This window comes from Pseudoalteromonas sp. APC 3355 (genome assembly GCF_030407615.1).
Classification (GTDB): Bacteria; Pseudomonadota; Gammaproteobacteria; order Enterobacterales; family Alteromonadaceae; genus Pseudoalteromonas; species Pseudoalteromonas distincta.
The window spans coordinates 230,685-288,355 of record NZ_JASDDB010000003.1 but is presented as its reverse complement, the minus strand read 5'-3'; the positions used below and the strand labels follow the sequence as shown (position 1 = coordinate 288,355).

The window sequence follows — 57,671 nt, the reverse complement described above, 5'->3', positions numbered from 1 at the left end:
TTTTCTGAGCTTGTAGCGGGTGATTCGCTAGCATGTGATAACGCAGCCCCACTTGTTTTAGTCGAAAGTTCATCAGCGGAAATTACTGAATCTGCTACAGGAACAATTACAGCAACAGCGTCAGATCGCAATGGTCAAACACTAACTTATGCTTGGACTCAGGTTAGCGGTAGTGCTGCTACGCTCACAGGTACTGACACTGCAATTTTGAGCTTCACACCTGCAGCTATTACTGCAGATGAAGAGCTTGTTTTTGAAGTTGCCGTAAGTGATGGTGTAACAACTGTGACTCAACAAAATACTGTAATGGTAAAAAATGAAGCGGTAGCAACTGTGCCTGTAACAGAATCAAAATCTAGCGGTGGTGGTAGTTTTGGCTTTATAGCTTTATTACTTACTCCATTAGTATGGTTTAATAGACGTCGCAAAAACGTTAGTAAATAAGTTTAAATAACATCCGTCAACTCTAAGCACATGACGGTTTTAATGAAAGGCCAGTAGCGTTTGCATCTGGCCTTTTTTATACACTTAGTTTGATGTTTTTAGTCCTGAGCACAGTAACGACATAGACCAAGTTTACAAATGTGCTGACAAAGCACTTTACCATGCAAAAGAACATGGCCGTAATCAGTGCATTGTTGCTGATATTAGCTAAGCATAGCTTAGCTAAGCTATATTTTGCATTGAACTTAAATTGATAAATCCTTTACAAAGAGTGCATGAGTTTATTAAGCCAGCCATCAGCTTTTGATGGTTTGTAAATCATTACTACCTCTTCGCTGTAGTGACTGTTAACCCCCTTTACAGTAAATTTTTTAAGCCCTAAATCATCAATCACGAAATTTGGTAAATATGCCAACGCCAAGCCACTTTGTACCACCTCTATTAATGTACTGTAATCACTACACCTAAATACAATATTGCGCGGGGCTATTTCATCTTGCCAGCCGTCGGAGCCAATACCTTGTTCAAGGCCGCACAGTGGTGAAAACAACGGGCATGCAAAAGACAACTGTAGCAATTGGTTTTTATTGAGTGTTAAAAAGCCTTTTTGTACTAGCTGATGTGAAGGAGACGCAGCTACACTAAACTCAGTATTAAATACATCAACCGCCACTAAATTAGTATGTGAGCTGTTGTTTAATGCCTCGCGAGTAACTAGCGCAATATGCGCCGAACCTGATGCAACTTGGCTTATGGCTTCACCTTCAAATACATTATTAATACGCACCGAGCAAGGCAGGTTACTCAGGGGGGTAAGTAACTTTTTAACGCCACTTTTGAGTAAAATGGCAGGGCCTTCAATAACCGCATTAAATTTATGATTATCGCTTTTAAAACGGCTAGTAAGCTGCTGGTAATTATGAACTAAATCGCTACTGTGCTTAACAAACTCTTTGCCTTTATCATTGAGTACTAAGGTTTTATCTACACGGTTAAACAGCTCCGTGGCTAAGTTTGCCTCAACCTTTTTTAGCGTTTTAGACAGCGCACCTGGGGTAATATTAAAGTGCTTAGCGGTTGTATGCAGATTTTGCGAACCCGCCATATGAATTACTTTTTCAATGTCATCTAAATACATAGCGCCAAACCGTATTAACTAAAAGGAAACAACTAATCACTTATTATCGATTATTTGTATATAAAAATCAGCTTATAGTGGCGCTATATATATTTTTTGAGCACTAACATGAAACACATACTGCTATTTTTTATTTTATTATCGAGTGCAGCGCACGCAAATACACCTCAACACAATTCACACAAAACCCACAGCTATAATGGCTTCCATGGTATGGCGCTTATTTTAGCCGGCGATAAAGTACTTGCCAGCCACATGCCTTTATACGCCCCTCCACACAACTACCAAATAGTGTATGAAGTAACTACGGATGACACCCACTTAAAAACAATCAAAAATATTTTAAATAAAGCAGCAGACGAGCAAGAACAGATCACTATTTTACCAACCAAATTTGACCTAAATTTATTAATAAATAAAAAGACACCCACCTTAAATGTAACTTTATTTAACGGCCATTTTGAACGCGGTGGCAACGCACTTTTTACTACAAAGCTAACCTTTAAAAACCCGCTATATGTTGAAAAAATAACGACTAATCAAGCACAAAAAAATGTGTTTGCATTAATAAAGCTAACAGAGCAGCAAGGTTTAGTAATTCATAAAATACAAAGCAAGCCAAGCTATGACTCGTTAAGCTTAGTACCGCTTACTATGAGTAAATATAACGGGGAATTGAAGTGTGATGCTTCGATAAGCACTGCGCTTAAAAGCAAACTAGAGGCATGTTTTAAAACCGTACCAAGCTATTTAGAAACAAAAGACTTTGCAGTTAATTAATTTATAAAACCAGTGATTTTGGCTTTAAATCGCTGGTTTTATAAAGTGTTACTTTGTTTTTAGTAAATTTTAAGATGAAATTTTGAGATGACACCCACCGTTAATTTTGTACTTTAGCCATAATGAATTAGGTGGTGCACTTCCAATTAGAATCTAGGAATCAATAAATAAAAAATTAGGTTGGGTGTCATCTTAAAAATAAACTCAACAAACGCTGCAGCTTCATGCAGCGTTTGTTGCTATTTAATTTTCTAGGAGCTAATTAAAACACATAACTTATTTTGGCTGAAAAGTTACGCCCAGGTTGGGTGTATTGGCTAAAATCAGCACTTTGCGATTGCCCTGCAATTAGCTCAAAAGGCACATATTCTTTATCGAGCAAGTTAAGTACACCTACATTTAGCTGCCACGCTTGCCATTCGTAGTTTGCGTATAAATCAACAACGCCGTAGCCATGCCCTTGCGTAGTTTTATTACCGTTTGTATCAAGTACTACATCCGATTGCGATTTAGCCAAACGCAACGCGGCGGTCCAGTTAATATTACCCTGTTCTGTACTTAACAATACTGAGCCATTTAACGGGCTAATGCTGGTAAGTGGCTGATCGGTTTCTTTATTTTCACCATCAACGTAAGCCACGTTTGCCTCTAGTAGTATATTTTCAGCTACATACATGGCAATTCCGGCTTCCACACCGCTTATTTGTGTTTCGCTAATATTTTGGTACTGATACAGCGTTTTGTTTACGCCAGGAATGTACGTTGGCTCAACACCCACTACGGCGGTTTCTATAAAGTCATCGTATGCTGCATAAAAAGCACTTAAATTTACGCTAATATCGCTGCTGGCGTATCTTAGCCCAAGCTCAAACGAATCACTGCTTTCAGGGTCTAAATCGGCGTTTGGTAATATTTGATAAAACGGTTCAACGCCGTGGCTTTGATAGGCTTGGTCGTGTGGTGGTATTTTAAAGCCTCGTACGTATTGCCCGTACAACGACAAGTTATCATCCACTTGGTATATAGCACCTAGCTTAGGCGAAAAAGCAGATTCGGTAATATCACCAAGCTGCGCATCGGCGTATAGCTCATCATTTTTAGCCTCTAGGGTGTAGTAATCATATCGCACACCCGCAATAACCGACCACGCGCTATTATTAAACGAAATACTGTCTTGTACATAAGCGCCAATTAAAGAGGTATCAGCCCCCGGGAATGCTTTTTGTTTTTGGTCTGTAAAATCAACAGTGCCATCGGCTAAAATACGGGTTTTAAAACGTGGGCGGGTGGTGTCGTATAAGTCTATATCAATCCCGTACACCACTTCGTGATCGGCACTCTCTGCGTTAAACCCTTTATTAAATACCGCTTTTAAACCTAAAATATTTTGCTCAAAACGATAGTCGTTATAATCGGTGTAGGTGCTTGCGCCACTAATTTGATCGCTTTGTTGCTCGTAACTACTATAAGACACTTGCCCGTACCATTTATCAAACGCAGCGGTTGCTACTTCTGAATGGTAATCGAGCGCCAGTGACCAACTCGTGTCATCTTCTTCGGTTTCTTGAACCGCGGGGGTTATTACTTGCTCAGTTGTTTGGTTAAAGTAATCAAGGGTGTATTTAACTGTGCGTTTTTCATCAAGCTGTTGCTCAAATTTAACTAATAAAGCGTCCGACTTAGCATCATAACCGGGTAAGTTTTCGTCATAGTTTTGTACTTCTTCGCTATCGCGGTGGCTATACACGGCGCTTACTGCAAAGTCGCCTAAGTCTTTTGCAGCAGTAACATCGGCGGCAACTTGATTACTTTGACCTTGATACCCAAGCGCCATTTTTACAAAGCTGCTGTTATTTTTTAAATAATCACTTGGATCTTTAGTGGTTATAACTACAATGCCACCAAGTGCATCAGAGCCATATAATGACGATGCAGCACCTTTGGCTACTTCTACTTGTTTTACACCTGCTACGTCAAAATAATTACGGCCAACTAAATAGCCCCCTCCACCTGCATAACCATCGTTGGTGCGTCGGCCATCTTTTATAAATACAACCCGGTTACCACCAACACCACGTACTGTAAGTGTTTGCGCGCCTGCGCCACTGCCTGTCGTTGCAATGCTTGGGTCGTACTTAAACATGGTTTGTAAATCTACAGCTAGCTGACGCTCTATGTCTTGCTCGGTAATAACAGTGACTGAGCCTGTTACATCTTTAAGCTTTTGCTCAAAGCGCGAGCCACTTACAACAATATGATCGTCAATTATGTTTTCGGCAATGGCAGTGCCCGAGCCGAGTAGTAAGGTTGCTATAGCAGTAAATCTAAACGCAGAGGGATTCATTTTAACTCCAAATGATAATAGTTATTATTTATGGCAGAAATGTTACAACTAAGTCAAATTAAGGTCAATTAATTATGATAATCATTTTCATTTAGATTTAACTAGTTATAATAGCCAAAAAATAAAACCGGAGTGTGTAATGAAATACCTATTTATATTGTTTGCTTTAATGGCCCAATCTGCACTTGCACAAGAGCGCGTTATTAGCGCTGGCGGCACCCTTACTGAAATAATTTATGCGCTAGGCAAACAAAATACCCTTGTAGCTGTTGATCAATCGAGCATGTACCCGCACCAAGCCACGCAATTACCACAAGTGGGTTATTACCGCGATTTAGCGGCAGAAGGCGTACTTTCAATGCGCCCAACCACCTTGTTAGCGCTTGAAGGCGCAGGGCGAAGCCAAGCACTTAAGCAAATTGAGGCAACAGGAGTTAAGCTAATTCATTATAAAAAGCCGACCTCAGTTAACGAGCTACTTGAGCTAATAAAACGCTTAGGTGACGATTTAAACGCTAAGCAAAAAGCACAAACACTTATTACGCACATTACAAAATCATTACCTGAAAAAGCAAAAGCACAAACACACAGCGCGCTATTTTTACTCTCAGCTAATGAGCGCGGGCTTGTTGCCGCCGGGCAAGAAACCGTCCCTAATTTATTATTTAGCTATGCAGGCATTACCAATATAGGCGCTACGCATTCAGGCTTTAAAGCAATTAACACCGAAGTACTTGCTATAAATCAGCCCGACTTTTTAGTAGCCCCAGCCCATGTTGTACAAAGCCTTGGCGGTAAGCAGGCTTTTTGTGAGCAACCTACACTACACTTATTAAAAGCGGCGCAAACCTGTAACTTACTTGTAATGGATAGCCTACTTTCGCTTGGCATGTCGCCACGTATTGCCACAGCAATTAATGAGCTTAACGAGTATAAAACCCGCTTATGAACACCCTAACATTGAGCCGTTTTAAGCCTGTAACACTTAGCCAACCCCATAAATGGATGCTATTAGCTTCTGTGTGTATTTTTACTTTGGCGCTACTAAGCATAGGGTATGGCCCTGCAGGATGGGATTGGCGTTTAGCTATTGCTTGGCTTGCACCCGAGTACTTTAATCAGTTTGATGCGCTGCAAATAAATGTCGTAATGCAAATACGTTTGCCACGCTTTGTGCTTGCAGTGCTTGTAGGGTTGGTGCTTGCCCAAACTGGCGCGTCAACGCAAGCGCTGTGCCGCAACCCATTGGCCGACCCATCTATTATTGGCATTAGTGCGGGTGCGGCTATGGTTGCTGTGGCATTTATAGCACTTAGCGCGCAGCTTAATTTTAACGCGCAGTTGTATTTACCTTATGCGTCGTTTTTAGGGGCGCTTGGTGTTACCTCGCTGGTATATTTTATTGCCAAGCAGCAAGGGCAAATTAATATCACCACACTTATATTGGTGGGGGTTGCTATTAACGCATTAGCATTTGCGGTTATTGGGCTACTGAGCTTTTTTGCCGATGACAGTGCATTACGATTAATAAATTACTGGACCATGGGCTCATTAGGCGGAGCAAGCTGGAGCACGATTATTCAAGCTGTGCCGTTACTGTTTATCAGCCTAATTGGCCTGTGGCGGTTAAAAGAGCCTATGAACTTGCTCCTTATTGGCGAGTCACAAGCTCAGTACCTAGGGGTAGACACCAACAAGCTCAAACTATATGTAATTATACTTGTTGCACTGGGAGTAGGGGCGGTTGTGGCACTTACCGGCTTAATAGGGTTTGTTGGATTGGTAGTCCCGCATATTGCCCGCTTAATGGTGGGGCCGCATTTACGTAATATGCTGCCGCTTTGTATGCTAATTGGCGTAGTGGTATTGCTACTTTCTGACTGGCTAGCACGCATTGTGATCATGCCGTCAGAGCTACCCATTGGAATTATTACTGCATTATTGGGTGCGCCATTGTTTATTTATTTAATAGTGAAAAATAAGCGAGGTTGGTCATGATCACGTTTAACAATCTAAGCGTTGGCTTTGATAATCACAGCGTTTTAAACGCTATTAATGGCAGCGCTAAACAAGGGCAACTTGTAGCACTACTTGGTGAAAATGGCGCAGGTAAATCTACCTTGCTGCATACCTTAGCAGGTATGCACTCCTTTACAGGCAGTGTACTTTTTAATGCTAAGCCGCTGGCCTCTCACGCTAAAAAAAGCCTTGCAACACAGCGCGCAGTCATGATGCAAGCTAACCACGTAGGGTTTGATTTTACTGTATTTGAGCTTATTGCAATGGGCCGCTATCCATATGTAGAGTCATTAAAAATGCAAAGCGAAAAAGTAAATAAATACGCCGCTATTATGGATTTAAGCCATTATTTAACTCGCCGCGTAAGTGCGCTTTCGGGCGGAGAGCAACAACGTGTGCATATGGCGCGCACTTTGGCGCAACTAAACGCCTTTACACAATCGGCCGAGCCAAAACTAATGCTGCTCGACGAGCCTACATCAGCACTTGATATGCGCCATCAACATGCTTTGCTCAGCTGCGTTAAAGCATTTGTAGAGCAGGGTAACAGCGCCATTATTGCAATACACGATCTAAACTTGGCCAGCCTTTATGCAACCGATGCTATTTTACTGCACAACAAAAAAGTGCTGCAAAGTGGGCCTATAAACACCGTATTAACTGAACAAAATTTACAACAAATGTACGCCATGAAACTGCACGTAAATCCTCATCCTTATAACGATGCACCCATGGTTTTTTCTCAACGTCAGGAGTTTTTATGAGAGAGCAAGCATTAAACGATGCACGCACCTTGGTTTACAAAACCAATGCCGGTGTTATGTCGACCATTTCTAATAATTTACGCGGCTACCCGTTTGGCTCAGTAACCCCCTATATGTGCGACGAACAAGGCCGTGTTTACTTTTTTATTAGCGATATAGCCCAGCACACTAAAAATCTAAAGCACGACTCTCGTATGAGCCTTACCGTATTTGACGCCGCCGACAGTGGCGATCAAAACGAGCACGGCCGCGTAACGCTCGTAGGCGATGGCTCTATTGTGCCAAGTGAGCAAGCACACACTTTACTTGATAATTATATTGCCCTATACCCCGAAGCCGCTAGCTATCGCAATGCGCACGACTTTCAGTTATGGCAATTAGACGTAGTGCGTGTGCGTTACATTGGCGGCTTTGGCAAAATATTTTGGCTTGAACAAAACGAATGGCAGGATGAGGCAAAAAACTGGGACGAAAGCCAACAGCAAAGCATGATTAACCATATGAATGAAGATCACCAAGATGCTATGTCGCTCATATTAATGCAGCACTACAGCGTTGCTGATAACACCCCAATAATGAGCGGCTTATTACCCACTGGCTTTTATATACAAAGCCAAAAGCGTAACTACTTTATTAACTTTAAAACCCAGTGCAACAGCCCGTTAGAGGTACGTAAAGCGCTGGTTGAGCTAACCAACCAAGCCCGAAATAACTAAACTAAATACATGACGACATAGTTAATCTGAGCCCTGGTTAAGAGATTCACTAACTATGTCGTTATTTTATAAGCAAGCTGTTTGCTCGCCTCGTTTAACTAAAGCTTTAAAAGCGGCTTGCTGATGTTCTTTTTGTACATAACGGGTTGGCAAAGGGTTAACCTGCAACTGATATCCATTTTGATTAGCTTGCACACTTGTTACCGGCGATATCCACACAACATTTAGCTCTGGCGCTAAACGCTTAATAACGCGCGCTATACCTTCGCCATTTTTCACATGAAAATCGCCCGCTATATGCATTACCTGCGCATCTTTATGATTATTTAAATAGTTAACAATAGACTCTGCCATGGTTTCATCCCAGGTAACTTGCGCAGCATAATAGTTTTCGTTTTGACTCACCGAACCATGGTGCATTGATACCATAAAGCGTTGCTTGTAATCACTGGGGGAGGTATCAATAGTGGCTGCAATGTAGCGGCGTTGTTCATCATCAAGTTTATTTAGGTAACTTATGCCTTGCCTGCCAATACAGGTAACAATATTTTTAGGCGCATTTGCAGCGATTACATCGCTATTGTTCATTTTTGCCAGCTCTACCAGCGCACGGTAATCACTTTTGTAATCTGGCCACGCTTGGGTGTTGTCAATTAAGTATTGCTCACCAATTTCACCTTTAACATACTGGTTTAAAGTAAGCTGATCGGCGCGGCTAAATTGTTCAAGCGAAAGGGCAGTGTGTTTATTACTTTTGCTTAATTGCTCAAATAACTCAGCCTGAAATAAATGCACACCCGGGTGCGTATGCCATTCACCTACTAAAACCACATCGGCATTTAATAGCTTGGGCTCTAATAATACAGAGCTAACAGGCTTTGCTTGTGCATTATAAAGCGCTGAGTAATATAATGATGAGCTTTTATCAGGCACCGTGGCTGTTGTGCTACAACCACTCAAACCCGTAACTAACGCCAGAGTTAACATAGACTTTTTCATACACACCTTCAAAACCCTTTAATGCAAATAATTATCAATATCATATACTTATAATGCCTATTAAGCCAGCCAAACTGCTGCTTACTTACATAATCAAGGAAATGAGCGAAACGCGCATTTATATGCCTTAACTTTGCTTGTAAATATTAAATAGCTTTTGATAGCAATATCTTAGGTAATTTGTTAAAACTGTGTAAAGTAGAAAATGAGCGTGACATCGGTAGAAGTATGCTCGATTCGCGGCCTGTAAAATTGTTAGATGTTAAATGGAGTTCTATGAAGCATCCACTTTTTAGTGAAAACATGGAAGATGGTTTTAGCCTATTCTTACTAAAATGTTCAGAATCAAGAAGCTGTCTCTTATTTGGTACCTCAGCTCTTTTGTTATTTATATTTGCAAGTCAAAACACCAGTTTTATGAGTTTCCTTAATGAACACTGGTTTGGTAACATTCTTAAGATTTTGTGTGTAATTGGAGCTTTATTAAGTTGGTTTTCAGCACAAGCACATTCATACAAAAATGGACACTTTAAACTAGTAGCTTCCATATTCTTACTTTGGCCCATTAGCTATATATACTTGTTTTATATACAGTTAACTAAAAAACCTAACGTAAATATCAAATGAAAAAATTATAGCTGGCTGTTTTTTGTTCCTAAAACCATTTTGGTCAACTATATTTTTCCGCTTATGTAAGCGCTAGGCACTGGAGAAGGTTTAATAGATGGAACCAAATTATTCAGAATATTCTATTACTGAATTGCAAGAAGCTATCACGTCTATTGATAGGGCTTTGTACCCTGAACGCTTTGAGCTATTAAAAGCCGAACTATTAAATAGAGACGAGGAAGAGCATAATGCATCTCAATTAGTAAGTCTTTCATCAAAGGACTTACTTATTAAGCTCAGCAATGCATTTTTTGTAATTCCGTTGATGATCTATGTAGGAGTAGATGCACTTAATAGGGGTGAAATACTCCTTAAAGGAGCAGCTATATCAAAAAATGAAAACTTTATATTATTTACATTAAGCGTAATGTTTTGTTTTTTAATCTCAGCGGTACTGACATGTAGCCTGTTTGTGGATAAGAGCAAAAGTTCCTGACAAATACATTATGTCGTTCATAAATTCACTAGGACACAGTTCGATTGGTAGTGTTTTTCTGGAGGTTGATAATATTTTCAACTCAGGGCAAAACATGCTGCACAAGCTAAGCAAAAACAAGTTATAGAGAATAAGAAGACGGTGAAGTGTATTTAAAAACTCTATAACTGAAACAAAAAGGCCGCAGTAATAAATACTGCGGTCTTTGTTTTTAGCTAAGTGCTATTTAGTAAGCGCCTGCGCTGTAAATAAGCTCGTAGCTGTGGCTGTAAATCTCAAGGATGTTACCAAACGGGTCTTCCATGTAGATCATGCGATACGGCTTTTCACCCGGGTAGTAATAACGAGGGGCTTGCATACGTTTTTTACCGCCAGCTTCTACAATACGCTCAGCTAAACCTTCTACATCAGGGTCTTGAACACAGAAATGAAAGATACCGGTTTTCCAGTATTCAAAATTGTCTTTTGGGTTTTCTTGGTTTTTAAATTCGAAAATTTCGACACCAATACGATCCCCTGTAGATAGGTGCGCTATTTTGAATTTTTCCCACTTTTCGCCAAATACTTCTGTGCACATTTCGCCAATTGGGCTTTTGTCTTCGGTAATTAAAGTGGGTTCCATTATGGTATACCAGCCCATCACCTTAGTGTAAAACTCGACTGCTTTTTCAACGTCGGGAACCGAAATACCAATGTGCGAAAAACTACGTGGATATGTATGACTCATAATGCTTCCTCTTTAACTTGTGACTTATCTTGTGGCTAGTTGATGGAGTTAGTTTACGAATTGAACAATATTAAGTAAAATTATCATTAATCATCATTTTGAGTACGTTTTGTAATGATAAATCCAATATGGTTAAACACGTTTTGTACTTTGGTTGAGGTAAATCATTTTACCCAAACCGCCGAGCGTCTTTTTATGACCCAATCGGGCGTAAGTCAGCACATAAAAAAGCTAGAGCAGCAAGTAAACTGCGCGCTATTAGAGCGCCACGGTAAACAATTTACCCTTACCGTACATGGGCAAAATTTGTATCAACAAGGCAGTTTATTATTAAAAGAATGGCAATTTTTAGAGCAGCAATTAAAAGATGATTCGCCTTACAGCGGCTTGGTAAAAATACAATCGCCAGGTAGTTGTGGGCTACAATTTTATAGCCAGTTATTAGCGCTGCAGGCAAAGCATACCGAACTTAATATTGATTATCGCTTTGCACCCAATATAAGCGTAGAGCAAGCCGTAGCAAACCACAGTGCCGACATCGGGTTTTTAACTCAAGCCCCCACACTTAGCGAAGTTACTAGCCACAAAATTGGTAATGAAGCCTTACTACTGGTCACTCCCGCACATATTAAAAACCCAACGTGGGAGGTTTTATGTGAGCTTGGCTTTATTGGCCACCCCGATGCAAAACACCACGCGCAGCTGCTACTAAGCGAAAACTACAGTGAGTTTGAACATGTCGATCAATTTAAGCGCACGGGGTTTTCTAACCAGATAAGTTTAATACTGGAGCCGGTAAGTTTAGGGCTGGGTTTTACGGTTTTACCTGCACATGCTGTTAGTGCATTTAATAAACCTGCGCTTATTAAAACGCACCACTTAGCTAATCCAATCAGCGAAAATATTTATGTATGCCATCACCGAAATAGGCCAATGGCAAAGCGAATGAATACCGTAATTGAAGCAATAAAAGCAGGCTAGGGCGCGAGTAACTGCGCCCGTAAAGCCCCTTTACAGTTTATGCTGCACGTTTAGGTTTTTGCTTAAAACCAAGTAGGATTAGCTTAATTTGCAAATACATTTTATGTACTGCAAAAGTGAGTAAACTCATAAGCGCCATTAGGCACAACGTTGGCACAAGCGACTGCGTATGATAACCAAACACACCCATAAACCAGCAAATAAGCACCCACTGAATAACATACAAAGCGGTAACATGTTTGCTCGCATATAAAAGGGCCCGAGTAATAGGGCCATTAAATTTATTTGCAATGACGTATTCTATAAAAGCTAAAGCACATAAATTTAAGCCAATTAAATAAATAATACCGCCGCCATTTAAGTGAAAAAAGTTACCAAACTGGCCGTTAAAATCAATAAATAACCATGCTGAACCAATGATTAGTAACGCAGCCCCTAACTTTGCGCACACGCTAAATAAGTACGCTGCATTATGCTGGCTATTTATGTATAAACGCCCAAGCACGTAGCCGGTTAATATAGCGCTTATCCACGGAAATACCGGAAAATAAACTTGGTAATTATTAGCAAAAAACAAATCGCTAATATAAGGCGAAAGCGCAAACTGCTGCCCCCTTACAAACTGGCTTACAAGTGCAATAGCAACGGCTAAAAAAGCAATCCATGAGGTTTTCCAGCGGGCAATATTAAGCGTACCAAACAGTAATAAGCTAACCCCGGCAAGTTGTAAAATATCACCTGTCAGCACCATAAATTGTAACTGCCCAGCACTCAATGGGCTTTGCCAGCCATACGCATTTATAAACGCCTCTGGCATGGTATTAAATACCTCAATAGGTAGCCAAAACTTTGCCGCATTCATTAAATAGGCAAGTAGTAAAAGCTGTATGCCGCGCTTAATTAACAGCAGGGGTGTTTGCCTACGCGAAAGCGCCATAGATAGCCCCATTGCCACTAAAAACGAGGCGGTACCTTTACCAAGTATATGGATTACAGCACCAAATAGGCTTTCACTTTGAAGCGCTGTGCTTGAGTACATCCATAACGTGTGTACTAAAATCATAATAAAAACGCTCGCACCTCGGGCAAGGTCAATCGTTTTAAGACGTGTGTTCATTTGTTTTAATATCCTTTTTTGGGCAGGTTTGGCATTTTTTGTAACCTGCTAAATAATAACGACAGCACGTTAAGCGCTCGGCCGTTAATTTAAATGGGGTGTTTAAATTAAAGTGATTGCTGATTAAATTGTGTAGATGTTGATGGCAATGTGTAGTGTGATCAGCGCTTGCTAAATTTAAGCTATGTGAACGCTTAAATGCGCTGTTAAGGGTGTCGATTAATAAGCGCCCTTGCTCTTTTTTACCCAGCGCATAATCGCTATTTATCCACTTATCTACACAGTTAATAAACTCAATAAGTACATTATTTTGCTCAGTTTTGCTTAATATAGGCGCGCCTGTGAGGTTAAACCCTCGGCTATAAGCGCCATTAATTTTAAGCTGTAATTGCATGGGGTTATGTGCATTTTGTTTAGAAGTATGCCAATAACAATAGGCATAAATAGTTTGCCAACAAAGCTGCAAATATAAATGCCGGCTAATAAATTGCCCTGGCGCATGTGGGTAATGCGCCTTGCAATGAATCGCTAATTTGCGCACTAAATTTAAGCTTGGATGAGCCGCAGTAGCTGGCTCTCTTGGGCAAAATAAAAAGTGCGCAAGGGTTACTGGCTTAGCCATACAGCTTTGCCGATACCGGGTTATTTAAACTTCCAGCAAACTGTAAGCTGCCTGCGGGGTCGGTTAAATCAACCATTTGTTTATTATTGCCTAGCTGTAAGCGGTTTAAGCAAGAATGTGCAAATTCATCACTAAAAAAGTCATACTCTTTAAAGCGCTCATTTAAGGCAGGGTTGGCTTGTTGATACACTTTTACACTTTGCGCAACGCCTTGCCAAAAATCGTGCTCGGTAATGCGCGCTTCTCTTACTAAAATAGCGACTAGGTATCTAAAAAAGCAGTCAAATACATCGGTAAATATACTTAGTAATTCAAGCTCTTTAGGCATAGCAATATGAATGCGCGACACTTCCTCAGGCAAAGACTCAGTGCTATTAAGCAGCGCAACTTCTTCGCCTATGTCTTTCATGTAAGCGCCCACAGGTACTGAATTTTTAAGCTTTAAAATGAGGTTTTCGCCGTGGGGCATAAACACTAATTTGTGGGCATAAAAACAATGCACTAAAGGAATAAGGTAGGCGTTAAAATAGCTTTGCAGCCAAGCATGTGTGCTTAAACCGCTTTGATCTATTAATGCACCTGCCATACTTTTACCGTTGTTATCTAGGTGCAGCAATGCGGCCATGGTGGTGAGCTGCTCATTATTTTGTAAATTATGATTTGGGTTTTCGCGCCATAAACACGCAAACATTTTACGATACGGCGTATCACCGAGTGCACTTTGCTCAAAGGTGTGATGCGCATACCCTAAAGTGGCGTACTCTCTAAGGGCTGTAAAATTGCACGCGCTAAGCGTGGGATCATAGTTTACTTTATTAAATACCCAATCATTTATTGCCGGGGTTACCGCCATATAAGCGCGCGAAAGCCCACGCATAAAACCCATATTTAAAATAGACAGCGCCACTTTTAAATACGGCTTATGCGGGTGTGAGCAGTTATATAACGTACGAATAGATTGCTGCGCTTGATATAAATCGTCGCCTTCACCTAAGTAAACTAAGCGGTTATTGGCAAACTCGTTGGCAAACACCACACTTAATTTATGTTGGTATTGCCACGGGTGGGCCGGCATAAATAGGTAGTCGTCAGGGTTTAGGTTTTGCGCTTTTAGCGCTTTGTTAAACGCATCACTTGTGGTTAAATCAAGCTCGCCACTAATATGGCTTGGGTAGTCACTAAAGTATTCACTATAAGCAAAATCACATACTGTTTTGTGCGCCGCTAACCACAGCACTTTAAACGGTTTACCCACTTCTGGCGCATAGCGTAAAAAGTCGTTTTTGCTAAAGCCAATTCGACCATTATTAGCCACAAACGCAGGGTGGCCTTCGCTCATTGCAGCTTCTATTTGTTGCAGCCCTAATTTCGCAAGTTCGGCTGCGCTAAGCGTGTTGTTTTCGCGTTTATAACAAGCACTGGCAAGTGTGGCATTAAGCTCTTCGAGGTAGGTGGCTAAACGCTCGCCAGTTAAACCCAGCGCAGGGCCTTGCACACTAAAAAAGTGCAGTACATCAAGCTCTACTTGCTCATTGTTAAGGTTATAAAAGCATAAACTTGGCTCGTCTATATCAATGTGGTTAAGCGCCATAGCGCGGCCATTAAATATAAAGTAACCCCCTTCAATATTTACTTTAAAACCTTGCGGGGTTTGCTCTGCAACCAATAAGCGCTCGTGTACCAGCTCGCTAATGGCTTTACATTGTAAGTGCCTGTTTGCCCACTGCCAGTGATCAAACTTTACATAGTCAGAACTTATATGCGCTTGGGTTTTGTGATGTAAATTTACATGCGTTTCAAACGCGGCTTTATTACAAAACCCAAGGTATGCGTTTTTATCACCAAGCGTTATTTGCTGGGTATGAACAAACCCTAAACGTTTATTTAAGGCATGAATTTTACTATTGGCAATATCGGGCTCTACCACTACGCGTGCATCGGCATTATGAGTAAAAATACTGTGCAATACGCACTGCATTATTTCAAAACTAAAATGGCGTTTAGGCTGTGTATTTGGAGCGAGTAAAATATGCATGCCGGTATCGTTTGGCAGTACCTCATAGGCGGCTGCGAGTAGCTTGTCGTGCTTGGGACTGTAAAGCTCAACAAGGGCAAGTAGCTCATTACTTTGCTCAATAACATAGGCATGATGATACGGGTTGTTTATTATATCTTGGTAGGCGCTGCACATTTGCTCGGGTGTGTGTTTACTCATACCCCAAAAATGCGCATAAGGCAGAGTAAGCCACTGACAAATAATAGGCATGTCGCTTTGCTGTAGTAACCGCATAGTTACATTACCTGTGTGCTGTAGTGTGGTTACAAAAGATGAAAAATTCATAAAAACTCCTAAAACGTTTAATTATTAAGTGGCTGTGTGTGCAGTGCGGCCAACAAATTTAACGCGCCATAGCAAAATAGCGCCAAGGCTTGCAAAGCCAACGGCAGCAAAGTAAAAAGGCACGGTGGTATTAAAATATTCCACACTCATACCCACCAATAACGACGCTAAAATAACGCCAATATTTTGCGCAATATGCACTTTGGCAAAATCACTGCCGTAGTGAGCAGGCTCACTTTTAGCAAATAGCATCACTTCTAATAAAACCATGACTTGAAACAGCGCTATACCGTATAAAACGCGCGAGCTGACAACTAGCCACACCGACTCTTGCGCCTGTAAATAAAGTCCAATAGCGCCAAAAATAAGCGCGCACGCAAACGTACTAGTGCGGCTAAGCGTAGGAAGAGGCAAGTGCTGCCTAAAGTGGTTAAACAAAAGCATTAGTAGGGCTGAAAAAGCAGGAATGGCGTACACAAGCGCACTTACAAACGCACTGCTTTGCGCGCTCATTCCTTGCCAATGGGTCGTAAAAAATGGCCTAATTAAAAATGCGCTAAAGTAAACTACCACGCTTATAAAGCAAAATTGCCAAATAAAGTACGGTGTACGAGTGCGCGGTTTTTCGCTTTCAATAGCGTGCTGATAAATACCTAGCTTTAAGCTCATCATTAAATAGGCACATAGCAGCACTTGTATTACATCGCCCGCAGCACTTAATAACAGTGCATAACGCGGTTCGTTTAGACTAAAAAAGTACCCGCCCACTAACGCGCCACCAATAGCCCCAAAGTGCATAAGTACCGAAAACAAGCCAATAATAGAAAGGTGCTTACTTTGCTGCTCTAAACGCAGTGCAAACGGGTAAATAAGTAGGTAACTGGCTTTAAACACCAACATAAGCTGATAATAAAACCAAAATTCCCACACATTAGTTGCAAAATAACAAAGCAAACCAAAGCAGGCGGCAATCACTTGCGTTACAAGCCAAAGAGCCAGTTCGTGGTATTTTTTGGCAACCTTTGCCCATAGTGGCAGCGCGAGCATAACGGTAATACAACAGTTAGCTACAAACACCCCAATAAGTGTGGGGTTACTTACAGAAAATTCGCTGGCAAAAAATTGCGGATAAAACGGCAGTAATAAGGTGTCGCACACCACAGAAATAACCGTAAGCAAAATAAGTGCTAAACGTAAACTCATGCGGCGTTACTCTTTTGCTGTGAATGGGTTTCTACATCGCTTAAATCAAAACACTGAAAAGCAATTTTTTGCTCAACCTGATACGGCGCATAACCGAGTATTTCGCGCAAAATTATACTGTTGCGATAACACGCCATGCCTAAATCGGGGGTTACAAAACCATGGGTGTGCTGCTCTGCATTTTGTACAAATATACGTTTTTGGTCGCTATCTACCGCATACTCGCGGCTAACTAAATAGCGGCCTTGTTCATCTTCTGGGAGCTGCTGCGCAATAGGGTTTAAAAAAGCGGGGCGCTTGTATTTAAAGCCCGTGGCACAAATTAAGTAATCGGTTTTTATTTCAAAGGCTTCATTTAGCTCTTGATGATAAAACTCAGTGACTAAGCGCCCAGCACTTTTATGTGTATTAGTAAGCTTACTGTTAGTTTTAAATGTGGTAGAAATAGGCCCATCTAGGCTTTGCGCGTAAAGGGTGTCAAAAATGTCATTAATTAAATCGCCATTAATGCCTTTAAATAGGTTTTTTTGATTTTGATTAAGCCAATCTCGTTGTTCGGTTTTTAAATTATAAAAGTAATCAACATATTCAGGTGAGGTCATCTCAAGGGTGAGTTTAGTGTATTCCAGCGGAAAATAACGCGGCGATCGCGCAATCCAATCTAGTTGCAAACCTTGTGGCACAGCTTGTTGTAATAAGGTGTGATAAATTTCAGCAGCACTTTGCCCAGCTCCCACAACCGTAACCCGTTTAGCAGTTTTTAGCTCATCAAGGCGGTGGCAAAAGTCGCTACTGTGCATTACGTTATTAGAATTACTTTGCACTGCACAATCAGGAATATATGGGGCAGGGCCAGTGCCAAGCACTAAGTGGCGCGTAAGGTATTGTTGCTCACCACTTGGGGTTTGACAGGTAAGGGTATAGCACTGAGTTTGCTGGCAAAATTCAACCTTAGTTACACTTTGCTCAAAGCTTACGTTACTAAGCTGCGAGCACACCCACTGGCAATATAGGTTGTATTCTTTACGCAGTAAAAAAAAGCTCTCGCGAATATAAAATGGGTATAAGCGATTATTAAGCTTGGCATAATTTAAAAAACTGTACTTGCTGGTAGGGTCTGCAAGAGTCACCAAGTCAGACATAAACGGCGTTTGCAAAGTAACACCTTCTAGCATCATTCCTGGGTGCCAATCAAATTGGCTACGTTGCTCTAAAAATAAGCTTTTAACGCCCTCTAATGGTTCACTTAAACACGCTAACGATAAATTAAACGGGCCAAGGCCAATGGCTATAAAATCATAAGGTTGGTTACTCATTATTTTTGCTCCTTATACGTTTGCCACGCAATAGTGCTAATTTGTTCAAGCACGGCGCGCACATAGCTCAATTGGCACTGCGCATTGAGTAACGTAAATTTAAGGTAGTGACGGCCGTTAATTTTGGTGCGCGCAATCATGGCTTCACCGGTATTTAAAAATGTTTGGCGTACGTGCAGGTTTAGGATATCGAGTAAATCGGGATTATGTGTTAGCGCCTCTGGCGCAAAGCGAAATACTAACGCGCTAAGCTCTGGGTAATTTATAACTTCAAAATCAGGGTGGTCGTTAAGCACAATGTGGGTTTGACGAGCAAGCCCAATTACTTTATCAAACGCTCGGCCAAGTGGCGCCTCGCCCATAGTACGCAGTGTTAACCAAAGTTTTAAGGCATCAAAACGGCGTGTGGTTTGTAAGCTTTTATCAACTAAATTTGGCGTGCCATTGCCGGCCTCAGCTAATGGGTTTAGATAGTCGGCGTAAAGGGTAATATGGCTAAAGTGGTGTTTGTCACTTAATAAAAAAGCACTGCAGCTAACCGGCTGCATAAATGATTTATGGTAATCAATGGTAATTGAATCTACTTGCTCTATGCCGTTTAAAGCACTTCGGTGATGCTCGCTTACTAGTAACCCGCCGCCGTATGCGCCATCAACATGGCACCAAAGCTGCTCTTTTTTAGCAAGTTTTGCTATCTCTTCAATAGGGTCAATTGAGCCGAAATCGGTTGTACCTGCGGTAATTACCACAGCGATAGGTAAATCGCCCTTAGCTTTAGAATCCGCAATTGCGTGGTTAAGTGCGTCCATATCCATTTGCATTTTATTGTTTGTAGCCACGGGCACTACCGCGTTATAACCTAAGCCCAGTAATGCCGCTGCCTTTTGAATACTAAAATGCGCCACCTCAGAGCAATAAATACGAAATCGCGAGGCTACATCCGGCAAACCTTGCAGTTTTACTTCGTGATTTGGTGCATAACGGCTTACAGCTACTTCGCGTGCAACAAGCATTGCCATTAAGTTCGATTGTGTACCACCGCTAGTAAAAACGCCATCAGCAGTGCTAGGTAGCTTTGCTTTTTCACAGCTCCAATCAATTAGCTTTTGTTCAATAAGGGTCGCGCCAGCGCTTTGATCCCAGGTATCTACCGAGGTATTAATTGCGCCAATTATGTGCTCAGCCACAACCGCAGGGTATGTAACAGGGCAATTTAAATGCGCCATATAACGCGGGTGATGAAAATATACAGCGTGATCTAAATACACACTTTTAAGCTCGTTTAATACCGCAGGAAAATCAGCAAGAGGTTTGGCTAAATCTACATCATTAACAGTGGCGGCAAGCGTATTAACCGACACACCAGAAAACGGCTTTTGCGCTTTAGCCATAGCTTGTTGTACAGCCGAAAGCCCCTGCAGCGACGCTATTTGATAATTAATAAACTGATCGAGATTAAATTGCGGCGGTAGGCCATTTTGCTCAAATAAAGATTGGTTTTGGATAGGGCTGAGCTGTGCAGTTTGTAATTGTGACATATTTCGCTCCTTGGTTCTTATTTGGGTTCAAGGATCTTAATGGTAATAATTTGCATTATCAATAATGATTAAGGACTAAATATAGGGTTATTATCGTACTTAAGGGAAAGTAATTAGTTATAAGGAATTGCTTTTAAAACTACCGATGTATATAAAATGAGTTATGCAAATATTTAAAGCGCATACTATTTAATTAGATTTTTTAATAATGTGATATTTAAAAAAGTGAGGAGAGGTAAGTTAAAACAGGCATATTATAAGTGGCTAACAAATTTAAAAACTGGACCCCATTTACAGCTAGGTTTACACCTAAAACTGTAAACGGGATATAAGTAAAAGTACGGCTTAGTTAACGCTTTCTAATTTTGCTTTTAAATCAAGTAAGTCGGTTGCGATTGTATTTGGCTGTATTTCCCACGGATCGAAAATTGAATCTTTAGATCGTTGAATCCACGCCGCGCGCATACCGTGCGATATAGCACCGGTTACATCAAACGGATTACTTGATACAAGCCACGTGTTTGCGCCTGTTGAATTGGTTTCGCGTAAAAAGTGGCTATAAACCCCTGGGTTTGGTTTAAAGGTTTTAACGTCGTCAGCACTTACTACCCCTTCAAAAAGCTCACTAATGCCAGCAGTTTCTAATAAGGTATGAACTGCGTCGGCAGCGCCGTTTGAAAATGCAAACAAACGGTAATCTTTTGCTTTTAGTTGCTCAAGGCCTGCTTTTACATCATCGAACGCAGGAAGCGTTTTATATAGCTCTAGCAGTTGACCCTTTTGATCTTCACTTAGCTCGGTTTTGTGCGCTAAGCAGGCGTAATCGAGTGCGTGTTTTGTACATAGCGAGAAAGGAATATAATTTTGCATTAATCCACGTCTAAATGAATACTCTAATTGCTTTTCGCGCCATGTATTTGAAAATGCTTGGGCGTTATCGCCAATCATGTCGTCGAGTAAGGACAGTACGCCGTGAGTGTTTATTAGCGTACCGTATACGTCAAATGCAAGTGTAGTTGCCATGTTTGCTCCGCAATAAAATAAATTAAGTTGGTTTTAGAGTACTTGCTTACAGCTTAACTTAATTTGAACGAACGCTCAAATTAATAAAACTTGTATGCATCAAGCGCTAAAATATCCATTTCTATATCTTCATGTATTTTTTTGGCTTTACCGTCACTACTTCCAAGCGCTGCAAAAAGAGGTAAAAAGTGCTCCTGGGTAGGGTGATTAAATAAAGCATAGGGTGCTTCATTTAAATAGTTAAGTAACGCTTGGGTGTTTTGCGCTATTAATTTTTGCTCAACCCAATGGGTAAACTCATTAACCATTTGAACACGATTAGGTGTAGCAGGGTTTTTAAATATTTCACGTAGATTGTGACTAATACCGCCTGAGCCAATAATTAATACGTTATCGCTGCGCAGTGGTGTAAGTAACTGCCCGTACTTATACATCGCCTGAGCACCTAAACGCGTGTTAATAGACACCTGAACAATGGGAATATTAGCTCTTGGGTACATTAAGCGCAGCGGGATCCACACACCATGATCCCACCCTTGATCTGCATTTTGCACCGTTTTAATACCCGCTTTGTAAAAGTACTCACAAATAGTATTAGCGAGCTTAGGGTCTCCTGGTGCTGGGTATTGAATTTCATACAGGGGCTTGGGGAAGTTATAAAAGTCGTGAATAGTATGCGGCGCATCTCCGGATGTAATAACTATATCGTGCGCTTCATCAAAGTGGGCAGAAAACACCACAATAGCACGTGGTTTACTAAGCGTTTGACCTAATGATGCAAGAAAATCTGACGTAGCCGATTGCTGAACAGCCATCATTGGCGAGCCGTGAGATATAAATAAAGCAGGCTGAGTCATACTAAAACCTTAAACAAATAGATGCGTTATAAACACTATATAAGTTTCTAATTTGGCGATAAATATGATACTTATTTATATATTATCAACAAAGCATTGTTAAAAATGGATAAACTCACCACCATGAAGACCTTTTTAGCCGTTGTGCAAGAAGGATCGTTTTCAAAAGCGGCCGATAAACTCGATATTTCGCCGCAGTTAGTCAGCAAATATGTTTCTGCGCTGGAAGATAATCTACGCACGCGTTTATTACACCGTACAACGCGAAAAGTAAGTGTTACAGAAGCTGGAAATCAATATTATCAGCGTTGTCAGCAGGTGATTATTGATATTGAAGACATGGAAAACTCACTAAATAACTTAAGCGAGAATGTCTCGGGTGTGCTTAGTATTAGTGCACCTATGTCATTTGGTACTAAGCATTTAGCAGGTTTGCTGGTTGATTTTCAAAAGCAGTATCCAAATTTAAAGTTAGATTTACGGCTCACCGACCAATATGTAGATATAGTAGAGCAGGGTATTGATATTGCTCTACGCATTGGCGTATTAAAAAACTCAACGCTCATAGCTAAAAAAATTGCACCTATACACCTAGCGGTGTTTGCATCACCCGACTATTTAGAACGCCATGGCACGCCACAAACGCTTTTAGATTTACAGTCACATAATTATTTACGCTATTCCCACAGCGAGCCCACAAAGCGATTATTTGGGGTTAATGAGTTAAAAAGCGAGCTAAAGCTTGAAAGTAACTTTGTGGCTAACAATGGTGATTTGCTACTAAATACAGCCATTGCGGGTGGTGGTATTGCTATGCAGCCAACATTTATAGCAGGGGAAGCACTGGCTCAAGGTAAAGTAGTGCGCATTTTAAAAGACCATGAACCCGAGCCAATGGGGCTTTACATGGTGTATGCAAACAGACAGTTTTTACCCAGTAAAGTACGTGCGTTTGTTGATTTTGCAAGTGGCTATTATGGCGATACACCTTACTGGGATTTAGCGTAATAAAAAGTAAACCGCCTAACAGGCATTATATAAAAGCTAAGTTTTTAAAAAATTCCGTAGTAAATTTCTTAGTACTTTAAACACCTCTTGATTACTGTGTTGCTGATGCTGTAATACATCAACATTAGCCAACCAACCCATTTCTTCAAACTCAAGAGGAAGTTTAACCAGCTCACCACTTTGTACTGCATCTACAGCTACATGGTTTGGTAATAAGCACCACCCGTTACCTTGTATTGCTAGCTCGAGTAATACAAAGTAATTATCGGCATACCAAATCTCTGGGCTAATTTTTAGCTGAAAGCTACTTGTTTGCGTATTGCGAGAACGAAGAAGAAGTTGTCGATGTAGCCGAAGGCCATCCATATTTTCACATCTGATCCCCGCTAAAGGGTGCGATTTAGCAACATATAAATCAAATTTTACCGATCCAATACATTCATAGTCCAAGTAGCTCGGTATATTTAATTCACTAAAAATAATACCCGTTATAGGCTTTTCGCTGTTTAGCATGTCAATTATGTCATGGCTGGATGCACTTAAAAACTCAAGCGATACGTAAGGATACTTACTTTGCAGCTTGCTAATAATACTTGCGATAGTTTTAAACGGGATCCCTTCGTCAAGTGCGATAGTGATTTCGGTTGGTGTTTTTTCGTTTAGTGCTAATGCAGAGTTTGTTAATCGCTGGTGTTGATTAAGCACGGCCTTAGCCTGGGGTAGTAACTGTTTACCGGCTTCGGTTAATTGTGGATAGCGCCCTGTGCGCTCAAATAATGTCGCATTACAGTCTATTTCTAAATTAATAATATGCTGGCTTATTACTGACTGCGCTTTACTTAAACCGCGCGCAGCAGCTGAAAACGATCCAGCTTCAACGGTAGCCACAAATGCTTGAAGCTGTTCAATACTAAACATATCGCTTTTCCCGATATTAAGTAACTAACACATATCTTTATAATGAATGAAAATACAGCCATCGTCATCAACTTAAGAAGTTATTTATATATGAACACAGCAGAACGTATTTTTCAGGCGCTAATATTTGAGATGATAGCATTATCTTTTGTTGTACCTGCATCATCTTATTTTGGTGGGTTTGCAACAGGAAAAATGGCAATAGTAGGTGTTGGTTTATCAATCTTCGCCATGCTTTGGAATTACATTTACAACATAGTGTTTGATAAAATAGTTGGGCATAACCGAATAGAGCGAGGTTTGGTAACCCGCATTACGCATGCATGTGGCTTTGAGCTGGGTATGTTAGTAATAACGCTGCCAATACTTGCTTGGTATTTAAATATTACATGGCTAGCCGCTACAGCATTAGAAGCTGGCTTTTTAGTGTTTATACTCATATACACGTATATTTTTAATGTGTTGTACGATAAGTACCAACCTTACAAAAAATGGGTTAAAAAATCATAATGTGCTTGATGTTTTTAAGTTTATAAAAGCAACGTTGTGGGGTATTGAGATCGTTTTGACAAAAGCGCAATGGCAATAAATAACGGTAAATGTGGCTTTTAATTAAACCAATTAGCACTGCTCAATTGACTAAGTAGTGCTAATTTACTATTTGCACAATTTACCGGCTAACTGTAATGGGGGTTTACAGTAACTTTTTGCGTTATACATTTAGCTCTTTTAATTTATTCCAGACGCTCTGGCCGCCAGGGTGAAACGCAGCATGATACCGATATGCGTAATATGTAATAGGCACGTAATAATGCTTTTGGCCAACCACAACTAAGCAATCCTCTTTTAGCATACTCACTGTGATGTTAATTTGATTTATAAGGTTACGAGCTGTTATATAAAATATTTTACTGCTTGAGGTAGTGTAATCGGTAGATTTTTCCTGCCTATTAGCTCTGCGCCTTGTGTCTATTATTTATCGAGACACAAGATGTATAGCTTGCTCACGCGAGAAGCGTTGCTTAAAAATAAACCATATATTAGCTATGAATAAGTGTGCCAAGCAAATGGCACACCTATTTTGTTATGCAGGTATGGGGGCGTTTTGGGCAATAAGCTGTTTAGATTTCAACTCACTCCAAAATTCGCTTGGTATGGTAACTTTCATTGAGGCTACATTAGCTTTAATTTGCTCCTCCGTGCGTGCCCCAGGAATAATTGAGGATACAGTTGAAGGCGCTTCTGCAAACTGCAGTGCAGCTGTTTTAATATCAATCCCATGTTTAGATGCAATGTCGCTTATTGCATTAAACTTCTGCTGCATAGGCCCTGGAATTTTAGGAGAATAATTAAAGCGGTTACGACCGGCTAAAAAACCACCATTAAGCGGCGCACCAATGACTGCTGAAATACCTCGTTTATCTAGCATAGGAAAGGTTTTATCAAGTGCCTGCTTGTGATCTAAAATTGAATACTGCAGCGCTAGTAAGCAGATATCTGGGTCTGACATATCAAGCGCTTTATAAACAGCATGAGGTGTATTTACTCCAAAACCCCAGCCTTTAATTATTCCTTCATCACGCATTTTAGTCAGCTCAGGAATAGCACCTTTAGCCGCTTGATCAAAATACTTAAGCCAGTCATCTCCCATATCGCTGTTTTGTGGTGATAAATCGTGAATATAGACAATATCGAGTGAAGCTACTCCAATACGATGCAAAGTATCTTCTATTGAACGGCGCGTGCCTGATGCTGAATAATCATACTTATAATGAAACGGTGAGTGATCAGCCCAATGCCAACTATTTTCTAAAGGCTCTGCTGAAGGGGTAAGAAGGCGACCTACTTTTGAGGATAAAACATAATCTTCACGCTTTTTGTTTCGAAGTAAATCACCGAAGCGCCTTTCGCTTAAGCTCAAACCGTAAAAAGGTGACGTATCAAAATGACGAATACCTGAATCCCATGCTGCATTTAGCATTGTTAAAATTTCTGTATCGCTTGATATAGTGTTAAAGCCATTCCCAGCGGCAAGGCCGCCCAAGCCCATTCTTGATTCCGGCCGGTAATGCTTAGCGTTAGTAACATCGTTTGTGGGTAGAGCAGCGCTTTTATCTATTGATCCTTTAGTTTGCATAACACTGCCGTTAGACATTTTTACCTTTAATTGCTCAGCCAAAGCTGAAGCACTAAAAATAGAGCCTAAACTTAAAGCAGCCCCTGCTTTAATAAAATTTCTGCGAGATACCATGTGACTATTCTCCTTGAGTAGGTTAAATATCTACGTTATAAGCTAGTATAAATAACAACCAAATTCAAGCAACAAGAAGACAATAAATATCAATACTATCAATAAGATAGTTAAATTAACAAACGCTGAACAGACGTTTGAATTAACATTAAAAACTGATTATTTTCTTTACTCGTATAGTCCTTTTAAATGTACAAAACAGTGCATTTTAATAGCTTGATAAAAAAGCATACTTCCAAATTGGTGCACGCTTTAATACTCATTTATACAACATAAAATGGTTACATTTATTAGATGTGTACAAATTAGTAGACAAAACCGCAATAAATTAAAGATGCACAAATAATTTCACTAGCAAAGCGATTGCGGCAATAATTGGCTAATTTAACCGAGCGTAGTTGAAATAATTGGGGTAAATATTACAGAAGCGTTTATTATTGAAGGTTTGCCTTGCAATACACGGCGTATTTTACACTTTCACAATGCAATTGCTGGCAAGCCCTGTAAGAGTTTTATCCTGCCAAGTAACACTGTGCAGTGCAGCAAATTGCAACTAAATTCAACGTAGTTAGCGCTGAAAATAGCTGCTTAAATAGATCTATTATTCAAGTTCAGGTTACTTGAGCTTTTTAATACCAATTAACACACAGATGGCACCGCCAATAATACCCGCCCATGCTTCTATTGGTGTGTCGCCACTAAATGCACGGCTAAGCTGCGAAGCCGCCGCATCATACACGTCGTATCCCCACATAATTAAAGCGATACCTATAACGATTAAAACAATTCCTACAATCTTATTATTCATAAATACCCTTAAGGTTTAACTTACATAAACTAAATAAAAATAAATCAGGGTTAGGGTCTGTTGATCTTTGCGGATTAAAATTCGTTCAAACTAGGGGCTATTTAATCGCGGCGCGAGGTTTGTAACCTAGTGGGCTCGGTAACTGCTCCTGCGTTACCCTACTGGCTTACATCCATGTAAGAATAAGTAAAAACCGAGCAACAAAGAGTAAATAGCCCCTAGAAAGAACCCTTTGGGCAGCGCCTGTTTGGCATTAATGCTACGTTATCGCCCATTTATGGGGAATAACCACACTACATAGGCTCTGCCTTGCCTAAATACCAAACAGACTGCTGCAAATTTAACCTTGAAAGATCAACAGACCCTAATCTAATTCTAATTGAGCACGTTCTACGCTCTCACTAGGTAGCTCTTTTTGTACCGACACACCTAGCTCTTTAAACTCTGATGCTTGTTTAATTAAATTACCTTTACCACGGTATAGCTGCGAAAATGCTTTATCATAACTTTCTTTCGCTTTATCAAGCTGCTTACCTACGCCTTCCATACTTAATAAAAAACCATTGAGCTTGTTATAAAAACGTTCCGCTCGACTTGCCAGCTCTTTTGAATATTTGGTTTGCTCTTCAAAACGCCAAAGCTGTTTAACAATATTTAAACTAGTAAGCAGGGTGGTGGGTGTAGCTACCAGTATATTTTTTTCGATTGCTTGTTGGTAAATATCGCTTTGATATTTGAGTGCTTCTACAAAAGCTGATTCTATTGGTACAAACATAACCACTACTTCTGGCGAGTTTATACCTGGCAAACGGTCGTACGATTTACTCGCAAGCTCATTAATACGCGCTGTAACGGCGTTTACATGCTCTTTAATTGCTTGATTAGCATCTAGCTCATTTTCAGCGTTCACATAGCGTGTATAGGCATTTAATGAAGTTTTAGCATCAATAACTAAGTGGCGACCTTGTGGTAAGTACACAACTACATCAGGGCGCAAGCGGCCATCTTCAGTGTTAAACGACACTTCGCGCTTATAATCAACGCCTGCACGTAAGCCAGCACTATCTAATACGTTTTCGAGCATAAGCTCGCCCCAATTACCTTGGGTTTTCTTTTGCCCTTGTAGGGCGTTACTGAGCTTGTCGGCTTGATCTGTTATAGCTTGGCTTTTAGCTTGCAAATGCAGTAGCTCGGTTTTAAGCGCAGTCCGTTGTTTTATGTCTTCAACGTGCATTGATTCCATTTTTTCTCTAAAGCCTTTTAGCTCGCCTTGAACTGGTTTTAATAATTGCTCAATGCTTTCTTGATTTAAGGTTTTAAAGCTTTGTGATTTTTCTTCTAGAATTTTATTGGCTAGGTTTTCAAACTCTTTTTTGAGCGTATTTTTACTTTGCTCAATTTGCGCGAGTTGCTCGCTAAAGTTTTGCTGTTTTTGCTCAAGGGTAGTGCGCATATTATTATATTCAACATCGCGCTGATTATATTGTTCACGAAGCGCTGTCAGCTCGCCTTCGGCTTTACGCCAAAAATGATTGTATTGAATGCTTTGTTTTTCTTGTTCGCTAAAACGCGTTTTAAAATGCTGCGCTTCATCGCGCTGCTCTTGGTGGGTATGTTCTAGCAGTTCATGATCTTCTAGCAAGGCGCTGTATTGCAGCTCTTTATTATCAAATTGGTTTTGTAACAGGGAAAGCTGTTGCTGCTGTTCGCTTATTTGTAGATGTAGTTTTTTGCGAAGCCGTGTTGATACAGCGCCGTAAAATAGGGCGCCTAAAGCAACACCAGCACCAGCGCTTAGCCAATCAATATTAGTGAGTACTTGAGTGAGCATAAAATAAACTTATAAAATTTAGAGACATGCCATCATAACCAATAACCAACAACAGAAGTAGGGGAGTTAAGAAATTACAGCCATAAAAAAACCAGCTTAAAATAAGCTGGTCAAATATTACTAAGTTAAGCAATCAAAGGGATAATCAACATCTGCCCGAGCAAGCTGCAACTTAAATACATAATCACCAAAATAACTAATATTATTGGGTGAGGCTATATAACAACAGGCATTAGAGTAGACCGGATAACAAAATAATTAATTCAAATTAATTTGCGGAAGAGCATTTATTTTATTCGGGTTGATATAAACAAATCAAATTATGGGCATAAAAAAGCCAGTTCAAAATGAACTGGCTCAATCATTACTAAAATTAGTAACTAAATAGGGGGAATCAACATGAAAACTTGTATTAACTGCAATTAATCAACAAGCATAATAGTAGACGTGTCTTTTTTAATTAAGTTCAAAAAAAATAAAAACTTTTAAAATAAGTGCTGAACGCTAAATTTTAGACATAAAAAAAGCCAGTTCAAAATGAACTGGCTCAATCATTACTAAAATTAGTAACTAAATAGGGAATCAACATGAAAACTTGTATTAACTGCAATTAATCAACAAGCATAATAGTAGACGCGTCTTTTTGAATTAAGTTCATAAAAAAATAAAAAACTTTTAAAATAAGTGCTGCGCGCTAAATTTTAGACATAAAAAAAGCCAACTCAAAATGGGCTGGCTCAATCATTACTAAAATTAGTAACTAAATGGGAAATCAACATGATGCTTGTGTTAACTGCAATTAATCAACAAGCATAATGATAGACGTCCGCTTTTTAATTAAGTTCATAAAAAGATCAAAACTTTTTAGATCTTTTTTAGTTTTTAATTAAAGACAACATTTGCTGCTCATCAAACTTTGTAAAGCTCATTGATTTATCAGTAAATAATGCATCAACAAGAGCTTGCTTGTCTTGCTGCATTTTAAATACTTTTTGCTCTATTGAGTTACTCATTATGAGCTTATAAACAAATACAGGATTAGTTTGACCAATACGGTAGGCTCTATCAGTCGCTTGCTTTTCTACTGCGGGATTCCACCATGGATCAAAATGAATAACAGTATCTGCTTGTGTTAAGTTAAGGCCTGTTCCACCGGCTTTTAAGCTAATTAAAAACACGGATGTTTTACCACTGGTAAACTCGTCGATTACTTTATCTCGTTGACGCGTTTGCCCTGTAAGCATACTAAAGTTAATGTTTATTTCTTCAAGGCGTTGAGCTATTAAATCGAGTGCCGATGTAAACTGACTAAATATAATAATCTTACGACCCAGGCTTAGCATAAGCGGTAAGTGTGTTGTTAACCATTCAAGCTTAGCAGAGCCTGCTTGAGTATCTGGATCTATTAATTTAGGGTGGCAACAAATTTGCCTTAACTTTAAAAGCGCCTCTAAAAATGCAAGCTTACTTTTTTGTGCGCCTTGTTCGGCAAATAAGTCTATTAGCTTCTCTTCTAATGAACGTGTAATGCCTTGGTACATTTCTTTTTGCTTAGGCTCAAACTCAAACTCTTTTGTAAGCTCTGTTTTTTCTGGTAACTCTTGCGCTACTTGTGCTTTAGTGCGGCGCATTATAAAGGGCATAATTAACGCTTTTAACTGCTCAGCCCTCTGCATATCAGCTTCACGCTCAATAGGTGTTTGAAAGTGCTGCTTAAAGTGGGCTTGAGACCCAAGTAACGATGGCATAGCAAAATCGAGTAACGATTTAAGCTCAAGTAAATTATTCTCGATTGGAGTACCACTTAAACAAAGTTTAAAGTCGGCATTTAAGCGTTTAACTAATCGTGAGACCTGTGCGGTATCGTTTTTAATGTATTGTGCTTCATCGAGGATTATATTTTCAAAATATAATGGCGAGTAATATGCAATATCACGCTTTAAAAGCGGGTATGTAGTAAGAATGCATTGTGCTTGTGCTAAGTGTTGTAAAGGATCGTTACGGTTTGATCCAAAAATAGTGGTTACTTTTAAACTTTTAGCAAACTTAGTAATTTCGTTTTTCCAATTACTCACCAAGCTAGTTGGGCACACTATAAGTGTAGGGCCTGCTTGAGGTCGGTTAAATGTACTCGCTAAAAATGCAATAACTTGGAGTGTTTTACCCAACCCCATGTCGTCAGCTAAAATACCACCTAATTGATGACGTTTTAAAAAGCTAAGCCAATCAACGCCTTGCTGTTGGTACTCACGAAGTGTTACAGAGTCATTTAAGCCATGTAATGAAACCTTAGGCATTGCCTTATCGGTATTATTTAACTCTTGTAAATATAGCTCAAGTGAATCGTCGTGAAGCTCTACGTTAATAGCTGTGTGCTTTACTAGTTCAGGTAAATACGAAAGCGGAATATTAAATTCGTCACGTGTTTTTACAAATTCAAAGCGTTCTTTAAATTCGTTTAATAAGTTAATGGCAGACTTATTAATAACCCCAAATTGACGACCAAGTGGGTAGTAATAAAACAGTTCACTTTGGCGATTCAATGACTGATAAAGCGAATCAGCATTAGTAAACAACAGCGCTGCTTTTGCGTCACACAACAATACTTTGCAGTGCATTTGATGCCCTGCTGCACGGTGTACATGTAAACTCACTTCACATTGTGGATTAGGGCTTGTTACTTTACTTACACTGACTTGCCAACCACGCTGCTTAAAGCCTGGGAATACTTCGTATATTAGCCAATGCAAATGGATAGGAGATTGCTTTGTAAATACAAGCTCACTTTGTAAACCCCCTTTACAAAATTCAAACCCTAGATTGATTAGCTCGTTAGTTACGGTGTTTTCAAATGCGCTATTTATAGTACTTGCTGGGGCAGAACCAGCTAAATAGTTTTTATTTTTATACTTAAATAATAGCGAAAGCGATAAACCTTGCTCGCCCATTGTTACTTTTAAAACAGCGTTACTAGATAGCTTAGGTAATGTTGGCTGCAAGTTAGTAGGGTGCGGTATAACACCTGCGCCAAAGTTATCGGCAAGCTGTTTATATATTCTGTCAAAATTAGCGTCATGCAAAGCAGGCATAGTTTGTAAATGCGCTATTTCGTCTGCACTCAAGGGTGTACGAAGACGACCCGCTTTTAAATGATCTAAATCGAGGTAAGTAGGCGGTGTTGTTTTTAATAAAGCCCAGTTTTGGGTTTGCTCAAGCTTAATAACTAATTGTGATAGATCTTTATCTTGCTCCCAACTAAAACTCAATGCTTGGCCAGATTGCGCTTTAATTGGCACGCGAGAGCGCTGAAAAAACAAGCGCTCAGTAGCTATCAATTGTTGCAGGGCACTAAAGCCCCATTGGCCTTTTAGCTCAATACTTCCTACTGCATTTTGTGAACGTATCCAACTAAATAATCTAAAATCACTTTCGAGTAAATCATTTGGCGTTACGAAACTATTTAACTGTTGCTCAGTGAGGTTTCGGCCTAACGTGTAATTCTTTTTAGTCTCAAAATTAGCTATTTTAGGTGTTAAAAATACTTTGTTATTTTCAATATCTAATACAAATAATAATACTTGCGACGGTGTATGTTGATCACCACTTTTAAGAGCGCTTAATTCACTAAACCAATCATTAATGAAGTAATCTTCACCGTATTCACCCGAGTGCTCTATTTTAAGCTTAAACAAAATAGCAGCTAAATGTCGGCATTTGGTTTTTGCATTACACGTACAGTGTGTATCAACAGAATAACCAGTTGGTACTTTACTGATCTCAATACGTTGGTTAAATGATGATCCGTTATCCACTTGCACGGTAGAGTCTACAACAGAAAAATTAGGGGTATGCTCTAGCCAGGTGATTTGACCTTTCTTGTAGTACTCTTTGCCTTTATCTAAGACATTTTCGCGGAAAAGTTTTTTAATAAAGCGTTCAGAAAGAGGAAACTGGGTAGCCTGCTCATTTTTAATTTCTTCAAAAATAGCCATTAAATCATTTTTTGATAAGTTAGCAGACATGTCACTCTAAGCATTAAATTTTAAAAATAATTCTGCCAGTATATGCCTTATGTGCTCTGAGCTAAAGCACTATTAACAAGATATAAACTGGTTGGAGCTGATAGGTTAGTAAAAAATCGGTTTATAGGTAAAAATGAGTATAAAATTTCACAAAATATTAGGCATTACATACAAATATAAAAATTAAACGGCACGTTATAGATCACAATTTTACTAACAATGATAATAAACCAAGAGCAAATAGCTAAAAGGGGGCGATTAGTTAGTAAAAAAGTGATCTTGAAGAGGAAATATGATTATTTAAGGTAGGATTAGCCTAGTAAAGATCAGATTTTTACTAACAAAACAATCTGTCAGATCAGTATTTAACTAAGTAGACATGTCTGACAGATCATTATTTAACTAGCTAATTAAAGGCACTTAATAGCTTAGTTAATTGTTCTAAGCGTTTGTCTGTCATCACTTTATTGTCGATTTTGATAGACACATCACCACTTTTTAAATTGCGTTGTACTGATACAAACTTATTTTCAAGTACAGCTTCACGCTTAACAGCAGCTTGAGGCTCAGCAGTTAGGCATTTGGTGATTGCCATTGCACGCTTGTCGTCACTTGTAATGGCGTTTAGCTCTTCATCACTAGCTAGGTCACTAACAAGTTGATTAAACGTCTCTAGGTCTCTCTCCTTTGCGCTCATGAGCTTTTTAGCCACTTCGCGACCCACGTGATTCGCAGTAGGGTAGAGTGCAATAACTTCAGCAGGTATTTGTTCATACGCTTTAACAGCATCAGCAATGGCGGTGTGTGATACACCTTCAATTGCAGCAATCTCTCTGTAAGATCCTTTTTTACCTTGTTCAATAAGCTCATTTTTAGTTTGCTGGTAAGCTTGTCCTAGCTCCCATAAACTTGGAGCGATATATTGATCTGAAGATACAGCTAAAATTTTAGCGTCTTGCTCAGTAAAGTCACTTGAACTAAGTACTAAATAATCGGCGTTACCTAAAATACAGGCCATACGACGGCGAGAACCTGCTAAAACTAGGCTTTTATCACCCTGATCCCAAAGTAACGCAGGGTGCTGATTACGGCCATCCTCTGCAATGGCAGGTAGAATATCCGATACTGACTTTTCGTTAAGAAGTGCTTGTACACGGCGATTTTTACCGTACACACCTGTTGTAGATTCAATGTCAGCGTGTGCGATCACTTTGCAAACAAGTGTAATTTGGCGCTCAGGATCGCTCGGTGCTGGCATGCGAATTACATCACCAGCATTTGCTTGTTCAAGTAATGCGTCAAGGCTACTACTTCCTACAGCTGTTGCAAATGGATCTAAGCGGGTGTCATTTTTACGTTTTTTAGCCATTTTTATTTAACATCCTTACTTAGGGGTATTGAGTGTTGATTGAGTTGACTGCCAATTTGAACGAATAAGCATTTCTAGCTCATCGACCACATCTTTAATATTTTCTTGAGCGCGCATTAGTGATTCACGGCTTGCTAAGCTGTCTGACGCTTTTTGATCAAAAATAGTATTGAAAGACGAAGAGCTAGCAGTAATCGCCGAGCTGTGGTTGATTGGGTAACTCATAACTTGGCGACCAAATGCACTACGAACATCTTTAACAATATCGCGCTGTGAGTGATTACCTTTTACATAGTTAGTCACTAAAAACTGCATAAAGTCCCATCCCTCATGGCCAAGTGCCGCAACGGTATGGTAAATCTCACCTAGTCGTTTTAAATATTTATTATTAGCATCAAAGTCTACAGCTTCTGGATGAACAGGGATAAGCATCGCAGTAGAAGCCATTAATGCATTATAAAACATAAAGTTAAGAGTTGGAGCTGTATCTATTAATATAATATCAAACTCGTCTTTAACAGGCTCAATTACTTTTTCAAGTAACTTATGGTAATGACGAGTTTGCTCATAATTTGAGGTGTCTTTGAGTAATGTTGCAGTTTCGTGCTCAAAATAAAAATCGTCCATACCTGATGGTAGTACACGAATATTTGGGATGTGCGTTGATAAAAATGAGTTTGAAACAAATTCAGGCCATGTTTCGCCCTCATCTAAATCTATACAATCACGCATTAAATCACCAACAGTAATTGGGTCATGCTCGCTTGAAGGAAAAAAGCTTGAAGAAGAACCTTGAGGATCTAAATCAATTATACCAATGCGATAGCGCTTAATATTTGTAGTTGCCAGGGCTGCTGCAATATTAACCATGCTGGTTGTTTTGCCACAGCCACCTTTGAGAGAATTAATGACAATAACTTGCAGTTTGTCATCACCAGTACGATGATCTGGTTTAATATCCATAATATCAGCCATAGCAAAAATGTTTACTAATGTGTAAGCATAATGACCATTGGCGCCGCGTTTTATGTTTAAATCATCAAAGTCACCATTGTCATGACGTCTTTTTAAAGTACGATTATTACAACCTAATAAATCGGCAGCTGCTTTTTGCGTATAAGTTCTTAATTCTTTTTCTTCTGATTTAAGATGAGCACGATAGTGCTGAATACGACCTTCTAATGATTTTTCAGCTACTTCGGCAGTTGCTTTTAAAAGCCGGTAGGTACTTAGCGCGTTATTATTGATAGACATACTTTCTTCCTCAAAGTTAGGCAGTTAGTATAATGTCCATTCAAATTGCTGTAAACAACTATTTAAGACGACATGCATTTTAAAAAGAAGACATTTAAAAATACTTTTACACCTTTAATATTGCTTAGTATAAATAAAGAAGTTTAAAGGTGGTTAAATATATAAGGTAGTAAAGGTTAAGGGCCTTAAATTAACACATAACATGATGATTAATATAAACAATATAAAAAAAAGCAGATCAGCGTTATACTTGGTTAAGATCAGATCTTTATCTACCTGCAGATCATCTTTTTACTAAGCCTTCTTTTTTAAATCAAGTTATGCACAGGTTGCGCATAAGGTTATGAACAAAAAGAGCCCTTGAGATCAATTTTTTACTAAGTAAATTATAAAGTTATGCACTAACCTTAGCGTCAATAGGTTCGTTTAATTAGTATAGATCTGATCTGTACTTGGTACAGATCAGATCTATGCTAACTCGATAAGCCTTTATCCACAGGGATATTAATTTTATTATGAATTTGTCGTGCTAAATTTTAAAATAAAGCCATTGTGATGGACAAAATAACAGCTGAGTTAGTAAAAAACAGATTTGTGATGACCCAGTTAGTAAAAATATGATCTGAAATCGCAAGTTATATACATTACTTAGTATAATAGTGATCTAAACGTTTTATTTAAAGTCAGATCACTTTTATACTAACTTAAACATTTAACTTTTGTTGTTTAATGTGTTGTTATTAGATGTCGCAATAAAAATGGAAATAAGAACAATGAGCCGAAAGGTCAACATCTCGGTAGATAATTTGCCCGATACACTCAGGGGCCAAATCCACGGGGTGGAAAGTGCAATAGATAACGAAAGTTTAGCACTATTTACAGACAACAAAGACGTGCGAATTTCTATTGAAAATGCAGCTCATGGTTTACGTGCATATTCAAACACGTTTAATCATTATGATTTGTGGGGCCGTTTTGTTCGCTCTGGCTATAAAAAATTGCCACTTGAAGAAGCGCCTAAAAAAACAATCATTACGCGTAAAATATCAGAGAAAGTAGATGGTATTTTATACGATGGTGAGATAAAAATTACCCCTGCTGTTGTCAGTACTCGTAAAGATGGCGAAGATATTGAGTATCTTGTTTGGCCATCGGACAGAGAAGAAAAAGTAGAACGAGCACTTATTCGTTTAGCTTCTAAAGGCAAAATAGTTAAAATTAATTTTAAGTCCGGTATTCAATACGCAGTTGTTTTTTCTATGAACGAATTAGCGCAAGAGCTCAAAGCGGTAGGGCAGTCAATGCCATATCCTGCAATTAAAGAGTCACTTGAAGCATTGCAAGGTTCTAAACTTTCATTTAAATATTCAGCAACCGATACTAAAAACTCCGATATAGATGATTCGTTTTACGAGTCAAATATGAACTTTTTATCGTCACTTCACTTTAGTGGCAAAAAAGGTCAAGGTGGTAATGTAAAGTGTGTGGCTTGTTTAAATGCGTTCGTTCATAACATGATTGATAACCTTGAATACAAAGGATATTACTTTAATAGTGCACAAGAACTAAAACGGGGATTGTCGCGTTGGATGATGCTTCGTTTGTACCACCTTTGGCGTTATGCAGCTCCAGGTAAAACGTATCATTTTAGATTACTTTCTATTATGGAAAAATATGGATCTATTTATTCAACTGATGATATTACGGAAAATAAATTAAAAGCGCTTCGTCGTGATATGACCACCACAATGAAAGATTTGATTGAAAAAGGTGCTATATCAGAATACAGCATTACAAACGTCAAAGATGACAAAACTGGTAACATTATTGATTACACATACGAAATGCACCCCTCTGATCAGTTTTGCGATGAAATACTTACATTGAACAAACACAACAAACGCATTGAGATTCAAGGCGGTAAACGTATTGTTGAAAATGCAGTGTTAATTGATGAAGATAAAATAGAAGAGATAGTAGAAAAATAATAAACGTTATTTTAAATACTGTACATATTTACTAAAAAGGCCACATATTGTGGCCTTTTTAACATAATAGCTATCGGTCAACTTGTTCTAAATATAGCCTATCAACTAAAAAATCATACTCACGTTTTCGAGGATGAGCTTCGGGTTTTTTATAATCAGGTAAGATACCTAGTTTAACGTCTGGTTCTGGATTAATCAGAATAAATGGTAATGCGGCGCTCACATGATAGCGGTTTTGTGCTGTGTATCTCACATTAACTTGAGGGCTTACGCGAGTAGGGCGACGAATTCTTAATTTTTCCTTATCACCTAAACTAGCAACCCGTAATTGTTCTTGAGCTACAAGTGATTGCCATTTTTGTTGATCTATCATTCTTGGATTTCGATAACTGGCCGATTTGTCGAGCATTTCGAGGGCCATTTTTTTAGTCAACGTTTTAGTTGCGTGCTTGTGCATCCAAGTAAACCTAACGGAAAATGGTGATTCGCTCTCACTGTGAATCTTACGATAAGCAGCAAGTGTTATTAAATTTGGTATTGCATTATGAACAGCCTCAAATCGGGCATCGTTATTATCAATTGCCAATATACACTCTTTGAAACTAGCTTTAGCTTTGTTAACTTGTGCTATACGATTATTTAAAGCTTGTTTATCTGCATTTTTAATAACAAGTAAACCAGGGTGCCTTTTTAACACGCGACTGCTTAAGCCCGATTTTTTATAAATGTCAGAAAAGGAGTTTAAAATTGCTTTTTGAGCCGGCGCTCCAGTTATTTTAGAGACTGGTATGGACTCAGGAACCTTATTTTCATCTAAATTACTTACATCAGGTAACTGATAGTACTCTGCTCTGGAAAACTCACATTCGTTTAATTCCTCAATTAACCTTAAAGTTAATTCGTTCATTAAATCAAACTGACTCCTAATTTGAACTTTAGTAACCACGGCACACCTCAAAGAACACATCTTACCAATGCTATATTATTGCATGCACTTTGCATTGAGTAAATATTTAATAAAGTTACGCTCGGTGTTTAGATAACATACAAAATAAAGTAAGTATGATGTGTTCTTTATTGGAGTGAATAGATCTACCTATTCCTGTAATTTAGTACTGTTTTATTGATTAAAGAGCTAGCCCGCTTAGAGCTTAATAGCCCATGTAGTGTAATAAATGGGGATGTAAAGTGAACTTGGTGCGGTTAAGATCAAAATAATAGTGTTGGTTTTGGTTGTTTCTCTAATTAGTGATTAATATTATAACGTGTTTAACTATGGGTTTATCATCCAAAAGCTCAGCATGTCGTACATGCTTTTTACATTAGAGCCATTTAAGGCATCGTTTTTAGTTATCACAAGTTGCTAAATAACGCTGGCGGCAGGGTGGGAAGATGCGTGGTGAATCAGCAGATTAACCTCGTGTCAGTTGTAAGTATATTCTGGCATCAGAATAATCAACAGCGCTATTCTACTAGGTTTAAAGTGCATATAAATGAGCAACACAAAATCCCATATCATATATTTAGGCCTGCACATAGCCCCTGTTAGCTAATAATTAATTTAGCGCGTAAAGTTAAGGTTACATTTAAAGCAGTTTAAGTATGATGTGTTCTTAAGTAAAATACATATAATATACCCTTGTGCCTTATTTATTCTCAATGTGTTAAAATTGAAACTAATTAACTCTAATTGTATGTTTTAAATCACTTTAGTTTATTTGAAATAAAACTAAAGTGATTGTTATATAACCACCTGAGTTAAGTAAAATTACTTTTATACTTAACTCATAACTAAATAATTGGAAAATAGTGAATTTAGTCCTTGAACATAGGGGTCTGCATACGTTAATTTCTTCTTATCAGGTAATGTAGGAATGAGGAAAAATTATGTCATCGTGGAACCCAAATAGCTGGAGAGAGCTGCCAATACTGCAGCAGCCACAGTACCCAGATCAAGAAATACTTAAATCAGTAGAAGGCCAATTAAAAACGGCTCCGCCTCTAGTTTTTGCAGAAGAAACAAGAAGCCTATTTAAACAACTTGAAGACGTGTGCGAAGGTCGTGCATTTTTACTTCAAGGTGGTGACTGTGCCGAGTCGTTTAGCGATTTTAATGCCGCTAATATTCGCGATACATTCAAAACAATTTTACAAATGGCTGTTGTATTAACTTATGGCGGTAAATGCCCTGTAGTTAAAATAGCGCGTATGGCTGGTCAATACGCTAAACCTCGTTCAGCAGACTTAGAAACAATTAATGGCGTGTCTTTACCATCTTACCGTGGCGACATCATTAATAATATTGAGTTTACAGAAGAAGCGCGCATTCCAGACCCACAACGTTTAATGACTGCATACCATCATAGTGCCGCTACGTTAAACTTATTACGTGCATTTGCACAAGGTGGCCTAGCCGATCTTCATCAGGTTAACCGCTGGAACATGGGCTTTGTTGCTGCAAATCCACTTAAAGAAAAATACCAACAACTTGCAGATAAAATTCAAGACGCACTAGAGTTTATGGAAGTGTGCGGAATTAACTCTACAATTGCGCCAAGCTTAAAAGAAACCGATTTATACACTTCTCACGAAGCTTTACTACTTGGTTACGAAGAGGCACTAACACGTCGCGACCATTTATCAGGTGATTGGTACGATTGTTCTGCTCACTTTGTTTGGATTGGTGAACGTACACGCCAACTAGACCATGCACATATTGAATTCTTTAAAGGCATTAAAAACCCAATTGGTGTTAAAGTTGGCCCAGGTATGGACCCAGACGATTTAATTCGTTTAATTGACGCATTAAACCCAGATAACATTCCTGGTCGTTTAACGCTAATTACACGTATGGGTGCAGACGTACTGCCAGAAAAACTCCCAGCACTAGTAAGAAGAGTTCAACAAGAAGGCCGAAAAGTAATTTGGAGCTCAGATCCAATGCACGGCAATACTGAAAAAGCGACTTCAGGTTACAAAACGCGTAACTTTGATAATATCATGCGCGAGATCAGTCAGTTCTTCGCTGTACACAAAGCTGAAGGTTCATACGCAGGTGGTGTTCACCTAGAAATGACAGGTCAGCACGTTACAGAGTGTACAGGCGGTGCTTACGGTTTATCTGACGATGACCTAGCGCAGCGTTACAAAACACAGTGTGATCCACGCCTTAATGCCGACCAAGTATTAGAGTTAGGCTTTTTAGTCGCTGATTTACTAAAAGACGCACGTAAATAATATTTACTGATACAAAAAAACCGCTTAATTGCGGTTTTTTTTATTTCAAATTTGATGACTAAGTTAGTACTTACGTCGCTCCAAGTCTGTCTCTATCAGTATTTTTGCAGAAATTTCTTCAACAGAATGATGCGTCGAATTAAAGTAAGCTATTTTGTGACGCTTATACAACATTTCCACTTCGCGCACCTCAATACGGCACTGTTTAATTGAAGCATACTTAGAGTTAGCCATACGTCGATGCCTTATAGCCGCAAGCCTCTCAGGGTCAATCGTCAGTCCAAATAACTTATGTTTATAAGGGACTAAACACTTAGGCAAACCTTCATTATCTAAATCTTCTTCTGTAATAGGATAGTTAGCTGCTTTAATGCCGTACTGAAGTGCTAAGTATAAGCTTGTCGGTGTTTTACCACTTCTGCTAACGCCAATTAAAATGATGTCTGCTTCGGAAAAGTTTTTAATATTTCCGCCATCATCATTCATAAGAGCATAGTTAACCGCATCAATTCTAAAATCATAACTTTTTTCGTGGATAGAATGCGTACGATGCATTTTTGGAACAGGAGCTACGTTGAGTTCTTTTTCTATTTTTTTGCTATACGTAGTTAAAAAATCATACGTAACTGCATCAGCCGATTTTATAATTTCACTTAAATTGTGATTCACAAAAGTAAAAAACACGAAAGGCTTTTCACCTGTTTTTGCAGCGGTTGCATTAATTAAAGCTTTAATTTCGTGCGCTTTTTCTTCAGTTTCTACAAATGGAATTGTTTTATGATTAAAATCGATAGGAAACAACGACAAAGTCGCATGCCCAAACACCTCTGAAGTAATTGCTGTTCCATCTGATATATAAAAAGCAGTTCTCATAATTAACCTTTTTATTGCGTTTAAATCCCTAAAATGGGTTTCCCACGGTTTACGTGAGGACTGTTGCCAGTGTAGAATGATGACGACCTTTATAAAAGGTTTTCTTTCTTAACTCTCACAGTTAGACCTACAATTTGTTTTTTTTGGAGAAAGATCCGTGCAAGAATACGTTCTCTGGTATCAAGAGCTTGGTATGCAAGATGTTCCTCGAGTTGGCGGTAAAAACGCGTCACTTGGCGAAATGATTTCAAACCTCGCAAACGCAGGTGTACAAGTACCGGGTGGTTTCGCAACTACCGCAGATGCTTTTAATGAGTTTCTAGATCAATCAGGACTCACCGCCAAAATTCATGACATCTTAGATACACTTGATGTTGATGATGTAAATACACTCGCTAAAGTCGGTGCCGATATCCGCCAATGGATAATCGACACACCATTCCAACCAAACCTAGATCAAGCCATTCGCGACGCATATAGCCAACTCCATGGCGATACTGCAACAGATGTTTCATTTGCGGTACGTTCATCAGCTACCGCTGAAGATATGCCAGATGCATCATTCGCAGGCCAACAAGAAACTTTCCTTAACGTTGTCGGTATCGATTCAGTCATGGTCGCTATTAAACACGTATTTGCTTCATTATTTAATGACCGCGCAATCTCATATCGTGTTCACCAAGGTTACGATCACCGTGGTGTAGCGTTATCAGCAGGTATACAGCGCATGGTACGTTCAGATAAGTCAGCATCTGGCGTAATGTTTAGTATTGATACAGAGTCTGGTTTTGAAGACGTTGTATTTATTACATCAAGCTATGGCTTAGGTGAAATGGTTGTACAGGGCGCGGTTAACCCTGATGAATTTTATGTTCATAAACCAACACTCCTTAAAAACAAACCTTCAGTAGTACGTCGTAATATTGGCTCTAAAGCCATACAAATGATTTACTCAGAAGACAAAGCACATGGTAAGCAAGTAGACATCGTTGATGTTGACCCTGAGCTTTCTAATAAATTTTCGATTACAGATGAAGAAGTGCAAGATCTTGCCAAACAAGCTGTAATCATTGAAAAACATTACGGTCGTCCTATGGACATCGAATGGGCAAAAGACGGAAACGACGGCAAACTATATATAGTTCAAGCACGTCCAGAAACTGTCCGCTCAAACGAAGACTCAAACGTAATGGAACGTTTTCAATTAAATGGCACAAGTAATGTACTTGTTGAAGGCCGTGCAATTGGTCACAAAATTGGTAGCGGTGTTGTACGTGTTCTTGATTCAATCAAAGAAATGGATCAGGTACAAGTAGGCGATATTTTAGTAACCGATATGACCGACCCTGATTGGGAACCAATCATGAAACGTGCAGCAGCGATAGTTACAAATCGTGGTGGCCGTACGTGTCACGCGGCAATAATTGCACGCGAACTTGGTATTCCGGCAGTTGTTGGTTGTGGTAATGCAACTGATTTAATTAAAGCGGGACAAGAAGTAACAGTATCGTGCGCCGAAGGCGATACCGGCTTTATTTACGAAGGTATTTTAGATTTTGAAATACTAACGTCACGCGTTGATAAAATGCCAGAACTACCAATGAAAGTTATGATGAACGTGGGTAACCCCGATCGTGCCTTTGACTTTGCACGCTTACCGCATGCAGGTGTTGGCCTTGCGCGAGTTGAATTTATTATCAACCGTATGATTGGCGTTCACCCTAAAGCGTTATTAAATTTTGATGCGCAAACCGATGCATTAAAAGCAGAAATTACTGACATGATTGCCGGTTACGAATCACCAGTAGAGTTTTACATAACAAAACTGGTTGAAGGTATTTCAACGCTTGGTTGTGCTTTTGCACCGGAGCGTGTAATTGTGCGTATGTCTGATTTTAAATCAAACGAATACGCAAACCTAGTTGGTGGCCAGCAATACGAGCCAGAAGAAGAAAACCCAATGATTGGTTTTCGAGGCGCTGCCCGTTATATCTCTGAAGACTTCCGCGATTGTTTTGCACTAGAATGTGAAGCTATAAAACGCGTAAGAAACGACATGGATATGGCAAACATTGAAATCATGATCCCATTCGTACGTACCCTTGAAGAAGGTAAACGCGTAATTGAATTACTAGAAGAGCATGGCCTTAAACGTGGTGAAAATGGTCTTAAAGTAATCATGATGTGTGAGCTGCCTTCAAATGCATTACTTGCTGATGAATTTTTAGAAATGTTTGATGGTTTTTCTATCGGCTCTAACGATTTAACACAGTTAACGCTTGGTCTTGATCGTGATTCAGGTTTAATCGCACATTTATTTGATGAGCGTAACCCAGCAATTAAAAAACTACTTTCTATGGCAATTAAAACAGCTAAAGAAAAAGGCAAGTACGTAGGTATTTGTGGTCAAGGTCCTTCAGATCACGAAGACTTTGCAGCATGGTTAGTAGAGCAGGGCATTGACTCTGTTTCACTCAATCCAGACACAGTAATAGAAACATGGTTATACCTAGCTAAAAAATTAGCAAAGTAATAAATAGGTAAGCTATAAAAAATGCCAGCAATGTATTGCTGGCATTTTTTTATAACCAATTAAAAGTTAAATTAACGGGCTAATTTTTTATCTAAATAAGCACATGATTTAGTTAACGCCTTTTGACAAAGTGATAAGTAATGTCGCGCTTTAGGGTAGTAAAACGAAAAACACAATAAACCCGCCATAAAAAATATAATCGATGGGCCAGGGACGATCGCAAAAAATAGCCCTAACAAAATAAATAGCACGCCACTGATCTGTAATAGTAATTTTTTCATATAACACACCTCATTACTCGTTAACTTGAGTATAATTTAAGCTGCATTAAAATCGACTAAAAGAGTGTTACAAACTGTAAAATCTTCAATTTCTATTCGCCATCACCATGATATAATTAGTCAAATGCCCTAAAATATCGCCGTCATGATAGCAACAATTACACAGCAAGATGCCGCGACAGAACTTGTCGCAAATTACCTAAGTACCATTGCAAGCCAAGGTTTTAGTGGAGATACCGATGCAAGTTATGCAACGCGTATTACTGCTTCAACCGATAACAGTGTGTATCAGGAAATACCCCAAGGTGTTATTTTTCCAAAAAATGAAAAAGATATTCAACTCGCACTGCAAACTGCATCTCGCGACCCATTTTTATCATTAACTTTTGGGCCTCGTGGTGGCGGAACAGGTACTAACGGTCAATCGTTAACACCAGGTATTGTTGTAGATTTGTCTCGCTATATGCGCGAAATCCTCGAAATAAATGTAGAAGAAGGCTGGGTACGCGTTCAAACTGGCGTAATAAAAGATCAACTTAATGACTTTTTAAAACCTTATGGTTTTTTCTTCTCGCCCGATTTATCTACCAGTAACAGGGCAACTATTGGTGGCATGATAAGTACTGACGCATCGGGGCAAGGTTCGTTAGTTTACGGAAAAACAAGCGATCATGTTTTAGGGCTTACAACTTATTTAGTCGATGGCACACCTATGTGCACCTCACCAATAGACATCGACAAAGCAAAAATTATAGCCGAGCAAGACTCTCTAATTGGTAGTTTATATAAAACAGTTTTAGATATTTCAGTTAATGAACGCGCAGCTATTTTAGCTAAGTTTCCACGGTTAAATAGGTTTTTAACCGGCTACGACCTAGAGCATGTGCTAAGTGATGACTTACTTACTTTTGACATGAGCCGACTAATAACAGGTTCAGAAGGCTCATTAGGTATAGTAACTGAAGCTAAATTAAACCTAACGCCTATTGCCGAATTCAAAACCCTTATAAATATCAAGTACGATAGTTTTGACTCAGCACTTCGTCATTCACCGTTTTTAGTTGATGCACGCGCAACATCGGTAGAAACCGTTGATAGCAAAGTTTTAAACTTAGCGCGTGAAGACATCATTTGGAATTTAGTATCGGACTTAATAACCGACGTACCAAATAAAGATATGCAAGGCCTTAACATGGTCGAGTTTAATGCAGTATCAAACGATGATATAAAAGACAAAGTAGACACACTTTGTAAGCTTCTAGATGAATGCGTAGCAAATCAAACTAATGGCGTTATTGGATATCAGTTAACCAGTGATAAAAGCGATATACTAAAAATTTACGCAATGCGTAAAAAATCAGTGGGTTTATTAGGTAATGTAAAAGGCAGTCAAAAACCACTCGCCTTTGCAGAAGACACTGCAGTACCCCCTGAAAATTTAGCAGATTATATTGTCGAATTTAGAGCATTACTCGACAGCCATAATTTACAATATGGTATGTTTGGCCATGTTGATGCTGGGGTTTTACACGTACGCCCAGCACTTGATATGTGCGACCCAGAACAAGAAAAACTACTTAGAACTATTTCAGATCAAGTAGTAAAACTAACCGCTAAGTACGGTGGTTTAATGTGGGGCGAACACGGTAAAGGTTACCGAAGTGAATACAGCCCTGAATTTTTTGGTGAGCATTTATATACGCAACTTCGTAAAATAAAAACAGCTTTCGATCCTAACAACCGCATTAACCCCGGTAAAATATGTACTCCTATCGATAGTGAAGACTCACTAGTTAGTGTTGATGGACAAAAGAGATCGCACTTCGATAAGCAAATATCAATAGAAGTTAAAACCAGTTTTAACAATGCAATGACCTGTAATGGTAATGGCATATGCTTTAATTACGATGAAAATTCACCTATGTGTCCATCGTATAAAGTAACCGGCGATCGTCGTAATTCACCAAAAGGTCGCGCAAGTTTAATGCGCGAATGGCTTCGTTTACAAGAGTCAAAAAATGTAGATTTACTCGAAGTAGAAAAGCAGCTTAACAAAGGTGAAGTAATCACCTGGTGGGAACGTTTCGTTCACAGCCGCGAAAAACGAAAAGGTATTTACGATTTTTCTCACGAAGTAAAAGCGTCAATGGATGAATGTTTAGCATGTAAAGCATGTACAACTGCTTGCCCAATTAAAGTAGATGTTCCTACTTTTCGTTCGCGCTTTTTAAATTATTATCATAGTTATTATGCACGTCCGATAAAAGATTACCTTGTTGGTAACATAGAAAACAGCGCGCCATTAATGGCAAAGTTTGCAAAAGTTATAAACCCAATTGTTAAAACATCATTAGTAAGCAATGTTATTAAAAAAACAGTTGGCTATGTTGATACCCCACAGCTAAGTATTCCTGCACTTTCAAAGCGTATTACTAAAACACAAAAATTTGATTTTGATTTATTAAATAAATTAAATGCAGAGCAACAAAGTGAATATGTATTAATAGTACAAGACCCATTTACGAGCTTTTACGAAGCCGAACTAGTAGAAAGTTTTATTACTTTAATAACCCAACTTGGCAAAAAACCAATGCTATTACCTTTTAAACCAAATGGTAAACCGCAACACGTAAAAGGTTTTTTGCATGAATTTAAAGTTACAGCTAAAAATGCAGCTGAGTTTTTAAATAAATTAAATGATATTAATGCACCGTTAGTCGGTTTAGATGCTTCACTCGTTATGTGTTACCGCGATGAATATAATACAATTTTAGAAAATAACCGTGGTGAATTTAATGTGCAACTTGCCCATGAGTGGCTCGAAACACAATCGTTTAAATCACTAAGCGCAAAGCAAAATACAGATACCGAATTTACATTACTGAGTCACTGCACTGAAACAACTGCGCTGCCAAAAGCAGCAAATGTATGGCAAACAATTTTCAATGATATTGGTTTAACATTAAAAACAACAAATACAGGTTGTTGTGGAATGGCGGGAACTTATGGCCACGAAGCACAAAATCAAGATAACTCACGTGCGCTTTACGAAATGAGTTGGAAACCAATTGTAGATAAAAATAAACCAGAGCAACTTTTATCTACGGGCTTTTCTTGTCGCAGCCAAGTTAAACGTTTTGAGAGGTTTAAACCAAAACACCCAATTGAATTACTAGCACAGGTTCTTAAATAACTTTATAAAATAAAAAAAAGGCGCAACGATTAACTTCATCAGTAATGAAATAACCGTTACGCCTTTTTTAATCAGTATTCTTACTTTACCTAGTTTAAATGATTATTTTTTAACAAAACTATCAGCAATAGGTTTAGTGCTAATACCATGTATAAATACACTAAACAGAATAGTCGTCATTGCTATTGTCGCTATTTGATATTTATTTTCTATTTGTGTATCTATCACCATCAATGTAAAAACAATTGATGCTAATCCTCTTGGCCCAAACCACGCAAATGTAAAACGCTCTTTAATACTCAATGCCGTAAACTGCAATGACAACATAACAGGAATTATTCTAATCAATGTTGTACTTAACAAAGCGTAAATTATAATTTCAGTATTTAATTTTGGAATAACTAAGTAAGCACAAACAAACCCGAACAAGCACCAAATCATTAGCGATGTAAAATCTGCAATGTGCTCTGAGTCTTCAATTAATTCTGTTCTAACTTCTTCAGTCGAAAATTTATCAAATAATAAACCGGCAATAAACACCGCAATAAATCCACTGCCATGAAAATACTGAGTGACAGAAAAAACAGCCATAGCAAAACCGAGTAATAAAAACGGACTGGTATTTTGCGCAAAGTAATGACGTTTCATTGCAAAGTTTAAACTCGGTATAAAAACAGCAATACTTGTAATAGCTATTAATAAAGCCAAGCCAAGCTCTCGGCCAAACACACTTAATGTTTGTGTTGCGGTAATAGCTGATTCAGGATTTTTAGCGAGTAATATAAATATTAAAAATATGGGTACGCATAATCCATCGTTTAAACCACTTTCAGTATTTATTCCTTCGCGTATTTTTTCAGGCACTTGTGTACTTGCTAATAGCCCTTTACTTAAAGCTGCATCGGTAGGCGTTAAAATAATTGCGAGCAACGCCGCTTGAATAAGTGAAAGCTCAGCAAAGAAAAATAAAGCAACAGCAATACCGAGTAATAATGTTAAGGGTAGGGCAACAAACAATAGTAAACTAGGATACTGAAAACTATGCCTTAAAACACTTAGCTTTGATTTAGCTGCATCAGAAAATAAAAAAATACTTAGCGTAAGCTCTATAAATGGTAATAAAAGATCAACGCCTTCTTTTATTTTATCCCCTTCGTTGGGTAGCATAAAAGCTAAACATATTCCGCCGACAACAAAAAACATTGGGCCTGTTACTTCTGTTTTTTCTAACTGGCGAAGTGTTAAAGAATAAATTAAAAATAATCCGCCTATAAATGCTATTACTAAATACTCCATTAAATTTTCCTTTTAAGTCCTGACTTTGCTCGCTCTTTAATATTTGTTTGAATATAAATTTGATCGGTAGTCGCAATTTTAGAATGACCTAAATCTTCTGATAAATGTTTGAGCGGTCTGGTTTGTGCATCATGTGTTGCACCAGTATGACGAAGCCAATGCGCAGTTGCAGCGCCAAGTTGTTCAGCATCATCTTTAAAACCATCATCAAGTAATGATTGCTGTGCATAATCAAAACTTTGTTGTACTAAACGCCTAATTTGCCTTACGGTCATACCACCTTGCCCGCGAATTTTATGAACTAACGGCTCAGATTCATCAACCCGAGGAAGGGCAGGTAGCGCTCGATATAATCTGTATCGTTTTAAATATTCAACAAAATCATCACTTAAGGTTACATCTCGTAATTTATTACCTTTACCCATTATACGTAAAAACCAAAATCCATCATTATCTTGCCAAAAATGAGACATCACCGGCGACCATTGTGGGCGCTCAGATAATTCTGAAATTCGTAAATAAAGACCTTTTAAGCAGGCAAGCGTAAATAAGTTTCGCTCTAAATCAGGGTTATGTTCGCATAAATCTCGCGTTACACCAAAAACGTATTCCCATTGAATATCACTTAATGTATCAGGAATTTGAATTTGTGATTGAACAACTAAATACGGGCTATTTTTTTTAACAACAGGGACAAAGTTCGCGAATGTTTTTTCTTCGAGTAGGGCAAACTTATAAAATACATTTAAGGCAGTAAACATGGCCGATAAAGTTTGTTGGCTGGCAGTTGATTCTTTTAGCATAAAAGGGCGCCAATTTTGATTTAATCTACGAATTCCTTGCTCATCTTTATAACGCCATTGCACTGAAGTTGCAGCCCATTCTTTATCAGGTTCGACCATAAAATCAACGTAAGCTTCAATATCTTCACGTTTTAAATCGAATACTGATTTTTCTGCTATTAACCACGACCATAAATAAAAGCGTTCAAGTTCATTTCGAAAACGGCTATAAGTCGCTTCTGATTTTCTGCCATAAACATATAAAAACTGATATAAGAATGTCAGATCGGCTTTTGATTCAGTTACAGTCAAGCCAACTTCCTGTATAAAGGATGCAAGTTCTGGGTATTCTGAATTGAGAGTACCGTCATCTAGATGGGCAATTTGATATCTTAATTGTTTTAACGTATCAACCAAAGCAACAAGCATAATGTATAAATATTCAATTAAATAATAGGCTTACAGAATAACGTTAAAGTCCGATACTGTCTAGTATTGGACATAGTAAAGCTCTAATTATTTTAATGCCGTGATTATTCTATGGTTGTTGGTTGCTATATCTTATTAAGGAAAAAATCATGAAAAAACTAATTATACTAAGCGTACTTGCTTTAACTGTTTCGTTAACTGGGTGTGCTACTACAGGTAGTGCATCACCAAGCGAAAAACGTTCACTTGTACAAAGTATGAAAACAAATACATTAGATAAATTATACGCTGAAAAACCTGACGTTAAAAAACAAATTGCTAATTCGGCTGGTTACGCTGTTTTTGATAACGCGAACGTAAATGTTGTTTTAGCCAGTTTTGGTGGCGGTTACGGCGTAGTTAAAAATAACCTTACTGGTAAATCGACTTACATGAATATGGGTGAAGCCGGTTTAGGGCTTGGTTTAGGTGTAAAAGATTTTAACGTTGTAATGGTTTTTCATAATCAAGCAGCACTAAATAGATTTATTGAACACGGTTGGGCATTTGGCGGAAACGCTGATGCAGCAGCTAAATATGAAGATAAAGGCGGTGCACTGGTTGCCGAAGCGATTGCAGATCAAGTTACTGTATATTCTGTAACCGAAAATGGCCTTGCACTACAAGCTGTATTAAAGGGAACTAAGTTTTGGGTTGATTCAGAGCTTAATTAATCACCAAATTACTCTCCTAAAAGCGAGCTGGTTTGTATAATCACGCTCGCTTTATTAATACCCACCCAATTTAACATAACGTAATTTATGGGTAGTTCTATAAGTAAGTATTCTATAACTATGAGTAAACGTTATATAAGCCCACTATACTTTTTCGATACAAGTGTTCTGCAACAGAATCTGAAAATATATATAAAAGTTGAAAAATGAGCAAACAAATATTGATAGTTATATGAATGCTCTTCAAGATAAATTACTCGACTTAGTTAGTGATATTTCAAACAAAAAGTTAGGTTAATTTAGCTTCTTTTCTGATTCAATTAAAAATATTATAGTAGATGCTGTTGTGTGAAGTATATACCCAACAAGTTCTTCTGGGGCCTGTTGTTGAACAATTTCAGGCCCATGAGCATATTTATTTCTTGCTGTTGGAATTGCCGACTCAAGCATTGATCTCAAACTAGACAGTTGGGTTTGCCAGTAATTTGGAATTAAATTATTCTTAAGGCATATATCGATTAATTTATTTGCGGTTTCATTACCTTTTAGTCCCCAACTTTGTTTTCCACAGATAACTTTCATTGTACTTTCAAAAGCTTTATTACAGTCTATCAGTGCTTCATTATATTTTTTTTGTATGTAATGTTCATAAGCGTTTAGATAAGAATTCTGTACTACATTATAATCAGCTGCATTCTATAATTTTAGCGCGGGTTTAACCACTTCTTGGTGCATTAATTGTGAATCTATTTTTATTAATTGACTTTCTTCAAAAGCAAATCCTACTCCATTCTCTTTAAATCTATTATTTAATACTTTTAGTCCAGTTTCCATAGCTTCATTTAAATGCTTATTGCGATAACTATAATCAGTCGTGCAGATTTCGGCAACACGAAATGAAACTTCAACTAAAGATAATACTAATTCTGTATCTTTTTCATTAATTAAAAAGTAACTCAGTTCTTCATAACTATTTATATTAGGCTTTTCAAACTTGACATTTCGATGGTTTATATCAAATACCCCTAATTCTTCTCTTAATAGATCGTAAATATAAGTATAAGTTGCTTTTACCTCTGGATTGTAATGATGATCACCGCCATCACCTAGTAAGCCATCCAATATGAATTTTATTTGTATGCGTAGTGGGTTTGGTAACCTCTCATACTGAAAAACATCATGTACCTCACCCCTTAATTCTTTTTGTCTTTTGAAATAAATTTGATAATCCACTTTTTCATCCTTTAATATTATTTTATAAATTATGATATCTCAAAAGAAAAAGTATAACCAATTGTTTGCTGTCTGTTTTTTTTAAGTATTCTAGCCAAACTGTCAATCATGAAAGCACGTATAACTCATTAATAAAAAAGGGCTTCTCGCCCTTTTCTTATTTACTACATACCGTAATTTATGGACTTTCAAATATCTTAAATATAAGAATCATACCGACAGGCATTTATGCTTTATCACAAATTGAACATATATCAGGTTCTTTATCTATTTCAGCTTAAGTTCCATTTTCTAAGTTTATTCTTAAACTCATTTTACATGCCTTTTATAAAGTTATATTTAACTTCAATTTAGTATCAAACGCTTCAGCTAATTTTTCGGTTTCACTAAAAACGGTATTCCAATATTTAATGCGTGTATCGGCATCGAGATCGGTAAAGTCGTTTCTGTCTGGAATTTTTCCGTAGGGTAAGCTCGCTATAAATTTTTTTGATGGGGTGATCATCACTACGTTATCGTAATTAAGTGGTGATACTTTACGTTTTAAATTTTTATCGAACCACCCTGCTTTTGGCTCGCTATTAAAATGCGGATATAAAATTAAGCCTGGGTTATTAATTTTTAAATCAAAGTGGTAATCGATAATTCCGCCGTCGCGATATATTCCTTGCGGCGAGCCTGCAATATTTTTTATGCCTTGCATAACAAGTGGTATTGAACCCGATGCAAGTAATGCATCTTTTAAATTATTTTGAGTAAGCGCTATGTTTTGCGTTTTAAAATTGTAGCTGTCGGTAATTGATAAGTCACTTGTTGCTGGGCCAAATATAAAACGCTCATACTGCGAACCTAATAATTTTCGGTTAACGCGGTTAAGCATGTAACTTTTTGATAAACCCATTAACTGTATTAATTTATTTTCGCTGGCGATAAAGCCATTTGATTTTGCGACAATAAAGTGCGCTTTAAATATTGGGTTATTTATAATTTCGGTGACGCCGTTATCGCCAAAAACATCTTCAAGTAATGCGCGTGCTTTTATTGTTATTTCACTTGGTGTTGGTTTATTACTTGAATATCGGGTTTGCGAATACGATTTTGCTAATCGCTCAATCGCAGCAACAGGATCGTTTTGTGCAAAACACGCAGAGCGAAAAGCGCCAGCAGATGAGCCAATTAAATTAAGTGGTTGGGTGCGGTTTTTAAAAAATTCACCAAAAATATATTTATCTAAGCCAAATAATGTAAACCATTTAGGACCGCCACTTGCACCTAAAAAAGAGGTGAAAAGTTCAGGTTTAAAGCCCTGTTCGTTAATAATTTTAGCCGCTGTTTTCCCTGCGTGAATCTCGATCATCTAAAAAATTGTGCCTTTTATTTTGGTTGCTGTAGTTATTTTTACAACACTAAAAGTGAATATTTATGCAATATAAAAAGCGGCTTTATGTTGCCATAAAACCGCTTTTTGTAGTTAAGTGTGCTTAAAATACGTGAGTTAGTCCCAAATGCCGTCTTCGCATTTGCCCTGTACTTTTACATCTTTTACTTTAAATTCGGGCTCTAAACCTTTGTCTCTTTGTGCGTGGTAATCGCTCGTAACAGACAAAATAGTCGGCGTTAACAGTATAATAGCGATAACGTTAACCACTGTCATTAACCCTAAGGCAATATCGGCTAAATCCCAGACTTCTTTTAATGTGGCCGATGCGCCCCACAACATCATTGATAAATAAAGCAAAGTGTAAATGCCGCGCCCTACTTTGTTGTCGAGCTTAAATAAGTGCAAGTTGCTCTCTGCATAGGCGTAGTTTGCCACCACCGATGTAAAAGCAAATAAGGTTATAGCGGCTGCTACAAAGTAAACACCACCTTGTGCTAAATGAGCGGTCATGGCGCTTTGTGTTAAACGAATGCCTTCCATTTCACCGCTTATGTCTATATCGGCTAATAAAATGATCACAGCGGTACAGCTACACAGTACTATTGTATCGAAAAATACGCCTAGCATTTGTATGTAACCTTGCGTTACAGGGTGATTAGGAATTGGGCTGGCACTTGCTGAAGCATGCGGCACACTACCTGCACCGGCCTCATTAGAATATAAACCACGTTGAATACCGTTTTTAATCGCAGCGCCCATTGCACCGGCGCCTGCTTCTTGTAAACCAAACGCTGATAAAAATATATCTTTAAGCATGGCGGGTACTTGCGTGAAATTTATAATCGTAATAATTACCGCCGCAAGTACAAACACAATGCCCATTATTGGCACAACACGCTCTGCAAATCGGGCAATTGCTTTAAAGCCACCGAGTATAATTGAGCCCGCTAATACGGTAATAACTAGGCCTGAATAAAATGTAGGAACTTCAAACGCGTAGTTAAGTGCGTCGGTAATTGTGTTAGTTTGCATTGCGCTAAACGTAAATCCGTAACCTAAAAACAAACACGCGGCAAACACAATGGCAAACGCCCGGCTACCCAAACCTTGTTGAATATAATACGCAGGCCCGCCTCTAAACTCGCCGCCACTATCGCGCACTTTATATACTTGCCCAAGTACGCTTTCGGCAAAGCCTGTAGCCATACCCAATATGGCTATAACCCACATCCAAAATATAGCGCCGCTGCCGCCAAGTGAAATTGCAACCGCCACACCGGCTAAATTACCGGTACCGACCCGCGCGCAAAGCCCTGTACACAACGCTTGGAATGAGGAAATATCGTTTTTTTTACATTTGCTACTGCCTTTTAAAAGGCTAAACATATGTTTAAATTTAAGTATTTGAATTGCTTTTAGTCGTACTGAAAACCATACCCCTGTAAACAAAAGTATATAAATAAGTACTTGCCCTTCTCCCCATAAAAGGTTGTTTACGCTTTTGACGACGGTATCGAACATTGCTAATTCCTTCTTATATTTTTTATATTAATACCCTTTTTGGGTATAACGGCATTTGCTTGCGACATCGACTAAAAATTTAATGCAAATAAGGCAGCTAAGCTGCCTTAAAACTATACATTATTTATTTTGCAAATGAACTCCTGCAATCATGCACCTAACTGAGCCACCAGCCGACTCAATAGTAGGTATTGGTAATGGCACAAGCTTAGCCGTTTTTTGTATAACTGTTATTTGTTCAGGTGTAAGTGCATTAAACGCAGTTTGCGATAACGCTAAAATACGACCATTTTTACCTTGTAGCTCAATAGCATTGCCACAAAAGTTATTAATTTGCTCAAGCGTTAAATCGATAACTTGATGATGGCTTTTCAAAAAATGTTTAGCTAACTGTGCACGTTGTTCAATTGGCACCATATTTAAACTGATCATTACAAATTTTGTAGCAATACACATTAAAACATTAGTGTGATAAACCGCAGTTCCTTGCTCGTCATATGCGTTAAACACTATGGGTGATAGTTTTAATTGCTCACATATTGTATTAACCACCGACTTGGTAGTTCTTTTTGATTCTACCGCGTAAGCGAGTTTATTTTGATGATCGATAACCAGTGAACCAGTGCCTTCAAGAAATGAATTTTCTTTCGATAAAAATGAATAATCAGTCACTGAAGACACTTTATAGTGATCCGTTAAAAAATCAATAATATCTTTTCGATATTCTAACCTTCTGTTTTCTACAAACATTGGATAGATTATTAATTGGCCACTTTGATGAGTTGAAAACCAATTGTTAGGAAAAACTGAGTCGGGAGTGTGTGTTTGCTCATCTTCAAAAAGGTGAACTGTTACCCCTTCATTTTTTAATATTTGTACGGCATTAGTCACTTCCTTAAATGCTTGTTCACTTTGATTTTGTGCTAAGCATTCACTTTGAAATGCGTTATCGAGCATTGTGTGGGGGTTAGATGTAAAGTGATGCGGCCTTACCATCACTACAGCATTGGGGGCTTGGTTTACTTCGATCATGCCACGTGCTCTTTTACTAATGGTTGATCACTAAGTACTGAAAATAAATTACGAGGGTCCGCTTGTTGTGTAATTAAATCAAGCAAAGCAAACTCGCCCGTTTTAATTAACTCATCGCGTATAAATACCAGTGCGGTAAAGTCTTCGCTTGCAAAGCCAACGCCGTCAAAAATGGTTAATTCATCTTGGCTAGTACGCCCAAGCGACTGCTTATTAATAACTTTATGAAACTCAGTTACTGTAAAGCTTGGACTCATTTGTTGAATTTCGCCTTCTATTCGAGTTTGTGGCTCGTACTCAACAAATACATTAGCACGCTCAAGCAATCTAGCATCTAACTCTGTTTTACCTGGGCAATCACCACCTATGGCATTAATGTGCACACCTTGTGGGATCATGTCATTTGTTAAAATAGTGGCGTTAGTTTTATCAGCAGTACAGGTAGTGATAATATCGGCCCCTTTTACTGCTTCTTGTACACTATTACAAATAGTCACGTTTAACCCGCATGCACTTAAATTAGCAAATGCTTTTTTAGAGGCGCTTTTATCTATATCGTATAAACGAATATGCGTAATACCTAGTACCGCTTTAAAAGCGAGAGCCTGAAACTCTGATTGGGCACCATTGCCTATTAAAGTAAGGGTTGTTGAGTTTTTAGGTGCTAAATATTTAGCTACCATTGCAGAAGTTGCGGCTGTACGTAGTGCTGTTAGTAAACACATTTCGCTTATCATAACCGGATAGCCACTATCTACATCGGCTAAAATACCAAATGCAGCGACTGTTTGAAGTTCTCTAAAGGTGTTTTTTGGGTGACCATTTACATATTTACAGCTGAACATTTGGCCATCACTCACTGGCATTAGCTCTATTACACCCTCTGGTGAGTGTGCTGCATAACGAGGTGACTTATCAAACTCTGTCCAACGGGCAAAGTCGGTTTCTAATTTATGTGTTAGATCTAGCAAAACGTTTTCGACCCCTAAGCTATTTATAAGCTTAGCCATTGCCTGAACGCTAACAAATGGAACGCCTTGTTTTGGCTGTGCTATAAAATGACTCATGTGGAAACCTCTTGAATAAATGTATTAGTTAATTTAAAACAAGTTTAGCGAGGCTACGTGCTATTTAATATGGTAATTAATTACACAAATAGTACTATTTTTTATCATTTTGCTATGCAGTTATATACAATTTATGTATTTTGGTCAGTAACTTCTTTTAAAGGTTTGATTTATGACTCCTTACATTTATGACTCTCTTGATAATGCTTTAATAGCTGAATTACGAAAAGACGGCCGCGCTTCTATTTCAGCTTTAGCCGGTTCTTTAAATGTATCACGCGGGACAGTGCAAAATAGGTTAGACAGATTAGTTAGCTCAGGTGCAATATTAGGGTTTACTGTACGCGTTCACGAACACATTGAAACAGAAGCCGTGCGCGCAATTATGATGATAGAAGTCGTTGGTAAATCTACATCACAAGTTATTAAAACAATGCGCGGAATACCCGAGCTTATAAAATTACACACCACCAATGGTGCATGGGATTTAGTTGCAGAGCTTCAAGCTGCAAATTTAAGTGAGTTTGATGGAGTGCTAAGGCAAGTACGCGAAATTGATGGTATTTTAAATAGTGAAACAAGCATATTGCTTTCATCAACTTAAGTTATTTTTAATA

The 57,671-nt window shown here is 38.6% G+C and carries 45 protein-coding genes and 2 pseudogenes (1 of these 47 only partly in view); 17 read left to right on the top strand and 30 right to left on the bottom strand.

The window, feature by feature from the left end; all coding sequences use genetic code 11:
• Together QMA08_RS07705 and QMA08_RS20310 are read left to right on the top strand one after the other, a co-directional pair.
• On the top strand, window positions 1-444 hold the final stretch of the coding sequence (locus QMA08_RS07705) for a rhombosortase-dependent M36 family metallopeptidase (protein ID WP_290174109.1). The gene continues 3,579 nt to the left of window position 1, outside the view; only the last 444 of its 4,023 coding nucleotides appear in the window; the start codon falls outside the window, past its left edge; the stop codon is at window positions 442-444.
• Between the two features lie 112 nt (window positions 445-556).
• Window positions 557-655, top strand: a pseudogene (locus tag QMA08_RS20310) (hypothetical protein); the annotation flags it as partial.
• Between the two features lie 51 nt (window positions 656-706).
• On the opposite strand, the gene QMA08_RS07700 reads toward QMA08_RS20310, so the two are convergent.
• Complete coding sequence (locus QMA08_RS07700) at window positions 707-1,582, bottom strand: LysR family transcriptional regulator (RefSeq protein ID WP_290174108.1); 876 nt, start codon at window positions 1,580-1,582, stop codon at window positions 707-709.
• A 108-nt stretch (window positions 1,583-1,690) separates the two neighbouring features.
• On the opposite strand from QMA08_RS07700, the gene QMA08_RS07695 reads away from it, so the two are divergent.
• The gene (locus tag QMA08_RS07695; RefSeq protein WP_290174107.1) at window positions 1,691-2,362 is read left to right on the top strand and encodes a hypothetical protein; all 672 of its coding nucleotides are present in this window, start codon (window positions 1,691-1,693) and stop codon (window positions 2,360-2,362) included.
• 262 nt (window positions 2,363-2,624) lie between these two features.
• Here the strand turns inward: QMA08_RS07695 and QMA08_RS07690 are convergent, their stop codons facing one another.
• Window positions 2,625-4,706: a TonB-dependent hemoglobin/transferrin/lactoferrin family receptor gene (locus QMA08_RS07690; protein ID WP_290174106.1), complete on the bottom strand. Its 2,082-nt coding sequence runs from the start codon at window positions 4,704-4,706 to the stop codon at window positions 2,625-2,627.
• Window positions 4,707-4,845: 139 nt separating this feature from the next.
• Between QMA08_RS07690 and QMA08_RS07685 the strand changes: the two genes are divergently transcribed.
• From QMA08_RS07685 to QMA08_RS07670, 4 genes are read left to right on the top strand one after another with little or no spacing between them, the layout of a single operon-like run.
• The gene (locus tag QMA08_RS07685) at window positions 4,846-5,655 is read left to right on the top strand and encodes an ABC transporter substrate-binding protein (protein ID WP_290174105.1); all 810 of its coding nucleotides are present in this window, start codon (window positions 4,846-4,848) and stop codon (window positions 5,653-5,655) included.
• Entirely contained in the window at window positions 5,652-6,704 is a 1,053-nt protein-coding gene (locus QMA08_RS07680) for an iron ABC transporter permease (RefSeq protein ID WP_290174104.1), read from the top strand. Before QMA08_RS07685 ends, QMA08_RS07680 begins: the two co-directional genes overlap by 4 nt.
• Window positions 6,701-7,489 carry a heme ABC transporter ATP-binding protein gene (locus tag QMA08_RS07675; RefSeq protein WP_290174103.1) on the top strand — a complete coding sequence of 263 codons (789 nt, stop codon included), beginning with the start codon at window positions 6,701-6,703 and terminating at the stop codon, window positions 7,487-7,489. Before QMA08_RS07680 ends, QMA08_RS07675 begins: the two co-directional genes overlap by 4 nt.
• Complete coding sequence (locus tag QMA08_RS07670) at window positions 7,486-8,205, top strand: DUF2470 domain-containing protein (protein WP_149603742.1); 720 nt, start codon at window positions 7,486-7,488, stop codon at window positions 8,203-8,205. The genes QMA08_RS07675 and QMA08_RS07670 overlap by 4 nt, the downstream gene beginning before the upstream one ends.
• A gap of 66 nt (window positions 8,206-8,271) precedes the next feature.
• Here the strand turns inward: QMA08_RS07670 and QMA08_RS07665 are convergent, their stop codons facing one another.
• Window positions 8,272-9,204, bottom strand: coding sequence for a ChaN family lipoprotein (locus tag QMA08_RS07665; protein ID WP_290174102.1), 933 nt, complete (start codon window positions 9,202-9,204; stop codon window positions 8,272-8,274).
• A 724-nt stretch (window positions 9,205-9,928) separates the two neighbouring features.
• Between QMA08_RS07665 and QMA08_RS07660 the strand changes: the two genes are divergently transcribed.
• Window positions 9,929-10,309 carry a hypothetical protein gene (locus QMA08_RS07660; protein WP_033020786.1) on the top strand — a complete coding sequence of 127 codons (381 nt, stop codon included), beginning with the start codon at window positions 9,929-9,931 and terminating at the stop codon, window positions 10,307-10,309.
• A gap of 226 nt (window positions 10,310-10,535) precedes the next feature.
• Here QMA08_RS07660 and QMA08_RS07655 read toward each other — a convergent pair whose 3' ends face one another.
• The gene (locus QMA08_RS07655) at window positions 10,536-11,036 is read right to left on the bottom strand and encodes a lactoylglutathione lyase family protein (protein ID WP_007583656.1); all 501 of its coding nucleotides are present in this window, start codon (window positions 11,034-11,036) and stop codon (window positions 10,536-10,538) included.
• Window positions 11,037-11,150: 114 nt separating this feature from the next.
• Here QMA08_RS07655 and QMA08_RS07650 point away from each other — a divergent pair, with 114 nt between their 5' ends.
• Window positions 11,151-12,017: a LysR family transcriptional regulator gene (locus QMA08_RS07650; protein ID WP_290174101.1), complete on the top strand. Its 867-nt coding sequence runs from the start codon at window positions 11,151-11,153 to the stop codon at window positions 12,015-12,017.
• A gap of 37 nt (window positions 12,018-12,054) precedes the next feature.
• Here the strand turns inward: QMA08_RS07650 and QMA08_RS07645 are convergent, their stop codons facing one another.
• The 8 genes from QMA08_RS07645 to QMA08_RS07610 all read right to left on the bottom strand — a co-directional run bounded on the left by QMA08_RS07645 (window position 12,055) and on the right by QMA08_RS07610 (window position 22,034).
• A complete protein-coding gene (locus QMA08_RS07645) occupies window positions 12,055-13,134 on the bottom strand; it encodes a heparan-alpha-glucosaminide N-acetyltransferase domain-containing protein (protein ID WP_290174100.1) in 1,080 nt (359 codons plus the stop codon).
• A complete protein-coding gene (locus QMA08_RS07640) occupies window positions 13,118-13,756 on the bottom strand; it encodes a hypothetical protein (protein WP_290174099.1) in 639 nt (212 codons plus the stop codon). Before QMA08_RS07640 ends, QMA08_RS07645 begins: the two co-directional genes overlap by 17 nt.
• Entirely contained in the window at window positions 13,749-16,097 is a 2,349-nt protein-coding gene (locus QMA08_RS07635; RefSeq protein WP_290174098.1) for a GNAT family N-acetyltransferase, read from the bottom strand. The genes QMA08_RS07640 and QMA08_RS07635 overlap by 8 nt, the downstream gene beginning before the upstream one ends.
• A 24-nt stretch (window positions 16,098-16,121) precedes the next feature.
• Window positions 16,122-17,300, bottom strand: coding sequence for an MFS transporter (locus tag QMA08_RS07630; RefSeq protein WP_002959241.1), 1,179 nt, complete (start codon window positions 17,298-17,300; stop codon window positions 16,122-16,124).
• Entirely contained in the window at window positions 17,297-18,616 is a 1,320-nt protein-coding gene (locus QMA08_RS07625; RefSeq protein WP_290174097.1) for a SidA/IucD/PvdA family monooxygenase, read from the bottom strand. The genes QMA08_RS07630 and QMA08_RS07625 overlap by 4 nt, the downstream gene beginning before the upstream one ends.
• Window positions 18,616-20,154 carry an aspartate aminotransferase family protein gene (locus tag QMA08_RS07620; protein WP_290174096.1) on the bottom strand — a complete coding sequence of 513 codons (1,539 nt, stop codon included), beginning with the start codon at window positions 20,152-20,154 and terminating at the stop codon, window positions 18,616-18,618. Before QMA08_RS07620 ends, QMA08_RS07625 begins: the two co-directional genes overlap by 1 nt.
• Before the next feature lie 345 nt (window positions 20,155-20,499).
• A complete protein-coding gene (locus QMA08_RS07615; protein WP_024591580.1) occupies window positions 20,500-21,177 on the bottom strand; it encodes a haloacid dehalogenase type II in 678 nt (225 codons plus the stop codon).
• Window positions 21,178-21,257: 80 nt separating this feature from the next.
• The gene (locus QMA08_RS07610; RefSeq protein ID WP_290174095.1) at window positions 21,258-22,034 is read right to left on the bottom strand and encodes a class III extradiol ring-cleavage dioxygenase; all 777 of its coding nucleotides are present in this window, start codon (window positions 22,032-22,034) and stop codon (window positions 21,258-21,260) included.
• 105 nt (window positions 22,035-22,139) lie between these two features.
• On the opposite strand from QMA08_RS07610, the gene QMA08_RS07605 reads away from it, so the two are divergent.
• The gene (locus tag QMA08_RS07605) at window positions 22,140-23,042 is read left to right on the top strand and encodes a LysR family transcriptional regulator (RefSeq protein ID WP_290174094.1); all 903 of its coding nucleotides are present in this window, start codon (window positions 22,140-22,142) and stop codon (window positions 23,040-23,042) included.
• Between the two features lie 36 nt (window positions 23,043-23,078).
• On the opposite strand, the gene QMA08_RS07600 is transcribed toward QMA08_RS07605, so the two are convergent.
• Complete coding sequence (locus tag QMA08_RS07600; RefSeq protein WP_182672991.1) at window positions 23,079-23,960, bottom strand: LysR family transcriptional regulator; 882 nt, start codon at window positions 23,958-23,960, stop codon at window positions 23,079-23,081.
• Window positions 23,961-24,050: 90 nt separating this feature from the next.
• Between QMA08_RS07600 and QMA08_RS07595 the strand changes: the two genes are divergently transcribed.
• Window positions 24,051-24,470 (top strand): PACE efflux transporter, encoded by a 420-nt coding sequence (locus tag QMA08_RS07595; protein WP_290174093.1) that lies wholly within the window; start codon window positions 24,051-24,053, stop codon window positions 24,468-24,470.
• A 574-nt stretch (window positions 24,471-25,044) separates the two neighbouring features.
• Here the strand turns inward: QMA08_RS07595 and QMA08_RS07590 are convergent.
• The 6 genes from QMA08_RS07590 to QMA08_RS07565 form a co-directional block, all read right to left on the bottom strand.
• Entirely contained in the window at window positions 25,045-26,211 is a 1,167-nt protein-coding gene (locus QMA08_RS07590; RefSeq protein WP_002959264.1) for an aldo/keto reductase, read from the bottom strand.
• Window positions 26,212-26,827: 616 nt separating this feature from the next.
• Complete coding sequence (locus QMA08_RS07585; RefSeq protein ID WP_024596528.1) at window positions 26,828-27,019, bottom strand: DUF3185 family protein; 192 nt, start codon at window positions 27,017-27,019, stop codon at window positions 26,828-26,830.
• Window positions 27,020-27,383: 364 nt separating this feature from the next.
• Window positions 27,384-28,850 (bottom strand): DNA recombination protein RmuC, encoded by a 1,467-nt coding sequence (gene rmuC, locus QMA08_RS07580; RefSeq protein ID WP_039488906.1) that lies wholly within the window; start codon window positions 28,848-28,850, stop codon window positions 27,384-27,386.
• Window positions 28,851-29,725: 875 nt separating this feature from the next.
• A complete protein-coding gene (locus QMA08_RS07575; RefSeq protein ID WP_182768666.1) occupies window positions 29,726-32,872 on the bottom strand; it encodes a DEAD/DEAH box helicase in 3,147 nt (1,048 codons plus the stop codon).
• Window positions 32,873-33,278: 406 nt separating this feature from the next.
• Entirely contained in the window at window positions 33,279-34,241 is a 963-nt protein-coding gene (locus QMA08_RS07570) for a transcriptional regulator (protein WP_290174092.1), read from the bottom strand.
• A 15-nt stretch (window positions 34,242-34,256) separates the two neighbouring features.
• Complete coding sequence (locus QMA08_RS07565) at window positions 34,257-35,495, bottom strand: AAA family ATPase (RefSeq protein ID WP_039488911.1); 1,239 nt, start codon at window positions 35,493-35,495, stop codon at window positions 34,257-34,259.
• Between the two features lie 773 nt (window positions 35,496-36,268).
• Here QMA08_RS07565 and QMA08_RS07560 point away from each other — a divergent pair.
• Window positions 36,269-37,483 (top strand): hypothetical protein, encoded by a 1,215-nt coding sequence (locus QMA08_RS07560; protein ID WP_024596523.1) that lies wholly within the window; start codon window positions 36,269-36,271, stop codon window positions 37,481-37,483.
• 70 nt (window positions 37,484-37,553) lie between these two features.
• On the opposite strand, the gene QMA08_RS07555 is transcribed toward QMA08_RS07560, so the two are convergent.
• Window positions 37,554-38,429, bottom strand: a complete 876-nt coding sequence (locus QMA08_RS07555) for a DNA replication terminus site-binding protein (protein WP_290174091.1) — start codon at window positions 38,427-38,429, stop codon at window positions 37,554-37,556.
• A gap of 941 nt (window positions 38,430-39,370) precedes the next feature.
• Here QMA08_RS07555 and QMA08_RS07550 point away from each other — a divergent pair.
• On the top strand, window positions 39,371-40,720 hold the full coding sequence (locus tag QMA08_RS07550; RefSeq protein WP_024596521.1) for a class II 3-deoxy-7-phosphoheptulonate synthase: 1,350 nt from the start codon (window positions 39,371-39,373) through the stop codon (window positions 40,718-40,720).
• A 63-nt stretch (window positions 40,721-40,783) separates the two neighbouring features.
• Here the strand turns inward: QMA08_RS07550 and QMA08_RS07545 are convergent, their stop codons facing one another.
• Window positions 40,784-41,593, bottom strand: coding sequence for a pyruvate, water dikinase regulatory protein (locus QMA08_RS07545; protein WP_290174090.1), 810 nt, complete (start codon window positions 41,591-41,593; stop codon window positions 40,784-40,786).
• Window positions 41,594-41,750: 157 nt separating this feature from the next.
• On the opposite strand from QMA08_RS07545, the gene ppsA reads away from it, so the two are divergent.
• On the top strand, window positions 41,751-44,126 hold the full coding sequence (gene ppsA, locus QMA08_RS07540; protein WP_182694862.1) for a phosphoenolpyruvate synthase: 2,376 nt from the start codon (window positions 41,751-41,753) through the stop codon (window positions 44,124-44,126).
• Between the two features lie 71 nt (window positions 44,127-44,197).
• On the opposite strand, the gene QMA08_RS07535 is transcribed toward ppsA, so the two are convergent.
• Complete coding sequence (locus QMA08_RS07535) at window positions 44,198-44,407, bottom strand: PGPGW domain-containing protein (protein WP_165723774.1); 210 nt, start codon at window positions 44,405-44,407, stop codon at window positions 44,198-44,200.
• A gap of 145 nt (window positions 44,408-44,552) precedes the next feature.
• Here QMA08_RS07535 and QMA08_RS07530 point away from each other — a divergent pair, with 145 nt between their 5' ends.
• The gene (locus tag QMA08_RS07530; protein ID WP_290174089.1) at window positions 44,553-47,600 is read left to right on the top strand and encodes an FAD-binding and (Fe-S)-binding domain-containing protein; all 3,048 of its coding nucleotides are present in this window, start codon (window positions 44,553-44,555) and stop codon (window positions 47,598-47,600) included.
• Window positions 47,601-47,702: 102 nt separating this feature from the next.
• Here QMA08_RS07530 and QMA08_RS07525 read toward each other — a convergent pair whose 3' ends face one another.
• A complete protein-coding gene (locus tag QMA08_RS07525; RefSeq protein ID WP_290174088.1) occupies window positions 47,703-48,896 on the bottom strand; it encodes a cation:proton antiporter in 1,194 nt (397 codons plus the stop codon).
• On the bottom strand, window positions 48,896-50,107 hold the full coding sequence (locus QMA08_RS07520; RefSeq protein ID WP_290174087.1) for a tyrosine-type recombinase/integrase: 1,212 nt from the start codon (window positions 50,105-50,107) through the stop codon (window positions 48,896-48,898). The genes QMA08_RS07525 and QMA08_RS07520 overlap by 1 nt, the downstream gene beginning before the upstream one ends.
• Before the next feature lie 149 nt (window positions 50,108-50,256).
• Between QMA08_RS07520 and QMA08_RS07515 the strand changes: the two genes are divergently transcribed.
• On the top strand, window positions 50,257-50,820 hold the full coding sequence (locus QMA08_RS07515; RefSeq protein WP_007377560.1) for a YSC84-related protein: 564 nt from the start codon (window positions 50,257-50,259) through the stop codon (window positions 50,818-50,820).
• A gap of 294 nt (window positions 50,821-51,114) precedes the next feature.
• On the opposite strand, the pseudogene QMA08_RS07510 reads toward QMA08_RS07515, so the two are convergent.
• The 6 genes and pseudogenes from QMA08_RS07510 to QMA08_RS07485 all read right to left on the bottom strand — a co-directional run.
• A pseudogene (locus tag QMA08_RS07510) lies at window positions 51,115-51,498 on the bottom strand (STM4504/CBY_0614 family protein); the annotation flags it as partial.
• Between the two features lie 18 nt (window positions 51,499-51,516).
• A complete protein-coding gene (locus QMA08_RS07505) occupies window positions 51,517-52,053 on the bottom strand; it encodes an AbiJ-NTD4 domain-containing protein (protein WP_290174085.1) in 537 nt (178 codons plus the stop codon).
• A 325-nt stretch (window positions 52,054-52,378) separates the two neighbouring features.
• Complete coding sequence (locus tag QMA08_RS07500; RefSeq protein WP_290174084.1) at window positions 52,379-53,410, bottom strand: patatin-like phospholipase family protein; 1,032 nt, start codon at window positions 53,408-53,410, stop codon at window positions 52,379-52,381.
• A 138-nt stretch (window positions 53,411-53,548) separates the two neighbouring features.
• Window positions 53,549-54,955, bottom strand: a complete 1,407-nt coding sequence (locus QMA08_RS07495) for an alanine/glycine:cation symporter family protein (RefSeq protein WP_024609079.1) — start codon at window positions 54,953-54,955, stop codon at window positions 53,549-53,551.
• Window positions 54,956-55,075: 120 nt separating this feature from the next.
• Window positions 55,076-55,987, bottom strand: coding sequence for a citrulline utilization hydrolase CtlX (ctlX, locus tag QMA08_RS07490; protein ID WP_290174083.1), 912 nt, complete (start codon window positions 55,985-55,987; stop codon window positions 55,076-55,078).
• Window positions 55,984-57,054, bottom strand: coding sequence for an ornithine cyclodeaminase (locus QMA08_RS07485; RefSeq protein ID WP_290174082.1), 1,071 nt, complete (start codon window positions 57,052-57,054; stop codon window positions 55,984-55,986). Before QMA08_RS07485 ends, ctlX begins: the two co-directional genes overlap by 4 nt.
• 172 nt (window positions 57,055-57,226) lie before the next feature.
• Between QMA08_RS07485 and QMA08_RS07480 the strand changes: the two genes are divergently transcribed.
• Window positions 57,227-57,658 carry an Lrp/AsnC family transcriptional regulator gene (locus QMA08_RS07480; RefSeq protein WP_007377579.1) on the top strand — a complete coding sequence of 144 codons (432 nt, stop codon included), beginning with the start codon at window positions 57,227-57,229 and terminating at the stop codon, window positions 57,656-57,658.
• The last annotated feature ends 13 nt before the right edge of the window (window positions 57,659-57,671 follow it).

Coding starts and splice junctions, on each gene's coding strand:
- QMA08_RS07610 (WP_290174095.1), bottom strand. CDS start 22,034: ATGACTCAGCCTGCTTTATTTATATCTCACGGCTCGCCAATGATGGCT.
- QMA08_RS07615 (WP_024591580.1), bottom strand. CDS start 21,177: ATGGCAACTACACTTGCATTTGACGTATACGGTACGCTAATAAACACT.
- QMA08_RS07625 (WP_290174097.1), bottom strand. CDS start 18,616: ATGAGTAACCAACCTTATGATTTTATAGCCATTGGCCTTGGCCCGTTT.
- QMA08_RS07600 (WP_182672991.1), bottom strand. CDS start 23,960: ATGTTTAGTATTGAACAGCTTCAAGCATTTGTGGCTACCGTTGAAGCT.
- QMA08_RS07520 (WP_290174087.1), bottom strand. CDS start 50,107: ATGCTTGTTGCTTTGGTTGATACGTTAAAACAATTAAGATATCAAATT.
- QMA08_RS07570 (WP_290174092.1), bottom strand. CDS start 34,241: ATGGCTAAAAAACGTAAAAATGACACCCGCTTAGATCCATTTGCAACA.
- QMA08_RS07635 (WP_290174098.1), bottom strand. CDS start 16,097: ATGAATTTTTCATCTTTTGTAACCACACTACAGCACACAGGTAATGTA.
- QMA08_RS07655 (WP_007583656.1), bottom strand. CDS start 11,036: ATGAGTCATACATATCCACGTAGTTTTTCGCACATTGGTATTTCGGTT.
- QMA08_RS07605 (WP_290174094.1), top strand. CDS start 22,140: ATGGATAAACTCACCACCATGAAGACCTTTTTAGCCGTTGTGCAAGAA.
- QMA08_RS07680 (WP_290174104.1), top strand. CDS start 5,652: ATGAACACCCTAACATTGAGCCGTTTTAAGCCTGTAACACTTAGCCAA.
- QMA08_RS07495 (WP_024609079.1), bottom strand. CDS start 54,955: ATGTTCGATACCGTCGTCAAAAGCGTAAACAACCTTTTATGGGGAGAA.
- QMA08_RS07500 (WP_290174084.1), bottom strand. CDS start 53,410: ATGATCGAGATTCACGCAGGGAAAACAGCGGCTAAAATTATTAACGAA.
- QMA08_RS07565 (WP_039488911.1), bottom strand. CDS start 35,495: ATGTCTATCAATAATAACGCGCTAAGTACCTACCGGCTTTTAAAAGCA.
- QMA08_RS07700 (WP_290174108.1), bottom strand. CDS start 1,582: ATGTATTTAGATGACATTGAAAAAGTAATTCATATGGCGGGTTCGCAA.
- QMA08_RS07685 (WP_290174105.1), top strand. CDS start 4,846: ATGAAATACCTATTTATATTGTTTGCTTTAATGGCCCAATCTGCACTT.
- QMA08_RS07480 (WP_007377579.1), top strand. CDS start 57,227: ATGACTCCTTACATTTATGACTCTCTTGATAATGCTTTAATAGCTGAA.
- QMA08_RS07530 (WP_290174089.1), top strand. CDS start 44,553: ATGATAGCAACAATTACACAGCAAGATGCCGCGACAGAACTTGTCGCA.
- QMA08_RS07535 (WP_165723774.1), bottom strand. CDS start 44,407: ATGAAAAAATTACTATTACAGATCAGTGGCGTGCTATTTATTTTGTTA.
- QMA08_RS07645 (WP_290174100.1), bottom strand. CDS start 13,134: ATGAACACACGTCTTAAAACGATTGACCTTGCCCGAGGTGCGAGCGTT.
- QMA08_RS07590 (WP_002959264.1), bottom strand. CDS start 26,211: ATGGTATCTCGCAGAAATTTTATTAAAGCAGGGGCTGCTTTAAGTTTA.
- QMA08_RS07620 (WP_290174096.1), bottom strand. CDS start 20,154: ATGTCACAATTACAAACTGCACAGCTCAGCCCTATCCAAAACCAATCT.
- QMA08_RS07665 (WP_290174102.1), bottom strand. CDS start 9,204: ATGAAAAAGTCTATGTTAACTCTGGCGTTAGTTACGGGTTTGAGTGGT.
- QMA08_RS07695 (WP_290174107.1), top strand. CDS start 1,691: ATGAAACACATACTGCTATTTTTTATTTTATTATCGAGTGCAGCGCAC.
- QMA08_RS07640 (WP_290174099.1), bottom strand. CDS start 13,756: ATGGCTAAGCCAGTAACCCTTGCGCACTTTTTATTTTGCCCAAGAGAG.
- QMA08_RS07515 (WP_007377560.1), top strand. CDS start 50,257: ATGAAAAAACTAATTATACTAAGCGTACTTGCTTTAACTGTTTCGTTA.
- QMA08_RS07585 (WP_024596528.1), bottom strand. CDS start 27,019: ATGAATAATAAGATTGTAGGAATTGTTTTAATCGTTATAGGTATCGCT.
- rmuC (WP_039488906.1), bottom strand. CDS start 28,850: ATGCTCACTCAAGTACTCACTAATATTGATTGGCTAAGCGCTGGTGCT.
- QMA08_RS07560 (WP_024596523.1), top strand. CDS start 36,269: ATGAGCCGAAAGGTCAACATCTCGGTAGATAATTTGCCCGATACACTC.
- QMA08_RS07595 (WP_290174093.1), top strand. CDS start 24,051: ATGAACACAGCAGAACGTATTTTTCAGGCGCTAATATTTGAGATGATA.
- ctlX (WP_290174083.1), bottom strand. CDS start 55,987: ATGATCGAAGTAAACCAAGCCCCCAATGCTGTAGTGATGGTAAGGCCG.
- QMA08_RS07675 (WP_290174103.1), top strand. CDS start 6,701: ATGATCACGTTTAACAATCTAAGCGTTGGCTTTGATAATCACAGCGTT.
- QMA08_RS07650 (WP_290174101.1), top strand. CDS start 11,151: ATGATAAATCCAATATGGTTAAACACGTTTTGTACTTTGGTTGAGGTA.
- QMA08_RS07485 (WP_290174082.1), bottom strand. CDS start 57,054: ATGAGTCATTTTATAGCACAGCCAAAACAAGGCGTTCCATTTGTTAGC.
- QMA08_RS07630 (WP_002959241.1), bottom strand. CDS start 17,300: ATGAGTTTACGTTTAGCACTTATTTTGCTTACGGTTATTTCTGTGGTG.
- QMA08_RS07670 (WP_149603742.1), top strand. CDS start 7,486: ATGAGAGAGCAAGCATTAAACGATGCACGCACCTTGGTTTACAAAACC.
- QMA08_RS07690 (WP_290174106.1), bottom strand. CDS start 4,706: ATGAATCCCTCTGCGTTTAGATTTACTGCTATAGCAACCTTACTACTC.
- QMA08_RS07660 (WP_033020786.1), top strand. CDS start 9,929: ATGGAACCAAATTATTCAGAATATTCTATTACTGAATTGCAAGAAGCT.
- QMA08_RS07575 (WP_182768666.1), bottom strand. CDS start 32,872: ATGTCTGCTAACTTATCAAAAAATGATTTAATGGCTATTTTTGAAGAA.
- QMA08_RS07550 (WP_024596521.1), top strand. CDS start 39,371: ATGTCATCGTGGAACCCAAATAGCTGGAGAGAGCTGCCAATACTGCAG.
- QMA08_RS07545 (WP_290174090.1), bottom strand. CDS start 41,593: ATGAGAACTGCTTTTTATATATCAGATGGAACAGCAATTACTTCAGAG.
- QMA08_RS07525 (WP_290174088.1), bottom strand. CDS start 48,896: ATGGAGTATTTAGTAATAGCATTTATAGGCGGATTATTTTTAATTTAT.